Source organism: Streptomyces hazeniae, from assembly GCF_031845485.1.
GTDB classification, from domain to species: domain Bacteria; phylum Actinomycetota; class Actinomycetes; order Streptomycetales; family Streptomycetaceae; genus Streptomyces; species Streptomyces hazeniae.
Map to the genome: position 1 here is coordinate 792,993 of NZ_JAVREQ010000001.1, position 56,277 is coordinate 849,269.

Sequence of the window (56,277 nt, forward strand, 5' to 3'; positions counted from 1 at the left end):
CACCTCGAAGTGCAGGTGGGGCCCGGTGCTGCGGCCGGTGTTGCCGGACTCGCCGAGCACGGTGCCGGCCTTCACCCGGTCGCCCTCCTCGACGTCGATCTTGGACAGGTGGGCGAAGAGGGTGTACTTGCCGTCGTCCATCCGGACGGTCACGGCCTTGCCGTAGGCGCCGGACCAGCCGGCGAACACGACCTTGCCGGACCCGACGGAGTGCACCGGGGTGCCGACGGGGACGGCGAAGTCCACGCCGGTGTGGTGACCCGCCGCCCAGTCGCCGCGGATGCCGTACGGCGCGGAGACGGTCGACCCGGTGACGGGGCTGGCCCAGGACTCCGGCGGCCCGGACCGCCAGCCTCCGTAGAGCGCGGGGAGGTCCGACAACCAGGGCCCGCCGAGGGTGTGGGGACCCGCCCCCAGGGGGTCGTCGTGCGTGTGGGCCGGATGGGTCGCCGCGGCCGGGGAGGCAAGTCCCCAGCTGCCGCCGACGAGCAGAGCCGCCGTCAGCGAGCCGCAGGCGGCGCGGCGTAGAGCTGCTATCGGGCGTCGCGTTGCTGCATTCATAGCTGCGAGCAAACGGGAGCCGACGGTGCGTCGCATCCGGGGCGTGTCCACAGGGGTGACGCATCGCCAGCCGCCCCGGAGGTCCGTGCAGGTGACGCCGGGTACCGGGCCAAAGGTTCGCGGGCGGTGACACCGCACCGGCGCGGAGGAGCCCGCACACCCGCTTCATCACGGTGTCGACATGGTCTCTCCCCGTCTCTTGACACCCCGGACGCACTGGGCAACCCTTCAACTCATCACATCTGGGAGCGCTCCCAAGGACCTGATCGCCTTCAGGTTCCGTACACGTTCGGGAGGATGCGATGCACAGCCAGTACCGACGCACGACCCGCACCACACGCAGATCGGCCCGGCGGCTGACGTCGCTCGGGATCGCCGCGGCCCTGGGCGCCGGGCTGCTCTCCGGCTGTGCCGGGGACGGCGGCAGCACGGCCGGGAACGGCAAGACCGAGGTCACCGTCGGCCTCTTCGGCACCTTCGGGTTCAAGGAGGCCGGGCTCTACGACGAGTACGAGCGCCTCCACCCGGACGTCGTCATCAAGGAGAACGTCACCGCGCAGAACGCCGACTACTACCCCGCGCTGCTCAACCACCTCACCGCCGGCGCCGGCCTCCAGGACATCCAGGCGGTCGAAGTCGGCAACATCAAGGAGGTCGCCACCCTCCAGGCCGACAAGTTCGTCGACCTCTCCGACGCCGCGGGCGTGAAGAAGGAGAACTGGCTGGACTGGAAGTGGGAGCAGGCCACCACCGAGGACGGCAAGGTCATCGGCCTCGGCACGGACACCGGACCGATGGCGGTCTGCTACCGCAAGGACCTCTTCGAGAAGGCCGGGCTGCCCACCGACCGGGAGAAGGTCTCCGACCTGTGGGCGGACGACTGGGCCAAGTACGTGGACGCGGGCGAGACGTACGCGGAGAACGCCCCGTCCGGCACCAGCTTCATGGACAGCGCCGCCGGGCTCTACAACGGCGCGGTCTCCAGCTACGCCGAGCGCTACTACGACGAGAGCGGCGAGCTGGTCTACCAGGACAGCGAGGCCGTGGAGACGTCCTGGGACCTGTCCATGCGGGCGGCCGAGGGCAAGCTGAGCGCGAAGCTCCAGCAGTTCACCCCCGCATGGGACCAGGCGTACGCCAACGGCGACTTCGCGACCGTGGTGTGCCCGGCCTGGATGCTCGGCTACATCGAGAGCAAGGCGGGCAAGAAGAACGCCGACACGTGGGACGTCGCCGACGCCCCTCGCCCCGGCAACTGGGGCGGCTCCTTCCTCGCCGTGCCGGAGAACGCGAAGAACCGTGAGGAGGCCGTCAAGCTCGCCGCCTGGCTGACCGCGCCGGAGCAGCAGGCGAAACTCTTCCAGAAGCGGGGCAGCTTCCCCAGCTCGCAGGCCGCGTTCGCGCTGCCCGAGGTCGAGGAGGCCACGCACGCGTACTACGGCGACGCCCCGACCGGGAAGATCTTCACCGAGGCCGCCAAGGGCGTCCCGGTCCAGATCCTCGGCCCGAAGGACCAGATCGTCGCCGAGACCCTCGCCGAAGGCATCCGGCAGGTGGAGCAGCAGGGCAAGTCGCCCGAAGAAGGCTGGGACTCCGCGGTCAAGTCCATCGACAACGCCCTCGGCTGACCGGAGCTGTGCGCATGACCTCCGAACGTCTCGACGCCGCGCCCCCCGCTCCTCCGGGGGGCGCGGCCCCGGCCCGGTCGCGCCCTCCGAGCGGCAGCGGCGAGGGCGGCCCGAAGCGTCCCCGCCGGGCGCCGTCCGGCGACGCCGACCGGGCGTCCGCCGCGCGGCGGGCCGCCCGGCGCAGCCGGCGCCACCAGCGCGACGCCCGCTGGAGCCCGTACGCGCTCATCGCACCGTTCTTCCTCGCCTTCGCCGCCTTCGGCCTCTTCCCCCTGCTCTACACCGGGTGGGCGTCGCTGCACCGCGTCTCGCTGCACGCGCCGACGGACATGGAGTGGGCGGGCCTGGAGAACTTCGCCCAGCTGGTCCGGAACGACTTCTTCTGGAACGCGCTGGGCAACACCTTCGTCATCGGTGTCCTGTCGACCGTCCCGCAGCTGCTCATGGCCCTCGGCCTGGCACACCTGCTGAACTACAAGCTGCGCGGTTCCACGTTCTACCGGGTCGCCCTGCTCACCCCGTACGCGACCTCGGTGGCCGCCGCCACGCTGGTCTTCGCCATGCTCTACGGCCGCGACTACGGAATGATCAACTGGGTGCTGGGCTTCTTCGGCGTGGACGGCATCGCCTGGGAGTCCGGTGACTGGTCCTCGAAGATCGCCGTGTCGACCATCGTCATCTGGCGCTGGACGGGCTACAACGCGCTGATCTACCTGGCGGCGATGCAGGCCGTGCCGCACGACCTGTACGAGTCCGCGGCGCTGGACGGCGCGTCCCGGTGGCAGCAGTTCCGGCACGTCACGGTGCCGTCGCTGCGTCCGACGATCCTGTTCACCGTCGTCGTCTCCACGATCGGCGCGACGCAGCTCTTCGGCGAACCGCTGCTCTTCGGGACGACCGCGTCGGGCGGCGCCTCGGGGCAGTACCAGACGCTCGGCCTCTACCTGTACGAGCAGGGCTGGGTGAACTTCCATCTCGGCCGGGCCTCCGCCATCGCCTGGACGATGTTCCTGATCCTGGTGGTGATCGGCCTGGTCAACTGGCTGTTCGCCCGTCGGCTCGGCAAGAGCCAGTGAGGAGGCACGCCATGGCACACCCGACGGCCCGCCGCCCGGCGCGGCCCGTGGCGCGACGGGCCGGCAGGCACCTGCACGGCGGCTGGATCACGTACACGGTGCTGACGGTCTTCACCGTCGGTTCGCTGTTCCCGCTGGTGTGGACGGCGATCGCCGCCTCCCGTGACAACGAACGGCTCGCCGAGACGCCGCCGCCGTTCTGGTTCGGCCAGAACCTGTTCACCAACCTCTGGACGGCGTGGTTCGACGCCAACATGGGGCTGGCGCTGTTCAACACCGTCGTGGTCGCCGGCTCCGTCACGGTCGCCACGGTGCTCTTCGGCACGCTGGCCGGCTTCGCCTTCGCCAAACTGCGGTTCCGCGCGAAGAACCTGCTGATGCTGCTGGTGATCGGGACGATGATGGTCCCGCCGCAGCTCAGCGTGGTGCCGCTGTACATGGCGATCGCCGAACTGGAGTGGACCAACCAGCTCCAGGCGGTGATCCTGCCGATGATGGTGAGCGCGTTCGGCGTGTTCTTCATGCGGCAGTACCTGGTCAGCGCGCTGCCCACGGAGCTGATCGAGGCCGCCCGGGTGGACGGCGCGCACAGCCTGCGCGTCGTGTGGCACGTGGTCTTCCCGGTGGCCCGGCCCGCGATGGCGGTCCTCGGCATGCTGACCTTCGTGCTCGCCTGGAACGAGTTCTTCTGGCCGATCATCGCGCTGACGCAGGAGAACCCGACCGTCCAGGTCGCCCTCACCGGCCTCGACCGCGGCTACATCCCCGACCAGTCGGTGATCATGGCGGGATCGCTGCTGGGCACGCTGCCCCTGCTGCTGGTCTTCGCCCTGTTCGGCAGACAGATCGTCGGCGGCATCATGCAGGGCGCCGTGAAGGGCTGACCCGCAACCACCCGTGACGACGCCGGCCCGCCGGACCCTCTGGACGTGACTGTTCCGGGCGGGCGGCCCAGACCTGAATTGGGAGCGCTTCCATGACTGCAGCAACTCCGGCACCCTCGACGACGGAATCCGCGACCCGCCGGTTTCCGCCCGGCTTCGTGTGGGGTGCGTCCACCGCCGCCTACCAGGTGGAGGGGGCGGCGCGGGAGGACGGACGCACGCCGTCCATCTGGGACACCTTCTCCCACACCCCCGGCCGGACGCTGAACGGCGACACCGGCGACGTCGCGTGCGACCACTACCACCGCTACCGGGACGACGTGGCGCTGATGTCGCGGCTCGGCCTCGGCGCCTACCGCTTCTCCGTCTCCTGGTCCCGGGTGCAGCCCACCGGGCGCGGCCCGGCCGTCCAGCAGGGCCTGGACTTCTACCGCGCCCTGACCGACGAACTGCTCGACGCGGGCATCACGCCGGTGCTGACCCTCTACCACTGGGATCTCCCGCAGGAACTGGAGGACGCGGGCGGCTGGCCGGCCCGGGAGACGGCGTACCGCTTCGCCGACTACGCGGCACTCGTCGGGGAGGCGCTGGGCGACCGGGTGGAGATGTGGACCACCCTCAACGAGCCCTGGTGCAGCGCCTTCCTCGGCTACGGCTCCGGGGTGCACGCGCCGGGTCGCACCGACCCGGCCGCCGCGCTGCACGCCGCCCACCACCTCAACCTCGCCCACGGGCTGGGCGTCTCCGCGCTGCGCACGGTGCTGCCGTCCCGGGCGCAGGCGATGGTCAGCCTCAACCCCGCCGCGGTGCGCCCCCGTTCGGACTCCGAGGCGGACCTGGACGCGGCGCGGCGCATCGACGCGCTCGCCAACCGCGTCTTCACCGGCCCGATGCTGCACGGCCGCTACGACGAGGACCTGTTCGCGGACACCGCCCGAATCACCGACTGGTCCTGCGTGCGGGACGGCGACCTCGAACTGATCCACCAGCCGCTGGACGCGCTGTGCGTCAACTACTACACCCCGTCCCTGGTGTCGGCGGTCGACAGCGGCGACGTGGAGCGCAGCGACGGCCACGGCGCCAGCGCCCACTCCCCCTGGCCGGGGGCCGGCCGGGTCGCGTTCCACCAACCCCCTGGCGCGCGCACCGACATGGGCTGGAGCATCGACCCGACCGGCCTGTCGGACCTGCTGCTGGGGTTCACCCGGGAGGTTCCCGGGCTGCCGCTGTACATCACGGAGAACGGGGCGGCCTGCGCGGACGAGCCGGACGCCACGGGCCGGGTGGACGACCCGGAGCGCATCGCCTACCTGCACGGCCACCTCGCCGCGGTGCACCGGGCGATGGCCGAGGGCGCGGACGTGCGGGGCTACTTCCTGTGGTCGCTGCTGGACAACTTCGAGTGGGCCTACGGGTACACCAAGCGCTTCGGTGCCGTGCACGTCGACTACGCCACGCAGCGCCGCACGCCGAAGTCGAGCGCCGCCTGGTACGCCGAGGTGTGCCGGACGGGCCTGCTGCCGGGCGATCCGGGGGCCGCGGGCTAGAACGAACCGGCCGGCGGGGCCGGTGAGGGCGCGGCGGTCGCGTCCGTCACCGGCTTCGCCCCGGCGGCGAACGCCGCCAGGGCGGCGCCGTGTTCGACCCGGCCGGGGTGCGGGTCTCCGGCGACCCGCCGGGTCAGTTCGGCCACGTCGAGGCCCGCGTCGGACGCCGCGAGCACGACGTTGCCGAACCGCCGCCCTCGCAGCACCGCCGGGTCGGCCACGGCGCACACCTCGCGGAAGACCTCGCCCGCCGTCGCCACCTGCCCGCGCAGGTGCGTCAGTCCGCCGCCGTCGGCGAGGTTGGCCGCCCACACCCCGCCGGGGCGCAGCACGCGCCGCCCGTCGGCGACGAACTCCACGCTGGTCAGATGGGCGGGCGTGCGTGCTCCGTGGAAGACGTCGCTCAGCACCACGTCGGCCCACCCGTCCGGTACGCGGGCCAGCACCGCGCGGGCGTCGCCGGACCGCACCCGTATCCGCCACCCGGCGTCCAGCGGCAGTGCACGGCGTACGAAGGCGGTCAGCGCGGTGTCGGTCTCGGCGGCCTGCTGCGTGGAGCGGGGCCGGGTGACGGCGACGTACCGCGCGAGGGTCAGGGCGCCGCCGCCGAGGTGCAGCACGCGCAGCGGGCGCCCCGGCGGCGCGGCCAGGTCGAGCACGTGGCCGAGGCGGCGCTGATAGGCGAAGTCCAGATACGCCGGATCGTCCAGGTCGACGTGCGACTGCGGGGCGTCGTCCACGGTGAGCGTCCAGGCGCGCGGACGGTCCGGGTCCGGCTCCAGCCGGGCGAGTCCGCCGCCGACCGGTTCGGCCGGCTCCTCGCGGTGCTGCCGCGTGCGCCGCCGGCCCGCGTCGTCCCGTCGTCTCCTCGCCACGCCCTCCAGTATCGCGGGCGGCGCGGCCGGGGAGGACGGCCGGTCGCCGGCCGGGGCCGGCGGCCGGTGCGGCCGGGGCCGGCGGCCGCTGGTGGGGGGTGACCGGGCGAGCGTCGGCCGGGCTCAGCGGCAGCGGTCGACGGCCTCGATGGTGCGGGCCGCCTCGCCGAGCGCTGCGCGCAGCCGGGCCGGCTCGGTGGTGCGCAGTTGCGCACCCTCCGGCGGCACCAGCCACCCGGTGCCGTTGACCGGAGGCTCGGCGAGGGGGCGCGGACCGGCCTGGAAGGTCTGTGTACAGGCACTGCCCGGCAGGTCCCAGGCCGCCGCGGTGCCCGGCGGCACCAGAAAGCCCAGCGTGTCGCAGGGCCCGTCGTGCAGCACCTGGCCGACGCCCTCCCGGAGCCGCAGGATGTCGACGGCCTCCATCCCCTGCCGGGCCGGCACGGTCACCAGGTCGCACGGTTCCTCGGGCGAGCGGATCGCGCCGGCAACCGAACTGCTCGCCCTCACTCCGCTGTCCCGCACGTGCGCCTCCTCGACTCGTCGCTGTGCCGAGTCCAACGCGCGGCGGCGTCAACGGCCACGGCGGCGGAACGCTGCAAAGGATGGCAGTTCATGGCAGATCACGGTGGGGAATTCCGTTTTGTGGCCAAACCGTGTGTGGTGCTCCCGTCACAGCCGGTACGGTCCGGCCATGGCGTCGTCACCCTCCACGTCACCGGGGCCGAGACGCGGACCCAACACGGCCTTCCGAAGACTGCGGGGTCCGCTATCACCAGGGGAATTCGCAGCAGCGGTACGCAGGTCGGCGCGTGAGATCGGCGAACAGGTAGCGTGCGACGCCCGTTATGTGGGCCGGGTGGAGGCCGGAGAGATCCGGTGCCCCAACTACGCCTACGAACGGGTGTTCCTGCACATGTTCCCCGGCCGCACGCTCGCCGACCTGGGCTTCGCACCACGGGAGTCGGTCCGCGGGCGCGCCGCACGCGTGCGAGGGGCGCGCGGAGGTGAGACCACGCCTCCGTCCGCCCTGACGCGCCGGGCGGACGCCGCGGGGACCGTCGTCGACCACGACCGGCCCGCGCACCACCCCGGTGCAGAGCACGACGCCGAGTACGCGATCACGAACGAGAACGACGAGGAGAGCGACGTGCTACGTCGCGCTTTCATGACCGGCGGCCCGGCCGCCCTGGTCGCCGTCTCCCTGACCGGCGACGGACGGAACACCGGCCCGGGCGGCGCCACGACGACCGTCCGCCGCGCCGGCGAGACGGAGGCCGCAGCGGTGGAGGACGCCGTCCACCGCATCCGCCTGCTGGACGACCGGCACGGCGCCGACGGCCTCTACCGCCGCGCGGGCACGGCCCTGCAGTCCGCCTACGCCTACCTCGACGCGGGCACCACACGCCGCGCGGTCGCGGACCGGCTGCACTCCGGGGCCGGTGAACTGGCCATCTCCGTCGGCTGGCTGGCGCACGACTCCGGCCGCTTCGCCGACGCCCGCTCCCACTACGCGGAGGCCCTCGCCACCGCGCGCGTCTCCGGGGACCCGGCGCTGGAGGCACACGCCTTCTGCAACACCGCCTTCCTCGCGCGGGACGCCGGCCGCCCCCGGGAGGCCGTCCGCGCGGCGCAGGCGGGACACCAGGCCGCGCAACATCTCGGTTCCTCCCGCCTGCTGTCCCTGCTGACCCTGCGGGAGGCCGGCGGGTGGGCGGGGCTCGACGACCGTTCCGCCTGCGAGGACGCCCTCGTACGGGCGCACCGCCTCTTCGCACGCGGACCGTCCGACGACGACCCGCCGTGGATGACGTTCTTCGGTGAGGCGGAGATGGCGGGCCTGGAGTCGCAGTGCTGGTCGGCGCTGGGGGTCTGGGGACCCGCCGTGGTGCACGCGCGGCGCGCGGTCGCCCTCCAGGAGCCGCACTTCGTGCGCAACCGGGCGCTCTTCACCGCCGAGTTGGCCGGTGACCTGGCCGCCGCGGGCCGACCCGACGAGGCCGCGGCCGCCGCGTCGCACGTGCTCGAACTGCTGGGGCCGGTCAAGTCGACGCGCATCCGCAGCATGCTGGCCGTCACCGCGGCCCGCCTCGCCCCCCACCGCCGCGAACCCGCCGTCTCCGCCCTGCTGCCCCGCCTCCCCGCCCCCCGCGCCGAGCGGGCGTAGCGCGTGCCGCGCGCGGGAGGCGGAGCGGTCCGCCGTGCAGGAGGACGTGCCGCCCTGGGGAGTGGCGGGCCGGGCTACAGCTTTCCGCGGGCGAAGAATTCGAGCCGGTCGCACCCGACACAGCGCCACGCCACCAGGGCGCGGCCCCGCCGCTTCTGCCGGAAGCCCCGGAAGGAGGTGGCCGACCTCGCACCACGCGACCACCCGACCAGTGACGAACCCGGGCCCAGACCGTCGACGTAGCCTTCCTCGAACTCTGCAGACCCGCACACGGGGCAGGTCGTCTCCGTCTCGGTCATGGCCGCAGGATAGCGACGGCGGCCTCGCTGTGCGGACCTCCGCCCGGGCGGCGTTCCCCCCGCCCACGACCGCCACGTCCCGGACGTCTATGCGCCCGGGGGCCTAACCGAGGTGGCCGGTGTCGTTCCAGCGGGAGAGGGCGGGGGCGTCGTAGGCCCAGCCGAGGACGGAGAGGCCGACCGGGTCCAGGACCAGCCGGGCGCCGTGGCCGACGGGTTCGCCGAGCCAGCGGGCGCCGAGCGCACGGAGCAGGTGACCGTGCGCGAAGACCAGCACGTCACGGTCCGCCGATCGCACCCGGGCCACGATGTCGTCGGCGCGCCGCGACAGGTCGGCCAGCGACTCGCCGTCCCGCACCCCGTCGCGCCAGACCTGCCAGTCGCCGCCGACCTGCGCGCGGATCTCCGGCGAGGTCATCCCCTCGTAGGCGCCGTAGTCCCATTCGCGCAGGGCGTCCCACTCGGTGGCGCGGTCACCGAATCCGGCCAGCTCGCAGGTGTCGCGGGCGCGGGCGAGCGGACTGGTGCGGACCTCCACGTCGGGCAGGCCGTTCCAGGGCGCGCGGTGCAGGCGCGCGCCCAGCCGTTCGGCCATGCGCCGCCCCTCGTCGAGGAGCGGTACGTCGGTACGTCCGGTGTGCCGGCCGCTGCGGGACCATTCCGTCTCGCCGTGCCGTACCAGCAGGATGCGGGGTGCTGCCATGACCGGGAAGCCGCCTCTCGCCGAGTGTCCGGGGTGCGTGCGCTGCGTGCGCGCCCCATCATCACCCGGCGGCGGGCCCGTTCCGCGGACCCCGGTCGGCGGGCGTTGTCGGTGCCGGATGCAACACTGCGGCTGGATACGGAAAGACCGACGACGCCCGAGGCGTGAGCCTATGACGACTTCCCCCGGCACCTCCGCCGTGCCGGCCCCGCACTCCGCCCTGCACCGGCGGCTCGCCGAACTGCGAGGAGGCCGGGACGTGCCGCCCCGCCCGCTGGACGCCCGGGCGCTGGCCGCCCTCGCGGCCAACCCCGGATGCCGCCGCCGCGCGCTGCTCGACGGCGCCGGGGTCGACAAGGCCGCGCTGGCCGAGGCGTTGGGGGCGCCGGCCGCGTTCGGCCAGTCGCAGTTCGCCTTCGTCCGCGGCAACGCCTTCGAGGCCCGGGTCAAGGGGGACGGCGGCGCCGAGCTGATACGGCTGCTGTGCGGGCGTACCGGGGAGACCGCGCCGTCGGAGCCGGGCGAGGTGGCGGTGCCGGACCTGGCGGCGGCCGGCCCGGCGGGGCGGGCGGAGCGCACCCGGCTCGCGCTCGCGGAGGCGACGGCGGCGGGCGGCTGGGCGCTGCTGGACCACCCGATGCTGACGCTGCGGGTCGCGGGCTCGCCGGTGTACCTGGAGCCGGACGCCGTGGCCGTGCACCCCGACGGCAGCCGGACGGTCGTGGAGATCAAGTCCTTCCCGGTGCTGGACGGTTCGGCCGACCCGGCGAAGGTGGGCGCGGCGGCCCGGCAGGCGGCGGTGTACGCGCTCGCGCTGGAGGCCGTGCCCCTCTCCAACTCCGCTGCGGACACCGGGCCGGTCGTACGGCCGCATGCGCTGCTGGTGTGCCCGAAGGACTTCACCAACCTGCCGGCCGCGGCGCTCGTGGACCTGCGCAAGCAGGTGGCGAGCACCCGTCGGCAGATCGCGCGGCTGACCCGGCTGGACGAGATCGCCGCCGACGTGCCCGAGGGCACCAGCTTCGCGCCGACGCTCCCGGCGGACCGGCTGGCGTCGGCCGTGGCCGAGGTGCCCGCGCAGTACGCCCCGGAGTGCCTGGCCGGGTGCGAGCTGGCGTTCCACTGCCGGGACGCCGCCCGCAAGGCGGGCGCGGTGACCACGCTGGGCCGTTCGGTGCGCGGTGAACTCGGGGGCCTGACCTCGGTGGAGGCGGTGCTGTCGGCGGCCTCGGCCGGCGACAGCGACGGCGACGGCGACGGCGACGGCAGCAGCGACGGCGACGGCTCCGAGGGTGGGGCCGAACCGGCGGCCGCCGCGCTGCGCCGCGCCGCGCGCCTTCGTGCCGAGGCGCTGGGCGCCTCCCGTGCGGCCGGGGACGGCGCCCGGTGACCGCCGTTCTCCCGCGCTCCGCGACGTCGTTCCGTGCCCGGCCCGGCGGACGCGCGGCGCACGGAGCGGTGCTCACCCGCGGTCCGCGCGCATCGACCAGGCGGAAGGAGGGGGCATGTCGCTGATCGGTGCGCTGGCGCGCATGGAGGCCGTCGCGGCCGGACGTGCGCAGCCGGCCGCGACCGTGCGGCACCGCCATCTGGCCGAACGGCCCATGGTGCTGGTGCCGTTGACCACGGCGGGCGAGGCGGGGGCGCCGCTCGGCGCGCTCGTCGGCACCGACCGGGACGCCCCGCGGCTGCTGGTGGTGCCGCAGCCGCGCGACCGCGACCTGCGGTTCGCGTTCCTCGCCGCCCTGGCGGAGGTCGTGCTGCCGCACCTGGAGTCCGCCCAGGACGAGGTCGAGCACGAGGAACGGGGCGGCGAGGAGACGGAACTGTGCGCGGACGCACCGCAGTTGATCGTCCCGAACGGTCCCGGCGTCGACTTCGTGCGCCTGCTGGGGCGGTCGACGCGGTTCCGCCGCACCGTGGAGCAGGACCCGGAGACCCCGCACCCCGCCCCGGCGCACGTACCGCTGCTGGGCCGCTGGCTCACGCACTACGGCGAGCGCGCCCGGGTGCCCGGCTCCGCGCTTCTGGTGGCGATGACCGAACTGCTCACCCGGCACTGGGCCACCGGCCAGAGCCACTTGGAGGACCAGCACCTGGGCGCGCTGCTGGCCTGGATCGAGGCCGCGGAGGACGGCCGCGACGACGGCGCCGCGGCCGCGCTGCGGGCGGAGACCGCCCGGGACGCGAAGGGCCTGCTGCTCACCCCGCCGGCCGGTCCGGCGACGGACCCGGCGTTCGACAACCACCGGCTCGCACCGGCCGTCCAGCGCTTCGACGCCGGGCTGACGGGGGCGGAGCAGGAGATCCACGACCTGATCGAGAGTCAGCTGCTGCCGACGTGGCGGTCCGTGTGGCACGGCGTGGACCTGCTGCGTGCGCTGCCGGAGGGGGCGAGCGTCGCCGACCGGTGGCGCCGTGACCGCTTCTCCTACACCCACCACCGTGACCGGGTGCGCGCGGGCGAGCCGCCGCAGCCCAAGCGGGACGACGCGGTGACCGCGGCGAACAAGCTGGCCTCGCGCGAGCAGGCGCAGGCCCGTCTGGACGCGCAGGAGGCGCTGGACGACCCGCTGGTCATGGCCGCCCGCCGGCTCGCAGGGGAAGCGTTCGCCGGGGTCGTGGTCGGCGTGGAGGAGGCGTGGTCGGAGGGGAAGCGGCCGCGACCGCGTCCCCTGGTGACCGTCCGCACGGACGACCGGCCGCATCTGGCCGAGCGCGGCACGGTGCACCGGAGGCTCGGCGACGGCGCCACCAAGCAGAGTGCCGAGCTGGCCGACGTGCCGGGCGAGGGTCTGCTCACCCTGCGGCTGACCAACGGCATGGGGCGCGGCAAGGAGCCGGCGCCCGGTTCCGTCCCGGAGCCCGGCGACCGTCTGGTGTGGACGCTCTTCGAGCACAGTCCGCGCGGCGGACCGGGCCTGCCGGAGCCGGAGGACACTCCCTGGACGCACGGCGGCCCGCCCGACGGTTGCGCCGCACCCGCCGCCCTCGTCGACGCCGCCGAGGCCGCCGAGGTCGCCACCAGCGGTGAGGGCGCTCCCGACGCCGGCGCGGAGGCCGCCGTGCGGGTGCTGCGGCCCGCCGATCCCCCCGACCCCGAGACCGCGGAGGACTTCCTGTGACGGTGACCGGCGACGCCCGCGCGGACGCGGCGGCGGGCGTGGTGCGCCTCGCGCGGGCGCGGGAGAGCCTGCCGCCCGGCGAGGCGGCGGCGCAGGCGACGGCGGCCATCCTGCGGGACACGCTGCACGGCGACCGGCCCGGCGTGGTCGTGGACTCGCCGCCGGGGGCGGGCAAGTCGACGCTCGTGGTGCGCGCGGCACGCGAACTGGCCGCGGCCGGGCGGCGGCTGATGATCGTGGCGCAGACGAACGCGCAGGTGGACGACCTGGTGGACCGTCTCGCGCGGGAGGACCCGGAGCTTCTGGTGGGGCGGCTGCACAGCAGCGACCCGGAGCCGTACGACCGGGTGCTGGACACGCATCCGTCGGTGCGTCCGTCGGCGAAGGCGGCCGACCTCGCGGAGCTGCCCGTGGTGGTCTCGACGGCCGCCAAGTGGGCCTGGGTGAAGACGGACACGCCGTGGGAGCACGCCATCGTCGACGAGGCGTACCAGATGCGGTCGGACGCGCTGCTGGCGGTGGCCGGGCTGTTCGAGCGGGCCCTCTTCGTGGGCGACCCGGGTCAGCTCGACCCGTTCAGCCAGGTCGGCGTGGAGCAGTGGGCGGGCCTGACGTACGACCCGTCGGCGAGCGCGGTGAGCACGCTGCTCGCGCACAATCCGGACCTTCCACAGCACCGGCTGCCGGTGTCCTGGCGGCTGCCCGCCTCGGCGGCACCGCTGGTCTCCCGTGCGTTCTATCCGTTCACGCCGTTCACCAGCGGCACGGGGCCGGACGACCGCACGCTGGCGTTCGCCGGGGCGTCGGACGGGTCGCCCGTGGACCGGGTGATCGACGAGGCGGCGGCGTCGGGCTGGGGCCTGCTGGAGCTGCCGGCCCGGCACACGCCGCGCACGGACCCGCAGGCGGTCGCCGCGGTGGCGGACGTGGTGCGGCGGCTGCTGGCGCGGGACGGCGAGACGCGCAGCGAACGGTCGCACGACGGTGTGCCGTTGACGGCGGACCGGGTCGCGGTGGGCACCGCGCACCGCGACCAGGCCGCCGCGGTACGGGCCGCGCTCGCCGCCCGTGACGTGACGGACGTGGTCGTGGACACCGCGAACCGGCTCCAGGGACGGGAGTTCGACGTCACGGTGGTGCTGCATCCGCTGTCCGGGCGTCCCGACGCCACCGCGTTCCACCTGGAGACGGGCCGCCTGTGCGTGCTCGCGTCGCGCCACCGGCACGCCTGCGTCGTGGTGTGCCGGGCGGGCGTCCCGGAGCTGCTGGACGACCACCCCTCGACGGAGCCGGTGCAGCTCGGGGTGACCGTGAAGTTCCCCGACGGCTGGGAGGCGAACCACGCGGTGCTGGCCCTTCTCGCGGAGCACCGCGTGGAGCTCTGACGGCCGTCCACGGGCGGGCCGGCCGGCCGGCCCCGGTGCGAGACGGGCCGGGTCGGCCGCGGCGGACGGGCTGCGGCAGGAGGAGTCGGACGGCGCTTCGGGGGGAGAATGGGGGTGGCAGTCGACCTGGAGGTACTCGCATGCCCGAGCCGCACCCGGCTCCCGACCCCGCCGGCAACGGCGGCGGCACACCGCGTTTCCGGCGTCCCGCCGCACTGCTCTTCGAGCCCGCGGCGGCCTCCGGCGAGGACGAGCACTTCTTCGACCTCGACGCGTTGGAGGACCCGCGCGAGCTGCTGTCACGGGCGACGGAGCTGACGCTCGCGTTCCGGTCGGCCGCCGACCGGGCCATGGAGTTCCAGGCCGTCGCGGCGGCTCAGCTCGCCGATCCCAAGCGCTTCGACCGGTTGCCCGCGGCGGTGATCGCGGAACGGGCGGACTGGACCGAGGACTACGCGCACAAGATGATCGAGTTCGGCCGCGAGCTGCTTTCCGAGCGCACGCACGACTGACGTCCCGCCGACCGGCCCCCCGGTGCAACAGCCGGGCGCACCCCGCCCCGTGGTACGCCCCCGGCGCACGGCACGGCGCCGTGCGCCGCACCGGAGCGCGGGGACGGAAGGTACCGGACATCCGTCCCTCCCGTGCGGGTTTCCGGCAATTCCACGCTCCGTGCCCGCGAGGTCGCTAGATGTATATGCCATGAGCAACCCCGCCGATCCGGCCGACTGTCCCGCCGCCCACGTCACCCTCGCCGGCGCCGACTGGCTCGCCTCCGCGAGCTGCTTCCCGCGCAGCGTGCACGCCCTGTGGGCGCTGCGCCCCACCGCGCCCAGCGTGCTGCCCTGCGGCACGGCGTTCGACGTGGTGTCCGCCTCGCAGGTGGACGGGCGGCGGCTGCTGGACCGGCTGTGGTCGGCGGGGCCGGGCAGCGGACCGGTCGCCGTCCACCAGGGCAGGATGCTGCTGTTCTGCGCGCCCGGTACGGCCGGCCGGCTGCCGGCCCTGCTCGACTGGGAGGAGTGGGGCAGCCGTCGCGCGGACCCGCGCCGGGAGACCGGGGGCCGCCGCCTGCTCTGTCACGGCGCCGGGGACACGGTGACGGTCCCGCCGCTGTCGCCTGCGGCCGGTTCCGTGTCCACCTCGCGCTGGCTGGTGGCGCCGGACGTGCGGCACCCCTGGCTGCCCGGGCCGGAGATGCTGCTGTGGGCGTACGTGCGCGCGTACGTACGGCCTGGTCGGGAGGTGCGCCGCCCGCATCCCCGTGGCCCGGGCGGGCCGCCCGGGAGGGGCCGGGTATCGATTTTCTTTCCGCAGGACCGTGGTGCTAAGGTCTACGACGTCAGCAGGCGCCGCTAGCTCAGTTGGTTAGAGCAGCTGACTCTTAATCAGCGGGTCCGGGGTTCGAGTCCCTGGCGGCGCACAGACGGTCGAAGGCCCTCCGCTCCGGCGGGGGGCCTTCGACGTGTCCGGCGGGGATCGGTCGGGCCGGCGGGCGTCCGTCGGAGCCGGCCGGGGTCACCGGGTCGCCGCGGGACCCCGGGTGATCTGCACGGACCAGCCGCCGTCCGCGGCGCCCCGGTCCGCGACGCGGACGCGGATGCCGCCCGCCTCCTCCAACACGATCTGCTCGCCGAGGCCGAGCGGCGCGTCCGCCAGCGGCGGGTAGACCGAGCTGCGTCGGCACGCCGAACTCTTCGGGTGGCCGTCGATCACCTCCACCGGCCCCTCCGCCGAGTCGGCGTCGGAACGTACCCGGTAGAGCAGCACCCCGCTGGTGCACACCCCGATGTCGTTGCCGACGGGGGCCCGCGCCTCGACGGCCAGCACCTCGTGCGGTCCGGTGCGCACCACCAGGAGGCGGGTGTCGCGGCGCAGCAGGAAGCCCGGGTCGAGCGGCGCCCCGAGCGCGCGCAGCGTGTGCCGGGTGGTGCCGGTGTCGTCCGCCACGCAGGCGACGTTCCGCTTCCCGAGCCAGCCGAGCTTCCACTTGTGCCAGCCGAGGAGGTCCGGGGCGAGTCCGAACTGGCTGCCCATGACGTCCCAGTCGCCGACGAACGTGTCCCAGTCGGCGCCGCCGTCGACCGGCCGGTGGTAGAGGTCCGGCAGGTCGAAGAGGTGGCCGGTCTCGTGGGCGAGGACGTACCGGTCGGGCGGGTGGCGTTCGAAGACGGTGACGACGCGCTCCACCTCGTGGCCGTCCAGGACGGCCGGCTCCTCGAAGTTGACGACCTTGGTCGCGTCGGAGTTCACGCCGGGCGCGTCCGGGTCGGCGACGAGGTAGACCACGTCGTAGTCGGAGAAGTCGACGTGCGGGTCGGCGGCGCTCAGGGCGTCGTGCAGGTAGGCGCCGCGCAGCACCGGGTCCCAGTCGCGCTGTATGCCGTAGGAAGTGGAGGTGGCGGGCATGTCGATCCAGCGCTTCCGCGGGTGCACCTCGAGGGAGAAGGTGTCGTAGGAGGCGCGGGCGAAGAAGTCCGAGGTCATCGGGAAGTGGTCGCGCACCAGCGCGCCGGGGTTCATCATCGGCTCCCAGTCCGGGAAGGACAGGAAGAGCATCAGGGCGTCCGCCCGGCGGTCCGGACGGGGATAGGCGGAGTCCCAGCCGTCGACCCCCTCCGTGTGGTGGGCCTCGGTGCGCGGGAGGACGCATTCCCCGGGCGCGGCTACGGCCGTGGCCGGGCCGGCGACCAGCGCGGTGCCGATGATCGCGGCCAGGGACGTGAGCACGGACGAGGTGCGGCGCAGCAACGGCCGGCCCTCCACCCGCTCACGTCTCCACGGAACCGCCACGTACGACCTCCTGGACGAGCCATTTCGGTCCCGTCCAGCATGTCCCGCTTCGTCCCGTACGTCGCCTACCGTTAGTCCGATCGGGTTATCCCCGTGTCGGACACCGTGTGTGATGTTCTGCCCAGCCCTCGCCCTCCCGGGCGAAGCGCCGCAGGTACGCCGTTCGGGGACCGCTCGTCCGCGCGGGCGTACGCCCGCGAGGCGCACGCCGCGCCTCGTGCGCCTCCGCGCCGCTGCTGGCTCGGCCGCTCGGACAGCCTCTATGATCGGCACATTTCCAGCGCGGACCGGCCGCCAGGTGGACCAGGGCAGTCACCCGACCGGCGCCGCACGCGACGAGTCCCGTGGGGAGCGATCGGTGAACGGACCCTCCGGCGGACCGGACGATGACGCCGCGGCCGCCTCGACGACTCCCCCGCAGAATCTCACGCACGGTGACCGCGATCAGCTGCCCGCCGCCCCGTGCGACAGCGACTTCCGCGCCGCCTTCAACGCCGCGCACTGCGCGATGGCGGTCGTCGACCACGAGGGCCGGGTGCGCAGCGCCAACCGCGCGCTCGGCGCCCTGCTCGGCACCGACCCGGACGCCCTCGTCGCCGCCCCGATCGCCGACCTGACCGGCATCGGCACCGACCGCCGCACCCGCAGCGCCTACCACGAGGCGCTGCGCGGCCGGACCGACCGGATGTCGTGCACCCGGCGGCTCAAGCACGCCGACGGCCACTCTCTCTGGGCCGAGATCACCGTCACACCCACCACGCCCGTCTCCGACGCGGAGGAGGGCCGGGCGCTGCTGTCGGTGGTGGACATCAGCGAGCGCCGCGCGCTCCAGAAGCGCCTGCGGCACCTCCAGATGCACGACCCCGTGACCCGGCTGCCCAACCGCGCCCTGTTCTTCGAACGCCTCTCCGCCGCGCTGCGCGAGACCGCCACCGGCCGCGTGGGCCTCTGCTACCTGGACCTGGACGGGTTCAAGGCGGTCAACGACACCCTCGGCCACCGCGTCGGCGACCGGCTGCTCGAGGCGGTGGCCCGGCGGCTGGCGAGCTGTGTGGAGAACGACGGGCATCTGGTGGCCCGGCTCGGCGGCGACGAGTTCGCCGTACTGGTGGAGAGCACCGCCGACACCGCGCAGGTGACCGGCCTCGCGCAGTCGGTGCTGCGGGCGCTCCAGCAGCCGATCGACCTGGCCGGGCAGCGGCTCGCGGTGTCCGCCAGCATCGGCGTGGTGGAGCGCGCCGCCGCCGGCACGACCGCCACCTGCCTGATGCAGGCCGCCGACACGACCCTCTACTGGGCGAAGGCCGACGGAAAGGGCCGCTGGACGCTCTTCGACCCGGAGCGCAACGCCCACCGCGTCACCCGCCAGGCGCTGTCGAGCACGCTGAGACCCGCCCTGGACCGGGGCGAGTTCGCTCTGGAGTACCAGCCGATCGTGGGGCTGGACGACGAGACGCTGCACGGCGCCGAGGCCCTCGTACGGTGGCGGCACCCGCGGTTCGGCACCCTCGGGCCGGACCGCTTCATCGGGCTCGCGGAGGAGAACGGCGCCATCGTGCCGCTCGGCCGGTGGGTGCTGGAGGCCTCCTGCCGGCAGGCGCGGCGCTGGCTCGACGACCGCCCGCACAACCCGGTCTACGTCAGCGTCAACGTGGCCGTGCGGCAGGTGTGGGACTCCGACCTGGTCGCCGACGTCGAACGCATCCTCGACGACACGGGACTTCCCCCGGGGCTGCTGCAGCTGGAGCTGACCGAGTCGGCGGTGATGGGGTCGGCCGGCCGCCCCCTCCAGGCGTTGCAGGCGCTGAGCGAGATGGGCGTGCGCATCGCGATCGACGACTTCGGCACCGGCTACTCCAACCTCGCCTACCTCAGCCGCCTCCCGGTACGCGCGCTGAAGCTGGACGGCACGTTCGTCCGCGGCTTCCGCACCGCCCGGCACGAGAACCCCGCGGACGAGACCATCGTGGCCGCGCTCGTCCAGCTCGCGCACGAGCTGGGGCTGACGGTCACCGCAGAGTGCGTCGAGGGGCGTGAGCAGGCAGAGCGGCTGCGCGGCATCGGCTGCGACACGGGGCAGGGCTACTACTACGCCCGGCCCATGCCCGCGCCCTCCCTCACCGCCTGGCTCTCCCGCGCCTCCACCTGACGCCGGGCCCGGCCGACGACACCCCGGCCCGTCCGGCTCCCGCACGACGGGTCCGCCGCCGCGCGGGAAAACCGGGTGAACGGGAGCCGGCGCCGGTGCGAGGATGCCGCACCGTGACACCCGACGCCGCACCCGAGCCCGCCCCCGCTCGCGAGACGCTGCGCGCGGACTGCGCGCGCTGCTTCGCCCTGTGCTGCGTGGCGCTGCCCTTCGCCGCCTCGTCCGACTTCCCCGTCGACAAGCCGACCGGGACGCCCTGCGCCAACCTCCGCGACGGCTTCGGCTGCGGCATCCACTCCGGCCTCCGCGCACGCGGCTGGGCCGGCTGCGCCGTCTACGACTGCCTCGGCGCCGGACAGAAGGTGTCACAGACCACGTACGGGGGCCGCGACTGGCGGCGGAACCACGGCCTGGCGCGGGAGATGTTCGCCGTGTTCCCGGTGGTGCGGCAGCTCCACGAGCTGCTGCGGTACCTGACCGAGGCGGTCGGGCTCGCCCGGAAGGGCGACCTTCGGGACGCGCTGGGCGAGGCGCTGGCCCGCGTCGACCGGCTGAGCCGTGGACGCCCGGACGAGCTGCTGGCCCTCGACGTGGGCGGCGTGCGCGCCGAGGTCAACCCGCTGCTGTCGGCGACCGGCGCGCAGGTGCGCACGACCGCCGTGCCCGGGAGCCGGGGCGGCGCGGACCACCGGGGAGCCGACCTGTTCGGGGCGCGCCTCCGGGGCGCGGACCTGCGGGCTGCGAACCTGCGGGGCGCCTGCCTGGTCGCCGCGGACCTGCGCCGGGCCGACCTGCGCACGGCCGACGTCACCGGCGCCGACCTGCGCGACGCGGACCTGCGGGGCGCGGACCTCACCGGCGTGCTGTTCCTGCTTCCGTCGCAGCTGGACGCCGCGCGCGGCGACGCGGCGACCCGGCTCCCGGACCGGCTCGCCCGGCCGGCGCACTGGCCCGGCTGAGCAGACGGTTCGCCGCGCGCGGGGCGGTCGCGGACGTCAGAGGAACGGCAGGTCGTACGCGTCGGCGATCAGGGCGTAGCTGCGGACCCGGGCGTCGGGCGTGTGCGCGTTGGCCGTCAGCATCAGTTCGTCCGCGCCGGTGCGCTTGGCCAGCGCGTCGAGCCCGTCCCGTACGGCGTCCGGGGTGCCGTGCACCACGTTCGCCAGCCACCCGTCGACGAAGTCCTGCTCCGCCGGGCCGAACGGGTACGCCGCGGCCTCCTCGGGCGTGGGGACGAGTCCGGGCCGTCCGGTGCGCAGCCGCAGCATCGCCAGTGCGCCGGTCATGACCTGGCGCCGTGCCGCCTCCTCGTCGTCCGCCGCGAGCGCGGACACGCCGATCAGCGCGTACGGCTCGGACAGCGCCTCCGAGGGACGGAAGGTCTCCCGGTACAGGGCGAGGGCAGGCTGCGTCTGGGCGGCGGAGAAGTGGTGGGCGAAGGCGAACGGCAGGCCCAGCTCCCCGGCGAGGCGGGCGCTGAAGCCGGAGGAGCCGAGCAGCCAGATCGGCGGACGCGACCCGTCGCCGCCCTGGACCGGCCCCGGCACGGCGTGCACGCGGCCGTGGTAGCGGTGCGCGGGCGGGAAGTCGTCGTCGAGGAACCGGGTCAGTTCCCGTAGTTGCTGCGGGAACTCGTCGGCGTCCGGGCGCGGCTGGTCCGTGCGGCGCAGTGCGGAGGCGGTGAGCCCGTCGGTTCCGGGAGCGCGGCCCAGGCCCAGGTCCACGCGGCCGGGTGCGAGGGCCTCCAGCGTGCCGAACTGTTCAGCGACGGCGAGCGGGGCGTGGTTGGGGAGCATCACGCCTCCGGAGCCGAGCCGGATGCGGTCGGTGTGGGCGGCGAGGTGCGCCAGGATCACGGCCGGCGCGGTGCTGGCGACGCCCGGCATGGAGTGGTGCTCGGCCACCCAGTGGCGGGTGAAACCGCGGGACTCCGCGAGGCGGGCGAGGCGGACGGAGGTGCGGAAGGCGTCGGTCGGGGTGTGTCCGGCGCCGACGGTGGCCAGGTCGAGGACGGAGAGGGGGACGGGCGCGGTGCCCCTCGCCTCGCCGCGTATCGCGTCGCTGTTCGCCGCCGGTTCACTCACGGGTGGGGCTCGCCTTCTCGTTCGGTAGCGCCTTCGTGAGACGGCAACCGTCCGCCGGGCTGCGTCATTCCCGCGCCGGTGCCGGTGAGGCGTCGGCGGCGGGCGCCGGGCCGGCCTGCTTCCCGGGCGTGGGGCGGCTCCCGGAGGAGCCGTCCCCCACCCGGGGCGGCGGGGCTACGCCCCGAAGAGGCGGCCCAGCGACGGGCAGGTGACCGTGCGGTCGAGGAGGCGGAGCCCTTCCCAGACGGTGACCTGGTTGGCGGTGAGGACCGGCTTGCCGAGGACGGCCTCGATCTCCGGAATCCACGCCGCCGTGTGCAGCGCCGTGTCCGGCAGCAGGACGGCCTGCGCGTCGGGGTGGTCGCCCCCGCGGGCGAGGGCGAGCACCTCCTCCTTGCCCCAGGTGCCGACCTCGGCCGCGGTGATGATGCCGCTGCCGCACATCGACACCACCTCCGCGCCGGCCGACTTGAGGAACGCGGTGAAGAGTTCCGCGACGTCCTCCGGGTAGGTCGCCGCGATCGCGACGCGCTCGGCGCGGAGCGCCTGGACGGCGCGGGCGAAGGCGAACGAGGTGCTGGAGGCGGGCAGGCCGGCCGTGGTGGACAGCTCGCGCACCTGCTCGTGCGCGCCCTCCCAGCCGAAGACGAAGCTGGCGCTGGTGCAGGACCAGACGACGGCCTCGACGTCGTGCCGTTTGACCTCCGCCACGCGGTCGGCGAGCCGGTGGGCGGAGCCCATCTCCAGCAGCGCGTCGACCCGGTGGGCGTCCTCGCCGATGTCGGTGTGCACGAGGGGCAGGCGCACGTCGGCGCCCGCGTCGTTCAGGATGCCCTCCAGTCGCGGGTAGTCGTCCTCCGCCGAGTGGCCGGGGTAGAGGAACCCCACAGCGTTCGCCATCTACGCCTCCTTCGTCTCTTTCGTTCGTTCGTTGCTCTGCCGGAGTTCGGCCGGAGCTCCGCCGGAGACCCGCCGGTACTGCGCCGGGCCTGCCGCCGTGTCCGTACCTTCATGGAGGTGCCGGGCCCTCGCAGGACCCGGCACGCCGTCCGTCGCAGCCTTCGTCGCGCTTCGCCGGACAGGCCCTAGACGGGAGGCTGCGGGCCTCTGCCCCACTCGTCGTACCAGGGCTGTGCCTCGGCCTCGTGGCCGTCGAGCACCGGGTCGGCCGGGGAGGGCGCGGCGGCGGTCGCGGGCGAGGGCAGTACCGGCTCGGCCGGTTCCTCCTCCGTCACGGCCGCCCCCGGCAGCTCTTCGGCGACCGGCTCGAACACGGTCTCCCGGACGACGGGATCGCCCTCCGCGACCGCGGGCTCGGCCGCGGTCGGCGTCATCGCCGCCGGGCCACGTCGGGCCACCGGGTCCAGCAGTGCCTGGTAGGCGCCCACGGCGTCCTTGCCGATGCGGCGCAGCGCGGCCCAGACGGTCACCTGGTTCGCGGAGACCACCGGCATCCGCAGCTCCGCTTCGAGCTGCGGGATGACGTCGTAGGTGGGCAGGTTGGTGCAGCTGATGAAGAGTGCGTCGGGCTGGTCGTCGGCGACCGCCTCGCGGGCCATGCCGACCACGTCCCGGTAGGGGACGCGCCAGATCTCGCGGGTGAGGCCGAGGTAGCTGCGGCCGGTGACCGCGATGCCGGCTTCGCCGAGGAAGTCCTCCAGCGAGTCGGTGACCGACTTGGTGTACGGGGTGACGACGGCGACGCGGCGCACGCCGAGCTCCTCCAGCGCTTCCAGCAGCGCACCGGAGGTGGTGAGGGCGGGCGCCTCGCCCGCGCTCTCCATCGCGACGCTCATCGCGCGTTCTCCTGCCGTGCCGCCGACGAAGCTGCCGGACGTGCAGGCATAGGCCAGCACCTCGGGGGCCACGGCGCCGAGGGCGTTGACGGCCTCGCGCAGCGTCTCGTGCTCGCTGACGAGCCGGGCCAGGTCGAGGCTGACCTCGACGGGGACGAACGGGGTCCGCGTCAGGTGCAGCGACACGTCGTCCGGCACCCAGCGCCACAACTCGCGGTCCAGCGCGAAGTCGAAGGGTGCCACGATTCCGACGCCGCGCTGCGGCTGCGGTCCACCGAGGAAGGAGACATCCATTTACACGAGCCCCAAACAGACGAAGGGGTGGCGGACATGCCAAGAGGATGGGGAAAGAAAAAGGAAAACCGGCCGGGCCGGGACGCCGGGACAGATGCCTTCATTGACGAAGGTAGAGCCCGCTACCTACCGTGGTCAATCCTTCCCGGTGGGCTGCCTCGCGGCTCTTCGTCACACTCCCTTCCACCCCTGCCCGGCGCACCGCACGGCACTCTCCGGCCACCCTCCTCCGATTGGTTGACGCCTGTATGTCCGACACCTGCGTACTGGTCCTGGACACCGATCCGCTGCCCGACCTCGACCGCCTCTCGGGCCGCGCGAGGGTGGTGCACGCGGACGAGAAATCCCTGGCAGAACGGCTGCCGGAGGCGGATGTGCTGCTCGTGTGGGACTTCCTGTCGGACGCCGTGCGGGAGGCGTGGCCGGGTGGTGGACCTCGCCCGCGCTGGGTCCACACGCCGTCCGCCGGGGTGGACCGGCTGCTGCCCGAGCTGGCGGATTCGGACACCGTCCTCACCAACGCACGCGGCGTATTCGACCAGCCCATTGCCGAATACGTGACCGGCCTCGTCGTGGCCATGGCCAAGGATTTCCGCGGGAGCTGGGAATTGCAGCGCGAGCGGCGGTGGCGGCACCGTGAGACATTCCGCGTCGGCGGCACCCGGGCGGTGGTGGTCGGTTCGGGCCCGATCGGCCGGAAAATCGGCCGCACGCTTATGGCACTCGGTGTCACGGTGGATCTCGTGGGGCGCACGGAGCGGGAGGGAGATCCGGACTTCGGCCGCGTCCACGGCATCGACGGCATGAACACCCTTCTGGCCGGGGCCGACTGGGTGGTGTGCGTCGCTCCGCTGACCGAGTCCTCGCGCGGCATGTTCGACGCGGCGGCGTTCTCCCGGATGAAGCCGGGGGCGCACTTCATCAACGTGGGCCGCGGTCAGCACGTGGTGGAGGCGGACCTGCTGGAGGCGCTGCACGGGGGGCGCATCGCCGGGGCGGCGCTCGACGTGTTCCACACCGAGCCGCTGCCGGAGGACAGCCCGCTGTGGGAGGCGCCCGGCCTGTGGATCTCCCCGCACATGAGCGGCGACACCGTCGGCTGGCGGAACGACCTGGCCGTGCAGTTCCTGGACAACTTCGACCGCTGGTACGCCGGCGAGCCGCTGCACAACGTCGTGGACAAGGGCCTCGGCTATGTCCCCGCGACCTGACCCGTCCCACCGTCCCGTCCCTCATGGCACTCAGGAGGCCGCGTTGTCCGATCTCACCGCCCTGACCGCGTCCCGGCTCGTCGCCGGGTACGCCGCCGGCGACTTCTCGCCCGTCGAGGTCACCCGTGCCGCGCTGGAGCACGCCGAGGCCGCGCAGCCGCGGCTCAACGCGTTCGTCCGCCTGCTGGGCGAGACCGCGCTGGAGGAGGCGCGGGCCAGCGAGGACCGGTGGCGCCGCGGCGAACCGGCCGGGCTGGTCGACGGGGTGCCGGTGACGGTCAAGGACATCCTGCTGCAGCGCGGCGTCCCCACCTTCAAGGGCTCGTGGTCCGTGGGTGAGGACTCCCGGCCGTGGGACGAGGACGCCCCCTCGGTGGCGCGGCTGCGGGAGCACGGCGCCGTCTTCCTGGCCCGCACCACCACGCCGGAGTTCGGCTGGAAGGGTGTGACGGACAGCCCGCGGCACGGCGCGACCGGCAACCCGTACGACCCGGAGCGCACGGCGGGCGGGTCCAGCGGCGGCAGTGCGGCCGCGGTGGCGGTCGGCGCCGGGCCGCTGAGCCTGGGCACGGACGCGGGCGGCTCGGTGCGCATCCCGGCGTCGTTCACCGGCACCTTCGCGCTGAAGCCGACGTACGGCCGGGTGCCGATGTACCCGGCGAGCGCGTTCGGCACGCTGGCGCACGTCGGCCCCATGACGCGGGACGCGGAGGACGCGGCGCTGCTGATGGACGTGATCAGCGGCCCGGACGCGCGGGACTGGTCGCAGCTCGGCCCGGTCGCGGGCAGCTTCCGCGACGGCCTGGCGGGCGGGGTGGCGGGCCTGCGGATCGCCTACTCCCCCAGCTTCGGCGGGCAGGTGGACGTGGACCCGGAGGTGGCCGCCGCCGTGCGGCGCGGCGTGGAGCTGCTCACGGACCTGGGCGCGGACGTGGTGGAGGCGGACCCGGGCTTCACGGACCCGGTGGAGTCCTTCCACGTGCTGTGGTTCTCCGGCGCGGCGCGCACCACGCAGTTCTTCACCGACGCGGAACGGGAGCGGATGGACCCGGGCCTGCGGGAGGTCAGCGAGCTGGGGGCGCGGATGAGCGCGCTGGACTACCTCGCCGCCGTGGACGAGCGGATGGCGCTGGGCCGGCACATGGGCCGCTTCCACGAGGAGTACGACCTGCTGGTGACGCCGACCATGCCGATCACGGCGTTCGGCAACGGGGTGGAGGTGCCGGCCGGATCGGGGAACCCGCGCTGGACGGGCTGGACGCCCTTCACCTACCCGTTCAACCTCACCCAGCAGGCGGCGTGCTCGCTGCCCTGCGGGGTGGACGGCGACGGGATGCCGATCGGCCTCCAGATCGTGGGCCCCCGGCACGGGGACGCGCTGGTGCTGCGGGCGGCGCACGCGCTGTACGGCGCGGGCGTGGCCTCCGGCGTACGGCCTCCCGCGGCCTGACGCCCGGACACCCGGGGCCCGGCCCGGCCGCCTCCGGCCTCGGACCCCGCGGCCTCGGACACGGACGGCACGCCCTCGGGTACGCCTACGGCCCCCCGCCTCCGGGCGGGGGGCCGTACGTGCCTGTGCGGGGCGCGGGTCAGACGTGGGTCAGGCGCGGCGGAAGTTGAGCGTCTCGCCGAGCGCGCCGGCCCGCCACAGGTCCTGGCAGGCGTCGGCCATCCGGTCGAGGCCGTCCACGACCGCCCCCCACACGATGCCGGGCACCCACCCCGCGTCACCGTTGATCAGCAGGTTGTTGCGCTCGTAGAACAGCGCGAGGTCCACGACGGTGGTGCGTCCCTGGTGCTTGGCCTCGGTCTCGTAGCCGTAGGACTTCGTGCCCAACTGCGTGTCGGTGAAGGTGAAGTAGCACAGGTCGCCGGGGATGGGCGTGATGGTGGGATTCTCCAGCGGGGGTTCCTCCGGGGCGAACGGCGGGATGAGGGCGTAGATCTCGTTGCGCGCGTACTTGGCGTGGTACACGTCGCCGCCGAGGGGCAGCGCGTTCCACACCGCGTCACAGGTGATCGGCGCGCGATCGTCGAGGAGCCTGGCCGTGCAGCTCACCCCTCGCTTGTCCAGGGACACTTCGATGAAGCGGTCCGGCATGCTGCCTCCCTCTCACGTTCTGGCCCGGTGCGGTACCCCGGGGCGGTGCCGACGGGTGACCCCGCCGTCGTGTCGGGCGGGGATCTTCTCCCTGCCCGTCAATACTGGCGCGACCTGTCAATACCGGCGCCGTCGTCAAGCCCACAACGGTGTCATCAAGGGCTGGAAACGATCTGCATGCTTTACCTCAGCTTGGGTAGCCGCGCGCCCATGGCTCCACCACTCAGGGCGAGAACGCCATTCGAAGGAAAAGGTATCGGCCGTCGCTCACTCCTTGCAGGAGCGGCGGCGTTCGGTGCGTTCGGCGCGGCGGGGTGCACCATCGCACCGCCGCAGGGAAAGGTCGAAGGGGGCGACCTGCTCAAGCGCCTGCAGGACAAGGGCGTGGTCCGGCTCGGCATCGCCAGCGAGCCGCCGTACGGCTTCGTCAACAAGGAGGGCGAGGCCACGGGTGAGGCTCCCGCCATCGCCAAGTACATCTTCGAGAAGCTGGGCGTGCCGGAGACCCAGGCCGTCCCGGTCGAGTTCAGCGCGCTGATCCCCGGGCTGAAGGCCCAGCAGTTCGACACGGTCGCGGCGGGCATGTACATCAACCCGGTCCGCTGTGAGCAGGTGCTCTTCGCGGACCCCGACTACATCATGCTCGACTCCTTCATCGTGCCGAAGGGCAATCCGAAGGGCATCAAGACCTACAAGGAGATCGCCGAGCAGGGGCTGAAGCTCGCCACCGGTGAGGCGTACGCCGAGATCGACTACGCGCTGGGCAACGGCGTGAAGGAGAGCGACCTGCTCATCCTTCCCGACCAGGTGGCCGGCGTGAGCGCGGTCAGCTCCGGCCGGGTCGCCGCGTTCGCCGGCACCAACATCACGGTGACGCGGGCGGTGAAGGGCTCCGACCGCGTCGAGGCGACCGACGCCTTCCAGCCGTACGTCGACGGAGAGCCGATGTACGGCGCGGGCGGCTTCGCCTTCCGCCTGTCGGAGAAGAACCTGCGTGACGCCTTCAACGAGGAGCTGCTGAAGGTCAAGGCGGACGACTACGCCGGTCTGCTCAAGCTGATGAGCCCCTTCGGCTTCACGAAGGACGAGATGACCGATCTGACGGCGAAGGAGCTGTGCTCCTGATGATGACCTCAGGCATGTTCACGACCTGGTTCCTGCCAGGCATCTGGATCACCATCCAGGTACTCCTGTACAGCGCGGCGCTGGCCGCCGTGGTGTCGTTCGTCGTCGGCATCCTGCGCACCTCGGACGTGTGGATCGTCCGCTTCCTCTCCGGCGCCTACTTCGAGATCTTCCGCGGGACCTCGGCGCTGGTGATGATGTTCTGGATGGTCTTCGCGGTGCCCACACTGCTGAACCTCCAGTTCGTGCCGATGTTCGCGGGCGTGCTCGCGCTGGGCCTCACCTACGGGGCCTACGGCTCGGAGATCGTGCGCGGCGCCCTCGCCGCGGTGGCACCTGCTCAGCGCGAGGCGGGGATCGCACTGAGCTTCACCAAGATGCAGCGGCTGCGGCGGGTCGAGATCCCGCAGGCCTGGCCCGAGATGGTGCCGCCGTTCAACAACCTGCTGATCGAACTGCTCAAGGGCACGGCGCTGGTCTCCACCATCACCGTCGCCGACATGCTGTTCGCGGCGAACCTGATCAGGATCGTCGACGTGGAGAGCGCGCCGATCTACACCCTGATCCTGGTCCTGTACTTCGTCATCGCCTTCGCGCTCACCCGCGGCATGCGCGCCCTGGAGCGGCAGGCCAAGGCGGGCATCGGCCAGAAGCCGGAGAAGAAGGGCGGCCTGCTGAGCCGGCGGCTGAACCCCACCGGCATGAGCACGGAAGCCCGTAGTCACGGCGCGGGAGGCGCGGCATGAACGAGGCATGGGACTGGAGTGTCGTCGAGGAGTTCATGCCTCGCTTCTGGGACGGTGTGATCGTCACCTTCCAGGCGCTGCTGCTGGGCTCGCTCATCGCGTTCACGCTCGGCCTGGTCTGGGCCATCGCGCAGCGCTCCGAGAAGGTCTGGATCAGCTGGCCGGTGACGGCGTTCACGGAGTTCATCCGGAACACGCCGCTGCTGGTGCAGCTGTTCTTCCTGTTCTACGTGGTGCCCGAGTGGGGTCCTGCGATGTCGCCGCTCACCACCGGTGTGATCGGCCTCGGCCTGCACTACTCCACGTACACGGCCGAGGTCTACCGCGCCGGCATCAACGGTGTGCCGGTCGGCCAGTGGGAGGCCGCCACCGCGCTGAGTCTGCCGAAGGTCCGCACCTGGACGTCGGTGATCCTGCCGCAGGCCATCCGCCGGGTCGTGCCCGCACTGGGCAACTACGTGGTGTCCATGCTGAAGGACTCGCCGCAGATCGCGGTCATCGGCGCCTTCGAGATGTTCGGAGAGGCGTCGGCCTTCAGCAACGAGACCTTCACCACGGAGGCCATCACCGTCGTCGGTATCGCGTTCATCGTCATCGCGTACCCGGCATCCGTTCTTCTTCGAGCTCTGGAGCGTCGTCTTGTCCAGTGACCACACCCCTTCGAAAGCCACCACGAACCCGTCCGTGGACGGAAGCGAGCTCATCCGCTTCGACGGCGTGACCAAGCGCTTCGGGAGCAACGTCGTCCTGGACAACCTGGACTTCACCGTCTCCTCCGGCAAGCACGTCACGCTGATCGGCCCCTCGGGATCGGGCAAGACCACGATCCTGAGACTGCTGATGACCCTGCTCAAGCCGGACGACGGCACCATCAAGGTCGCCGGCGACTACCTCACGCACGAGCAGAAGGGCGGCCAGCTCGTCCCGGCGGGCGAGAAGCACGTCCGCGAGGTGCGCAAGAAGATCGGCATGGTCTTCCAGCAGTTCAACCTGTTCCCCAACATGAAGGTGCTCCGCAACATCACCGAGGCGCCGGTGCACGTCCTGGGCATGTCCAAGGACGAGGCGGAGCAGCGCGCCCGCGAGCTGCTGGAACTGGTCGGGCTCACCGAGCACATCGACAAGTACCCCACGCAGCTCTCCGGCGGTCAGCAGCAGCGCGTGGCCATCGCCCGCGCGCTGGCGATGCGCCCGCAGGTGCTGCTGCTGGACGAGGTCACCTCGGCGCTCGACCCGGAGCTGGTGGCCGGGGTCCTGGACGTGCTGCGCGACATCGCGCACACCACGGACATCACGATGCTCGTCGTCACCCACGAGATGAACTTCGCGCGGGACATCTCCGACGACGTGCTGATGTTCGACTCCGGTCGGGTGATCGAGTCCGGCGCGCCGGAGAAGATCTTCACCGACCCGGAGCACGAGCGCACCCGCGAGTTCCTCAGCGCGGTGCTCTGACCCGCCCCGCCGGACGGCCGCGGTGCCGTGCCCCCCGGGGCGCGGCGCCGCGGCCGTCCGTTCTTTCCGGCCTTCACCGGCCCCCCATATTCCGCTTCCGTGCTGTCGGCATATGACGAAGGTGGCAACACCCCGCGCACGGACGGGTGTTGACGGTTATCGTGTACGCATGCCCGTCACCCCCCGCTTCGGCAACGCAGCGGATGGTCACTACCTTCCAGGGGGTCTTCCGTGACACTCCGGCCCGATCCGACGGCGCGCACGCACTCGGTCCAGTACGCCCTGCGCGTACTGGAGACGGTCGCCCGACATCCGGGCGGCATCGACGAGGAGCGACTCCTCCGGGACACCGGCCTGCCGCCCGGCCACCTCTCCCATCTGCTGCTGATGCTGCGTCGCGAGGGCTACCTCGAACAGGTCGAGGACGACGCGTACGTCGTCGGCGAGTCGCTGGTGCTGCTCTCCTCCGGCGGCGACCGGGAGCGGGCGCTGCGCGACCGCATCGACCGGACGCTCTCCGAGCTGCGCGACACCCTCGGCGCGGCGGTCTACCTGAGCCGCTACGCGGACGGCGAGGTGGAGATCATGCGCTGCGCCGACAGCCCGGAGACCCCGGCGGCCAACGAGTGGGTCGACTTCCGCTCGGCCGGGCACGCGACCGCGATCGGCAAATGCCTGCTGGGCCAGCTCGACCACGACGGGCGCCGGGATCACCTCTCCCGGCACCGCACCGCCCGCCTCACCTCGCGGACGATCACCGACGAGCAGTTCCTGCTGAACACCCTGGACAGACAGCCGCCCACCGTCCCCGTGCTCGACCTCCAGGAGTACGCGGTGGGCACCGTCTGCGCCGCCGTGCCCGTCACCGCCGGCACCGCCGTGGGCTGCCTCGCCCTCTCGCTCCCCGTCGAACACGCCCACCGCCTGCGCACCGCCGCCGAAACCCTCAACGAACGCGCCGCCCCCGTGATGCTCTCCCTGGCCATCTGAGGACGTAACGACACAAAGGGGGTGGGAGCCCGTGGTCACGAGCACCGCCCGGGACCAGGTAGTATTTCCTCCGTCGACACGCGCCGTTAGCTCAGTTGGTTAGAGCAGCTGACTCTTAATCAGCGGGTCCGGGGTTCGAGTCCCTGACGGCGCACAGACACCGGAGGCCCCTCGCCGAGCGAGGGGCCTCCGCCCGTTTCCGGCCGGACGGGCCGCCGGCCGCCTCACGCCCGCCTCACGCCGTCCGCCGGTGCGGCAGAGCCGCGAACGGGGCCCGGAGGTTAAATGGACGGTGAGGGGCGTCGCCCCGGTGCCGCTCCTCACCCGAGGAAGAGGCAGAGCCCGGGAGAACCACCGACGGAGAGGACGGCAGTGGACGACAGCTCGTGGAAGGACTTCGCCTCCCACCTGGCGGAACTGGCCCGGAACCTGCTGGCCCAGGAGACCGTGCAGGACACCCTCGACCTGATCGTGGACAACGCCGTGCGGCTCGTGGACGGCTGCGACTACGCCGGCATCCTCACCGTCGAGGGCGGCAGGAAGGTCCGCACCCTGGCGTCGACCCACCGGCTCGTGCGGGAGTCGGACGCGGCCCAGGGGGAGTACGCCCAGGGGCCGTGCTTCGACGCGGCCCGCAAGCGCAACGAGATCTACCGCATCAAGGACATGACGACCAACGTGGGGCGGTGGCCCCGCTACGCGCCACGGGCCCGGCAGCTCGGCATCGGCTCCATGATGGGCATCCTGCTCTACACCGAGGACGACAACCTCGGCGCGCTCGACATGTACGCGGCCGAGCCGCGCACCTTCAGCCAGGAGTCCGAGCAGGCGGGCTGGCTGCTCGCCTCGCACGCGGCGGTCGCCCTCTCCAGCGCCCGCAGCCACGCCCAGCTCGCCACGGCGCTGGAGTCGCGCAGCGAGATCGGCGAGGCCCTGGGCATCCTCATGGAGCGGTACAAGGTCTCCGAGGCCGAAGCCTTCGCGGTCCTGCGCAAGAGCTCGCAGGACCAGAACGTCAAGCTCCGGGACATCGCACGCCGGGTGACCGAGACCGGCGAGATCCCCGGCGCACGCTGACTCCCGCCCCGGCCCCTCGTGCGGGTCCGGGCGCACCGGCCGTCTCCCGGTCGGGCTCGTGGTCTCCCCACCGGCCTGCCTGCGCGCCGGCCGGTGACCGACGCCACACCCTCCGTCGCGGCCCCCGGCCGCGGGTGAGTGTTTGGGCTGTTCGGGGCGGGGCAGCGGTGTGATCAGTGCTTCAGATCGGGAGGCACACAGCGCGGGAGTTCTCCGCTTCCGTGTGACCAGGCGCGGCGCCGACGGCGCCGGGTCCGGGTCTGTGTGTCCTCTCCCGCGCTGTCCCTGTCCGGGCAGTCGATGGGAGAGGACCCCGCCGTGACCCTTGCGCCCACCCGAACCTCCGCGCAGGCGCCCTCCGGCGCCACCGCCGCGCAGCCCCCGGCGTCGGGCGCTCGCCGCACTCCGGCCGGGTACGACGCCCGGGGCGGCCCACCCTCACCCGGCTGCGCGGTGCCCGCACCCGGATCCTCCGCCCGGGTCGGGCCCTCCGCCCGGCCGCGCGTCCGTCCGGCGAAGCGATTCTGACCGGACCGGGGCGGTTTCGAGGCGCCGTGTCACGGCTACCGGGACGGCATACGCGCGAGCAACCGGTTGCCAGTGCGAAGGCGCCGGAGGTTGGGACCTCACAGCCTCCGGCGCCGCTTTGTCGTCGGGCGACTCCTCTCCTCGCCCGCCGTCCCGAGGTGCCTCCCCGCCTGCCGTCCCGCACCGCGACGTACCCCTTCCCCACCGGCCTTCCGGCGACCGCGCCCTGTCGGCGCGCGCCGGGGCCACCGTTACCGAGGACGAGGAATGAGCACCTTCGACGACACAGAGCGTGATGCCGAGGGCGGCCGGGACACCGTCGTACCGGACGGCGCGGGTCCGGCCGGAGGACCGGCGTCCGTGGACGGCGACGGGCACACCGGCGGCCACGCCGACGGCCACACCGACGGCGAGGGCCGGAACGCTCTTCGGAGCGCGGCACGCCGGGTCGCCCTGGAGGCCGAGGTCGAACGGCTGCGCGACGAGGTCGGGCAGCTCCAGCAGGCGATCGAGAGCCGCGCCGTGATCGACCAGGCGCGCGGCATGGTGATGGTCATGTGCCGCTGCACGCCGCACTCGGCGTGGGACGTACTGGTGGAGGTCTCCCAGCACACCAACACCAAGCTGCGCACCGTGGCCGGTTCCCTGGTGGCCACCACGGACGGATCGACACGGATGCCGCGGGAGTTGAGCGCCGCGCTGGCCGAGGCGCTGCGCAGACGTCGCGGCCACCGGACCCACCGGCAACGATGAGGGCCGCTCCGGGCCGTACAGCGCCCCGGCGCGGCCTTTCGTTCGAGACGCAATGTCTTGTACCTGACAGAGTCACCCCGCACCATGGCGGGGACCACCGCCTCCCGGGGCCGCGCCGACCCGTCTGCCGGTGTGCCAGTGGTCCGGCGGTCCGCGTCTCCCGGCGCACGCGGCTGCGCCGTATCCCCCCACCCGCGCCGAGAGCGGAGACGAGTCGATGACCTGGAAGGTGTTCAGACGCTCCCGAGGCACGATCCTCGGCATGGCCGTCGCGCTGTCGCTGACCACGGGCGTGCAGGCCGCGACCGCCGCCCCCGCCCCCGACGGCCCCCGCGGGCCGGCCGGGAACGCGGTGAACACCGCGTTCGCCGACGCCGCCGCCGAGTTCGACGTCCCCCGCGACCTGCTGGTGGCCGTCGGCTACGGCGAGACCCACCTGGACGGCCACGACGGCGCGCCCAGCCACGCGAACGGCTACGGCGTGATGCACCTGGTGAGCAACCCGGAGCGGCACAGCCTGGAGCGCGCCGCGAAGCTCACCGGCGAGTCCGTCGGCGACCTCAAGGACGAGACCCCGGCCAACATCCGCGGCGGCGCCGCCGTCCTCCGCGACCTCGCCGACGACCTCGGCCTGGACGCGGCCGAACGCGACGACACCGACGCGTGGTACCGCGCGGTCGCCCGCTACGGCACCGCGGACAGCGACCAGGCCGCCCGCCTGTACGCGGACGCGGTCTACGGCATCCTGTCCGACGGCCTCCGCACCTTCGTCGCCGGCGGCGAGAGGGTGCAGGTCGCGCCGCAGGACGTGGCGCCCGAGCGCGGCCGGTACGCCGAGGTGTCCCGCCTGCCGGGCATCCAGAGCGCCGACTACCCGCCGGCCCACTGGGTCGCGGCCAGCTCCAGCAACTACTCGTCCGGCCGGTCCTCCGCGATCACCCACATCGTGGTGCACGTGACGCAGGGCTCGTACGGCGGGACCATCAGCTGGTTCCAGAACCCGTCCGCCCAGGTGAGCGCCCACTACGTGATCCGTTCCTCCGACGGCGACGTCACGCAGATGGTCCGTGACGGGGACACCGCCTGGCACGCCCGCTCGGGCAACCCGTACTCCGTCGGCATCGAGCACGAGGGCTACGTCGACGACCCGTCCTGGTTCACCGACGCCATGTACCGCTCCTCCGCCGCGCTGACCAAGCACCTCGCCGACCGGTACGGCATCCCCAAGGACCGCGCGCACATCGTCGGCCACCACGAGGTCCCCGGCAACGACCACACCGACCCCGGCCCCCACTGGGACTGGAACTACTACATGTCGCTGGTCGGCGGCGGTGGCGGCGGCACCGGGACGCCCTTCCCGACCTGGGGCTCCGGCGTGAACATCCGCGAGGCCGCCACCACGGACTCCGCCGTCGTCGGCACCCTCGGCGGCCCGACCACGGTGCGCGTCGAATGCCAGGTGCGGGGCCAGATGGTCAACTACGACGGCTACAGCAACGACGCCTGGTCGTACGTGCCCGCCTACGGCGGCTACCTCTCCAACATCTTCATCGACGTCTCCGACGCCTGGTTGCCGGGCGTCCCCACCTGCTGAAGTCCCTCTCCCCAGCCGAGGGCCGCGGTCCCGTCGGGACCGCGGCCCTCGGGCGTCCGCAGAGGGCGGGAGCCGCCGTCAGGGCGGCGGGCCGTCCAGCAGCGCCCGTCCGAGCGGCGTCCTGCGGTGCAGCACGTGCGTACCGTGCCGGCTGGTCGTGAGCAGCCCCGCCTCGCGCAGCACCGACGCGTGCCGGCTGGCGGTCGACGGCGCCAAGTCCATCGCGGCGGCCAGGGCGGTCGTCGTCATCGGCCTGCCCAGCAGCTCCAGCATCCGCGCGCGCGAGGCGCCGATGAGCTGCGCGACCGGGGGCGTGGCCCGGCCCTGCCGGGTGCGCAGCAGCCAGCCGGGCGTGGGCGACAGCGGATGCACCAGCACCGGCGGCAGCTCCTCGTCCACCAGGGCGAGCGGGGTGCGGACGCAGAAGAAGCTCGGCACCAGCGTCAACGTGCGTCCGGCGAGGTGCAGTTCACGCCGCACCGGGTACGGCGCCAGCAGCGTGTCGCCGCGCGCCTGCCAGCCGGGCAGCTCGGTGTAGCTGGCGAGCAGCCCCTCCGCGCCGCCGGCGAGGGCCACTTCGCCGCGCCGCGACCGGTCGGCGGCGGCCTGCGCCCGTATCGCCGGCCCGTACGGCGCCACCGCCACCTCGTAGTACCGGCGCAGCCCCGTGCCCAGCCGGCGCAGCGCCTCCGGTTCACCGGCGGCCAGCGACCGCAGCCCGGACGGCACCGGCCCGCCGGAGTACGTGTGCAGCCGCTCCAGTTCGGCGGCGAGCCGCCGCCTCGGGGTGGACAGCACCCGCTCCACGGCCGCCTCGAAGTCGACGCCGGTCTCGCCGCGCCCGGGCGTGAGGAAGTCCGGGAAGTACGGTGCGGCCGGGCAGACGCGCATCAGGTCCTGGACGACACCGGTCAGTCCGGCCCGCTCCAGCGCCGCCCGCACCTCACGGCGCCACGGGTCGAACGTCAGCGCCGCCTGCTGGTTCTGCAGCAGATGCAGGCTGAGCACGACCTCCCACATCGGGTCCGCACCCTCGGCGACCCGCAGCCGCGCCAGCTCCCCGCGCGAGAATTCCACTTGCAGCACGACACGACACCCCCGCAGGGTCACGTCCCCGGTCGCCGGGATTCTACCGACCGCACCCCCGGCCCACCCGCCTCAACAGCCGTCCCCTCCCCGTGACGGCCCGCTGCTCACCCGGCAGACACGTTCCCGACGCACAGCGTCACGGGCCGGGACCTCGATGCGGCCCCGGCGCCTCTCGCGGTGGGGTGTCCGTCGCCAGGCGTGCGTGGGTCTCCACATCGTGGCGAACGCCGTCGTAGACGAGCTTCCCCCGCTGGAGGCCCTCGACGGCGAAGCCCGCCGCCAGTGCGACGCGGCAGGAGGCAGGGTTGTCGGTCCGGTGCCCCAACTCCAGGCGGAACAGAGCCAGTTCTGCGAAGCACCACTCCACGAGCGCCCGGCACCCCTGCGATGCCACGCGCCTCCCCCGCGCGGCAGAGGTCGTCCAGTAGGAGATCCATCCGGTGGAGTGCTCCAGATTGAGGTTGCTCACCGTGGCGCCACCCAGTGCCATGTCTTCGCCGTCGGTGACGGCGAAGCTGTACGCGGCACCGTCCAGCCACTGCTTCCGTCGCCTGCAGAGCCATTGCTCGGCGGCCTCGGTCGACGTGAGGGGAGCGTCGGCCTGGCGTTGCATCACGGGCTCTTCGAACGCCCCCAACACAGCGCGGACATCGGATGGCTGCCATGGACGCAGCCGCAGTCCACCTGGCAGGTCAAGGCGATCACGCATCCCACAATGGTGACCTCCGAGGAGACTCGACACCACTCGTTATGACTCCGGGGGCGGCGAGCGGCGTGCCCCTCACCATTGGGACACCGCCAGAAAGGCTCCCATAATTCCGGATACCACACCAAGGAAGAGAAACCCGACCCCCATGATCATGCTCATGATCTTGTTCTCGCGATCACTGCGCGCACTCTCACCCGAGAGGTTCCTCAAACTGTTGAGCAATCGCCCATTCTGTTTCCGAGAGCTCACCACGAACCGATATCCACACACACAGAAGAATATACTCGCAGCACACACGAAGAGAGCCTCAGCGAGCGGCGTCAGCTCACTCTTACCGAGTATCAGCATAGCCACCTTTACGTGACGCCAGTATGAGAAAGCGGGGATCGTGAAAAGCGGGTTGGAGTGGGCCGGGGATAGCCTGGCTCACCCTGACGGCGACCTACCGTCTGCAACACCGACGTGGGCCTAGCCGTTCAGTCTTCCGACAAGGGCTCCCATCCCTAGGTACCGGTCACGGGGCCCGAAGAGCGGCCACGGCGTACATCACACCAAACAGAACTCCGCAGATTCCGACGGTAATCCACCCCATGCCCACCGAACGGAAAACCCTCGAGCTCCTGACTTCCACGCCGATAAGCCTGGTCGATCTACTTAGCCGATCACCGAAACCTTTGAAGTTGACAACGAGGGCGATCCCTGCAAGAAGCGGCACGAGCCCCAGCACCAAGGGGAGCAGCGCGATTATTTTCACTGTCCTCGACTTTCAGTTGCGCATGAATCAGACGACACATAGACCAGGAAATCCGCCAGTGAGCGGGGAGTCAGGTGCCAGTCGAACCGATGATGAGGTTTCCAGGCAGGGAAAGCAGTACGTCATCATGAGGTGAACTCGTTGCACGCCGCCCGCACCGTTAAGGTGATAGCACCCACGAGTGCGATTGGCGTAGCAATGAGAAGTATGATGCGTTCGACATCCAACCCGTCGCCAGCCCGGAAGATCTCGCATGGGTGCACACGCTTCCGATGTGGCTGGTTGCGTGTGGGCTAGTCGTGCAACTCCTGGCCAGGCGGAACAGTGCAAGAAGCGACTCGGGTTGGCCCAGCGACGGTCTACGAGAAACATGCACCTGAAAAATCCACCTCTCACCTCAATCCCTTGCCGACAGCATCGGCACAGCAGGGCGACTTCGACATTCACGAACGCCCTACATCTCAGCGACGAAGCCCACCGTACCCATGAACGCTGCGAATGCAGCGAATACTTTGAGGGCACCAAATGGCACGTCGGCGGAGAGCTTTTGCAGGATGCGGAGATACACATAGTCTGCCGCACCTCTGAAGTTGAAGAGCAGAACGTATCCCACCGTGGCGATCAACGCGGGTGCCACGATCAGGAACACGCTCGTGAATGTCGATTCTTCACCAAGGGGCATACTGTACCTTTGTGTTCGCTTCAGCCGATGACGAAGGGATACGGATTGGCGCTTTTCGAGACATGAGGCGAATGGCATCCATCCTTGCAGGAATCGTGATCACCAAAGGCCCAGTAGTAGCGTCAACGCGATCGTGACCCAGATGGCGCCCCCACATCGGAACATGACTACCGTGATCGCACTCGGCAGGCGCCCCTGACTCTTGAAATAGGCATAGTCGATAAGCCGTCTGCAGTTACTCAGAATCAACGTTCCAACCAGCAGCATGAACGGCGCGAAGACGAAGCGAACTATTGCATCATCGCTGAACTGTGCAGGGTCACTCATTTTCCACCCAAGGGGTCCGGCTGATGATGTGTCCCGTGTACGGGGGTCATCGAAGCCCTGCGGATGAAGGTTCGCCATCGAGGTTGGCGAAGACGCTGGGGTACTCGCGGCGCTCGCACGGCATCTCAACGACCGGTCTTCCGCTCGCATCAAGGCCATCCGCGCGGGGGCTCGACTCAGCGGCAGTCGCTACAGAACTGGTAACGGGCAGCGGTGACAGCGAACCGTCGAACACACCGTGGCTGCGGCGAAGACACCAGTCGACCCAGCGCATGCTCCACCGAGCACTCTGAACACACTTCCCCCAAGAATGTGGAGACGACTTCACACGTGGGGGAACGTGTATCTCACCAGCACCACGATGCCCATGTCAATGGATGACCTCAGCATGACGGCCTCTCACCTGCTGTTCCCGCCACGGCCAGGGCGAGCCGCCACATGCCCGTCGCGGGGTTCACCTCGCGCTCCTTGCCCTCGGGCGCCAGCTCCCTCGCCCGCCGCACGGCCTCCCGCCACCCGTCCCGGTAGTAACGGAAGGCGAGGTGCGACGTGTCGTGCTCCGGGACGTGTCTCTTCTTCACGTACGGCAGCAGCCGGTCGTACGACTCGGCGTGTGAACGGTAGTCGGCGAAGTGGAGGAGCAGCCACAGTTCGAAGCAGGGGTTGGACAGCAGCACGTCGATGCCATGCGTCCTGCCCGCCTGCACCGCCTCCCCCACATCCCGGAACTCGTCCACGTCGAGCACGCACTCAGGCGACGGTGATGGTGACCGTGGCCTCGGCGCAGTCGCGGCAGAGGCCGGGGGTGGGGGCGCGGAAGACACGGTCGCAGCCGTCGCAGTCCTGGAAGGGGTGCGGGCGTGGCGCGGCCGTAGGTGCGGGTGCGGCGGCTTCGGCAGGGAGGGCGGGCGGCAGCCACTCCGCCAGGCGGTGGGCGAGGAGTCCGGCCGGGCGGCGGATCGGGTGGGCGGGAAGGTCGGCGCTGAGAGTGCGGACGGCCGCCTCGGGCGCCACCCCCGCTCCAGCCAGGTGGAGAGGGCGGGCGCGAGGCGGGCGACGTCACGAGTGCTGAGCAACAGACGCGCGTCGTGCGTACGGAGCCGGGCCAGGAGGTCCGACGCCTCGGGGTGCGCGGGTGGTTCGGCTCCGGCGGGCTTCGCGGCGGGCCGGGGCCTGGGCGTCGGCGGCGCGGGCTTCGCCGGCCGTGGCGGCGGCGCCTGGGAGACGGCGAGGTGTTCGGGCAGGTCGAAGAAGACGGTACGTGTCACGCGGCGGCCGTTGGGGAGCCGTTCGACAGTGCGGCGGAGGTAGCCTGCGGCCTCCAGCTCGCGCAGTGCGCGGGCGATGGTGACCTCGCCTTCGCGGAAGCGGGCCGTCAGCGCACGGATGGAGACGAGAGCGCCGTCCGGCCTGGACTGGATGTGGACGGCGAGCCCGATCGCGACGAGCGACAGGTCGTCGTGCTGGGCGAGGTGGTTGCCGACCACGGTGAAGCGTTCGGTGTGGCGGTGCCGCACGTGGACGACACCGGCTCGCGGAACGCCGTGTCCGGCGCACGCGGGCGCGTTAAGCTGCTGTTCAGCCATCGGAAGGGCTCACTTCCAGGTGGTCAGACCCTCGTTTGGGATTGCAGTCCCGGGCGGGGGTCGTCCTATGGGTGGGTTGTCTCGTCGGCGAGCCTATGCCGATCCGCGACGCATGTGACCATCCGTCAGCGATTGTCACCCGCACGAGGGACACGAACGGGGTTTGGTTGGGGAAGGGTTCTCTCCGAGGGTCTTTTCCTGGGGTTCGGGCATCGCCGGGACCTCGCTGCCCGGGTCCCGGATTGCTCGACCTGGTGCTCAGCGCACGAAAGCCCGGCAGCATGCGCCGCCGGGCTCGGTGCGGTGGGTCGTCTCCTCAGGCGTCGAACGCACCCTCACAGGCGGCGGAGGTGAACGCCTCGAAGACAGTGGCAGGGAACGCGAGCACAGGACCGCCCGGGTTCTTCGAGTCACGCACCCCGACCTCGCCGACGAACTGCGCGACCTCCACACAATCACCGCCCTGGCTACCGCTGTAGGACGACTTCCGCCACTGCGCGGCCACCTCCACGCACTCGCCGCCGTCGCTTCCGCTGTAGCTCGACTTGCGCCAGTAGGCCAGTGGCGCCTCAGCCGCGTTGCCCATAAAGCTCCTCCAGGACCTGGACGATGAAGTCCGCCGAGTCGTCGGGAGACAGCGCGGCGGCCCGAAGGAGATCGTATTTCAGCCCACAGTGTTCGACTGTGCTCGGTTCAGTCAGATATCGACCACCACTGTGCCCCTCGTTGTAGGCCAACTCCGGCCCCTCCTCGAAGTCGAGAAGGGTAAGAGACCCGTTCAAGCTTGCGTGTGCGCCCGCGCTGTACGGCAGGACCTGGACGACGACGCGGGGTGACTCGCGGTGATCCAACAGGCGGCGGAGTTGGGTCCGCATGACCTCCGGGCCGCCGACGGGGCGGCGGAGCGCGGCTTCGTCGAGGACCATCCACAGGCGGGGCGGGTTGGCGCCGCGCAGGATCTCCTGCCGCTTCATGCGGGCTTCGGTCAGGCCGTCCAGATCGCCCGGGCGGGCGGGCCGCAGCACGGCGCGGGCGTACTCCTCGGTTTGGAGCAGGCCGTGCACGACCTGGGCCTGGTAGGTGCGGATGTCGACCGCGCGGGCCTCCAGTTCGGCGTAGTCCTGGAACCAGCTCGGCAGTCCGCTGCGGATGACGAGCGGCCACAGCCGCGTCAGCACGCCGGCGCCGCCGAGGGCGCCGTCGCAGCGGTCGGCGAAGTCGCGGCTGGGCGGGCGCTTCGCCATCTCGACCAGGCCGACGAGCGCTCCGGTGTAGTTGACGATCTCGCCCAGGCGTTCCTGGCTGAGACCGGCCTGGAGGCGGAGGCGGCGCAGTTCGCTGCCGAAGTAGTCCAGGGCCGAGGCCGAGGGGTCGAGTTCGCGGGGAGCCACCACGCGGCACCGCCTCCATCCGACTGCTTGCACGTTGGGTCACGATCCATAGCCGAGGGTAGTTCCCGGCGTGCAGGCTGACCTCATGAACACCGAAATCCACGTGCTGGATCACCGGCCGCACCTGCTGGAGCCGTCGCACTACTACCGGATGCGGCTGACGCCCGGCGCTCACAGCGCGCGGCACGTGCGGCGCATCGTGCGCGCCTACCTCACGGCGTGGGGGATGGCGCCGGCGGCGGAGGTCGCCGAGCTGGGGGTGACCGAGCTGCTGGCGAACGTGGTGAAGCACGTGCCGGACACGGTCTGCACCATCATGCTGCGACGGCGCGCGGGCGGCGTGCGGGTGGAGGTGCACGACGCGGACCCGGCGCTGCCGACACGGCGGGAGGCGGGCGCACTGGACGAGGACGGGCGCGGCCTGGAACTGCTCGACCTGCTGACCGACGCCTGGGACGCGGAACGGACCGGCCCGGCCTCCAAGGTCGTCTGGTTCGACCTGAACGCATGACTGGCCCGAGCACGGCTGCTTCCGCGTACTGCCCGACGACCTCTGAGCCCGCTACGGGTGTGGGCCAGGACATACCGGGGCGGGGTGGTCGTCTGATATGCACGGTGGGCACGAACCACCCCCGGAGCACGCCATGAGCCAGGACCACGGCCCGCGGAAGGCCGAGAACGCCGACCACCACATATTCGCGCTGGACCTGACCGCGCACGAGGCGCAGCGCCGGGCCGAGGTGATGGCGGCGCTCGGTGACACCTGGGACCCGGTGGAGGCGCTGCGCGGCGAGGAAGAGGCGTACGCGGCCCTCTACTCCGGTCTGGACGAGGACCAGCAGCGCACGTACGACATGCTGGTGGCGGCCGGTGTGCTGCCGTCGCGGGAGCCGGGCCGTGCTGCCGATTGACCCGCACGCCGACAGGTCCCGCCGCGCGTGGGTGGACTGCCCGCGGTGTGCGGACAACCGCGGCTGCGTGCACTGCGCCGGTCCGCGCGCCTGCACCGAGCACTGGCGCTACCTGCTCGCGCACCGGGGCCGGCGCCTGCAGCTCCAGTGCCCCACGTGTGCGCATCTGTGGGAGCACGACACCGGCTTCGGCTACACCCCGCGCCGCCACCGGCGCTGATCCTCCCGCGTCTCCCGCCGACCAGCCATTTCTGACGCTCCGCGGTCATCCATGCGCTGACTCTCCGCGTCGGCGCATGTGCATTCTGCACGGGTGAGTCGTGACGCCTGCGACTGTTCCGTGCCCCTTCCTCGCTGACAGTCTCCATCCCGTCACCCGAACGCAACGGGAGGTGGGATGAGCAAGGGCTACGCCGTCTTCTGCGACGCAGACCGACGGTTCTACGACGCACCGCACCGTGTCACCGCCGGCCGCGCGGCCGCCGGCGAGCTGTACGCGGCGGCGCACCGTCCCGCCCCCGAGGGCTGGCAGCGGCACCGGTCCGGCGACTGGCTCGCCTACCGTCCGCTGGAGACGACGCTGCCGGCGCAGGGCTGGAAGATCCACGTCTCCGCCTGCCTGGCCAACGCGGAAAGCGTCCTGGAGCGGGTGTGGGACTACTGCGTGGCGCGGTCGACGGCGTTCAAGTTCGTGCCCAGCCGCTACCTGCTGCACAACCGGAACGCCAAGTACGCCGACCGGGGCGCGAGCGGCAAGTTCATGACGGTCTACCCGCTGGACGACGCCGACTGCGAGCGGATCGCCGGCGACCTGGCCGCCCTGCTGGACGGCGAACCCGGGCCGTACATCCTCAGCGACCTGCGCTGGGGTGCCGGACCGGTGCACCTGCGGTACGGCAGCTTCACCGAGCGGAACGCCTACGACGACGACGGGAACCTCTGCCCGGCGATCGAGGAGCCCGGTGGACGGCTGGTCCCGGACCGGCGCGGGCCGGCCTTCCACCTGCCCGAGTGGCTGGACCTGCCGGACTTCCTGCGACCGCACCTGGACGCGCGGTCCGCCGCGACGTTCGAGGGCGTGCCGTACCGGGTCGAGCGGGCGCTGCACTTCTCCAACGGCGGCGGGGTGTACGCCGGGCGCGACACCCGCACCGGCGAGGAGGTCGTGCTCAAGGAGGCACGCCCGCACGCCGGGCTGGCCGCGGACGGCGCGGACGCCGTGCAGCGGCTGGAACGCGAACGCGACGCGCTGGTACGCCTGTCCGGTGTACCGCAGACCCCGGAGGTGCGCGACCACTTCACGGTCGGAGACCACCACTTCCTGGTGCTGGAATACTTGCCGGGCAAGCCGCTGAACACCTTCTTCGCCCGCCGCCATCCGCTGATCGAGCCGGACCCGAGCGCCGAGACGCTCGCGGAGTACACCGACTGGGCGCTGCGGATCTACGGACTGGTGGAGCAGGCCGTCGACGCGGTGCACGCGCGGGGCGTGGTCTTCAACGACCTGCATCTGTTCAACATCATGGTGTCCGAGGACGAGTCGTCGGTGGCGCTGCTTGACTTCGAGGCCGCCACCTCCGGCGCGGACGGACGCCGCCAGGTCATCGCGAACCCCGGGTTCGTGGCACCGGCCGACCGGCGGGGGTTCGCGGTCGACCGGTACGCACTGGCCTGCCTCAGACTGGCCCTGTTCCTGCCGCTGACCAGCTTGTTGGCGCTCGATCGGGGCAAGGCGGCGCATCTCGCGCAGATCGCCGCCGACCACTTCCCGGTGCCGCGTGCGTTCCTCGACGAGGCCGTCGCGGAGATCACCCGGGGTACGGAACCGGCCGCGGACACCGGCTCAGGCGGAAGCGGAAGAAGCCGAAGCGGAAGGGGAAGCGGAGGCTCCGGGACGTATCTGCCGGTGCAGCCGGCGGACTGGCCGCGAAGCCGCGACTCGATGATCCGCGCCCTGCTCGCCTCGGCCACACCGGACCGCGAGGACCGCTACTTCCCGGGCGACATCGCCCAGTTCGCCACCCCCTCCGGTGGCGCCACCTTCGGCTACGGCACGGCGGGCGTCCTGCACGCGCTCGCCGAGACCGGCGCCGACCGCGCGCCCGACGCAGAGGAATGGCTGCTGCGCCGGATGAAGGAGCCCGCCTCCGGCACCCCGCTCGGCTTCTACGACGGCCTCACCGGCATCGGCTGGGTCCTGCACCGCCTGGGCCACACCGACGAGGCCCTCGACCTGGCGGCCGTCGCCGCCGCGCACGACTGGCGGGTGCTGGGCTCCGACCTGCACAGCGGACTGGCCGGCGTCGGACTCGCCCTCGACTCCCTCGCCGCCGGCACCGGCGACGGCGGACTCGCGGACGCGGCCGCACGCTGCACCGCCCTGCTCGCCGACCGGGCCGCGGGACGCACGGCCACACCGGGCGCGTCACGCGGCGACGGCACCCCGCGCGCCGGGCTGCTGCGCGGCCGCACCGGAGAGGCGCTGTTCTTCGTGCGCCGCTACGAACGGACCGGCGACCCCGCGCTGCTCGACCTCGCCGCCGACGCGCTGCGGGCCGACCTGGACCAGTGCGTGCGCAGCGTCAGCGGGGCGCTCGCCGTCAACGAGGGCTGGCGCACCATGCCGTACCTGGGCGCCGGCAGCGTGGGCATCGGCATGGTGCTGGACGACTACCTGGCGCACCGCGACGACGCACGGTTCGCCGACGCACGGCGGGAGATCGTCCGCGCGGCCCAGGCGAAGTTCTACGCGCAGCCCGGCCTGTTCCGGGGCGCCGCGGGAATGGTGCTGTACCTGGCGCGGACCACCGCCGACGGGCCCGGCACCGGCGCGGCGGACCTGCGGCGGCAGATCGACGCGCTGTCCTGGACCGCCATGCCGTACCGGGACGAACTCGCCTTCCCCGGCGAGCAGATGATGCGCCTCTCGATGGACCTGAGCACCGGCACCGCCGGCTGCCTGCTGGCGCTGGGCAGCGCGTACGGCGCGCCCGGCGCCCCCCACCGGGACGAGGAGGGGCACGGTCGCACGACCGCGAGCCTCCCGTTCCTCCCGCCGCTGAAGCGGCGGCCCCAGAACCCGGTCCCGTGAGGGGCCGTGGAGAAACACCGTCCCTGAAACAGCTCAGAAAGGAAACGAGATGTCCCTTCTCGACCTGCAGACCATGGAGACGCCCAAGGACGAGGCCATCGGCGACCTCGAGACCGGTGGCGGCAGCCGCGCCAGCCTCCTGCTCTGCGGTGACAGCAGCCTGAGCCTGACCACCTGCAACTGAGGCTCGGCCCGCTCAGGGCGTGCCCCCGTCCGGTGCCCACCGGGCGGGGGCACGCCCCTGCCTGCTCGCCCCTGCAGCCTCCCCCGCCTGCCTCGTCCCCCGGCCGGAGCAGGCGACGGAAACGGAACGGAACCGGGAACAGAACCGGAGGACCACGCATGGCCGCGCCGACGCGTGAGACCGTCCCATCGCGCCCGTCACGCGGACGGGACGCGCAGGACGGGCCGCAGGCCGTCGGCCCCGTCCGGCTGCTGTGGCAGGCCGCCGCCGCGAGCAGGACCGGCACCGGCGCCCTGCTCCTGCTCGAACTCGCCGAGTCCGCCGTCGCCCTGACGCTGCCGGCCGTCCTCGGCCACACCCTGGACCGGCTGCTCGCCGGAGAACGGCCGGTCACCCTGTTCGCGCTCTGCGGGGCCCTGATCGCCGCCGAGATGCTGTTCGCCGCGGCGGGAGCGCTGCTCACCGGCGTGCTCGGCGCACGCGGCACCGCGTGGCTGCGGCGCCGCACGTTCACCCACCTGCTGGCCCTCGGGCCGCGCGGCGCCGCCCGGTTCGCCCCCGGCGACCTGGTCACCCGTCTCGGCGCCAACGCCACCGACGCGGGCACCGCCCCGGCCGCCGGAGCCGCGGCAGTGGCGACCCTCGTCACGCCCGTCGGCGGACTGATCGCCCTCGCCGTCGTCGACCTCTGGCTGGCCGCCGTCTTCCTCGCGGGCGTACCGCTGCTCGTGCTGCTGCTCCGCGCCTTCGCCCGCAGCTCCTCCGAGAGCGTCGGGCGCTACCAGGAGACGCAAGGCCGGATCGCCGCGACGCTGGTCGAGGCACTGGGCGGCGCCGCGACCGTCGCGGCCGCCGGCACCGTCGGCCGTGAACAGGCGCGGGTGCTGCGCCCGCTCGCCGAACTCGGCGCCCACGGGCGGCGGATGTGGCACGTGTACGGGCGGGCCATGGTCGGCAGCGGCATCCTCGCGCCGCTGCTCACCACGGCGGTCCTCGCGACCGGCGGTCTGCGGCTGGCGGCGGACGCGGTCAGCGTCGGCGACCTGCTCGCCGCCGCGCGGTACTGCGTACTCGCCGCGGGCATCGGGGCGTTCGCGGGACGGCTGGACGCGCTGGTGCGCGGGCGCGCCGCCGCGACCCGCCTCACCGACGTGCTGGCCGTACCTGCGGTGCCCCACGGGACGCGGCGACTGCCGCCGACGCCCGGCGAGCGGCCGGAGCAGGGACGGGCGCCGGGCCGGCTGGAGCTGCGGGACGTGGCGGTGACCCGGGACGGCCGGACCGTCCTGGACGGCGTCGACCTGGTCGTGCCCGGGGGGACGACCGTGGCCGTCGTCGGCAGGTCGGGCTCCGGCAAGTCGCTGCTCGCGGCCGTCGCCGGACGGCTGGAGGACCCGGAACGCGGCGAGGTGCTGCTGGACGGCGTGCCGCTGCGCGACCTCGGCGCGGACGAGCTGCGCGCCGAAGTGGGGTACGCGTTCGAGCGGCCCGCGCTCTTCGGGACGACGGTCGGCGACGCCGTCGGCTTCGGCCCCCACCCGCCGCCCCGCGACGAGGTCACGGCCGCGGCACGTGCGGCGGGCGCCGACGGCTTCGTGCGGCGCCTCCCGGACGGGTACGACACGGCCGTGGCGGCGGCGCCGCTGTCCGGCGGCGAGCTGCAACGCCTGGGCCTGGCGCGGGCGTTCGTGCAGGCCGGGCGCCTGCTGGTGCTGGACGACGCGACGTCCAGTCTGGACAGCGTCACCGAGATGCAGGTCGGCCGCGCCCTCGCGCACGAAGTACGGCCCGGGACACGGCTGCTGGTCGCCCACCGTGTCTCCTCGGCGGCCCGCGCGGACGCCGTCGCCTGGCTCGACGCCGGACGCATCCGGGCAGTCGGCCGCCACGCCGACCTGTGGCACGACCCGGCCTATCGCGCCGTCTTCGCCGCCACGGAGAACGGACCCACGGACACCGGACCCACCGACACCAGCCCCAAGGACACCGGCCCCGAAACGTCGTCCCTCACGCCGCCGGACTCACCGGGCCCCCCGGCCGAGCCCGGCGCTGCGGAGAAGCGCGGAGGGACACGATGAGCATGCCGCCCGAACGACCCTCGGTCCGCCGGCGCACCAGCGTGCGGCGAGCGCGCGACACCGGCGACCCGCCCCCCGCCCTCCGCCCGGCGGATGCGGGGCTCCGGCCTGCGCTCACCTCGCCGCGCCCCACCACGGCCCGCACCCTCACGACCGAGCCGAACGGCCGGCCCCGGCCCGGTGGCTGGCACCGGGCCGTTCCGGGCCCTCCGGTGGCCCCCCGCGCCGGGCGGACACCGGGGACGGCCCCTGCGCGGAGGGCGTCGCCTAGGGCATGGGCGGCCCCGGCACCCGGCGGGGTGCCGGGTCCTTCCCGCACCTCCGCCACGCCCGACGAAGGGGAGGGCGGGCGATGAGTGCCGACACGGAGACCAGGGCGCGCGACGAGGCCGAGGGCGCACGGACGGCGCCCGGCAACCCGGCGGGCACCCGGGCCGACGCGCCCCGCGGCACGCGTGCCGCGGCGCACGACCGCCCGGGGCGGGGCGCATGGCGGCGGGTCGCTCCGCAGGCGCGGACGTTCCTGCGGCGACGGCTGCGCCCGCTGGTGCGGCTCGGCGCGTGGTCGCTGCTGGAGTCCGGGCAGACGTTCCTCGGCGGGTACGGCGTGGCCCGCGCCATGGACGACGGCTTCCTCGCCGGCCGCACCGGGGTCGGCCTGGCCTGGCTCGCGGTCGGCGCGCTGGCCGTGCTGGCCGGCGGTCTCGCCACCCGCGGCGTCTTCCGCCACCTGGCCGACCTGGTCGAGCCGTTGCGCGACGGGCTGGTGCGCCGCGTGGTCGCCCGTACGCTGCACGCCGCCGTCGGCGCGCCCGCCCGGGTGGACACCACGGCGGTCTCCCGGCTCACCAGTCAGACGGAGATCGCCCGCGACGGCTTCGCCGGACTCGTCCTCGTCACCCGGTCGTTCGTCTTCACCGCGCTGGGCGCGCTGGTCGGCCTGGCCGCGCTCGCGCCGCTGCTGCTCCTCGTCGTGCTGCCGCCGCTGGCCCTTGGCCTGGCGCTGTTCACCTGGACGCTCGCGCCGACCGCCGTACGCCAACGGCAGTTCCTCGACGCGGACGAGGCGGTGTCCGGCCGCTTCGGGGCCGCGGCGGCCGGCCTGCGCGACGTCACCGCGTGCGGCGCGGAGGAGCGGATCGCGCGGGAGGCGGACGTGCTGATCGAGGACGGGCGGCGGGCGAGTACCGCCCTCGCCCGCTGGGCCGCCGCCCGCAACCTCGCCCTCGGCGTCGCCGGGCAACTCCCCGTGGTGCTGCTGCTGGTGTGCACGCCGTGGCTGCTCGACGCGGGCGTCACCGCCGGGGAGCTGCTGGGGGCGCTCACCTTCCTCACCCAATCGCTGCTTCCGGCACTCCACACGCTGATCAACGCCCTGGGGGCGGCCGGTACGCGGCTGCTCGTCGTCCTCGACCGGCTCACCTTCACCGGAGACCGGCATCCGTCGGGCGGAGACCGGCACGCCTCCGGCGCGTCGGCGGCACCGGCCGCGCCGCCCGCGAAACCCGTGCCCGCCCCCCGCACGCACTCCCCCGGCCCCGGCCCTCACGTGGCCCTGCGCGGGGTGACGTTCGCGTACGGGCCGACCGCGCGCCCCGTGCTCCAGGACCTCGACCTGGACGTGGAGCCGGGCCGGTTCCTCGCCGTCGTCGGACCGAGCGGCATCGGCAAGTCGACGCTCACCGGCCTGGTCGCCGGCCTGCTGGAGCCCGCGCGGGGAACGGTGCGCGTGGACGGCGTGCCCGTGCGGCCCCCGGGCGGCCCGGAGGCGTCGGCCGACCGGGTGCTGATCCCGCAGCAGGCGTACGTGTTCGGCGGTTCGCTGCGCGACAACCTCGCCTACCTGTGCCCGGACGGCTCGCCTCTCGACGGCGCCGCCGTGCGGCGTTCCGCCGAGGCGGTCGGGCTCGGTGCGCTGGTGGAGCGGCTCGGCGGGTACGACGGGGAGGTCGATCCGGCGGCACTGTCGCAGGGCGAGCGGCAGCTGATCGCGCTGGCGCGGGCGCACCTGTCGCCCGCGCCGCTGGTGCTGCTGGACGAGGCGACGTGTCACCTCGACCCGGTCGCCGAGGCCCGCGCGGAGCGGGCGTTCGCCGAACGGCCTGGGACCGTGATCGTGGTGGCCCACCGGATCAGCTCCGCCCTCCGCGCGGACCGCGTGCTCGTCCTCGACGGGGACCGCGCCCTGTGCGGCACGCACGACGAGCTGCTCGCCCGCTCCCCCCTCTACGCCGAACTCGTCGGCCACTGGCACCCGACCCGGGCGTGAGCAGGGGCCGGCCGGTCGGCGGGAGCGCCGCCCGACACGCCGGCCCTGCGCCGGGTTGTGAGCGGGCAACGTGAGGGGCCGGGCTCAGAGCCAGCCCGCGGTCTGGGCGATACGGATGGCGTCGACCTTGTTGCGCGCCCCGGTCTTGCGGACCGCCGCCGCCACGTAGTTGCGCACCGTGCCCTGCGACAGGTGCAGGCGCGCGGCGGTGCCCGCGACGGACTCCCCGCTCGCCGCGATCTCCAGCACGCTCAGCTCACGCGGCGTCAGCGGCATCTCGGCCGCCTCCAGAAACGAGAAGGCGAGCGACTCGTCCACGAATCGCTCGCCCCGGGAGACCCGACGGATGGCGTCGACTAAACGCTGGGGGAGTGCGTGCTTGCTGACGTACCCCTGGGCGCGGGCGGCGAAGGCGCGGCGCAGCATGCCGGGCCGGTCCGGGTGCGCGAGCACCACGAGCCCCCGTTCCGGGCCGCCCACCTGCCCGGCGAGGGTGCCGCCCGGCGTCAGCCGGTCCACGCCGGAACACTCCGCGTCCGCCAGGCACACCCGCGGGTCGGCCGACGTGAGGCCCTGCGCGGAGTCGTTCCACGAGGCCGAGGCGACCTCGAAGTCGCGCTCCGTGCCCAGGAGGGACGTGAGAGCCGACCTCATGAGGTGCGATTCGTGCAGCACCAGCACGCGTATCGCTCCTCCCCCCGGTTTACGTGTCACAGCGTTACCTTCCGTTTGCGGAATGTGGCGGAGTGATGGTGACACGGAAACGATTCTGTCCCCAAGGGGGCGTACGAAGCACGTGGGTTGCACGGTATGCGCCCCCTTGGGTGCGTCGGGTAGTGTGGCGGGCACCAGCAGTGGACCGACCGAGGAGGTGAGCCCCATCCCCGCAGCAGCAGGCTGGGCGCTCCCTCCTCGCCGACGTGCCGGCGGCAGCCCGCACGAGTGAGGACGGGGCCCTCACCACGTGTCGAAAGGCCCCCCTCCGTTGCCCTCTCCCTCACCACGCTCCTCCGCACCGCGCTCTCCCGACCCCGCCTACCCCTCCGCCGTCGCCCGACTCCGCGCCGCGGGCTGCGTCTACGCCGAGGACGAGGCGCGGCTCCTCCTCGACGCGGCGCCCACGCCCGACGACCTCGACCGCATGATCCGGCGGCGCGCGTCCGGCCTGCCACTCGAACACGTGCTGGGCTGGGCCGAGTTCTGCGGCGCACGGATCGCCGTCGACCCCGGCGTGTTCGTGCCGCGACGCCGCACCGAGTTCCTGGTCCGGCGGGCCGCCGACGGAGCACCGGACGAAGCGGTGGTCGTCGACCTGTGCTGCGGCTCCGGCGCGCTCGGCGCCGCGCTGACGGCGGTCGCCGCCGCACGCGGCCGTGCCGTCGCCGCGGTGCACGCGGCCGACGTCGACCCCGCGGCCGTCGCCTGCGCCCGCCGCAACCTCGCCCCCTCCCGCGGACAGGTCCACTGCGGCGACCTGTTCGCCGCGCTGCCCTCCCGCCTGCGCGGGCGGGTGGACGTGCTGCTGGCGAACGTGCCGTACGTACCCAGCGACGAGATCCCGCTGCTGCCCGCCGAGGCGCGGCTGCACGAGGCGCGCACCGCGCTGGACGGCGGCGCCGACGGCCTGGACGTGCTGCGCCGCGTGGCCGCCGGGGCGCCGTCCTGGCTGGCGCCGGGTGGGCGCCTGCTCTTCGAGACCGGCGAACGCCAGACCGGCAACGCCGCCGGGATCGTGGCGGCGGCAGGGCTGCGGCCGGAAGTCGCCGTCTGCGACGAGCTGTTCGCCACGGTGATCGAGGCTGTCGCACCCGCCTGAGAGGATGGCCGTCGGCGGGCGGACGCCCGCCGACGGCCACGGGGTGGGAGGCGGTGCGCATGGTCGGCGTCGAAGCACTGGTGGGGATCGTGGTCGTGGCGCTCGGGCTGGTCCTCACACCCGGGCCCAACATGATCTACCTGGTGTCCCGTTCGGTCACCCAGGGCCGCAGGGCCGGGCTGGTGTCGCTGCTGGGCGTCGCCGCCGGGTTCCTGGTCTACCTCGTCGCGGCCGTGGCGGGCCTGACGACGCTCTTCACGCTCGTTCCCGGCGCGTACACGGCCGTCAAGCTGGCCGGCGCCGCCTACCTGGCCCACCTGGCCTGGCAGACCCTCCGGCCCGGCGGCGCCTCGGCGTTCGACCCGAAGCCGCTGCCGCCGGACCGGCCGCGGCGCCTCTTCACCATGGGCCTGGTCACGAACCTGCTCAACCCGAAGATCGCGATTCTGTACCTCTCCGTGCTGCCCCAGTTCGTGGACCCGGAACGCGGGTCGGTCGCCGCGCAGAGCCTGGTGCTCGGCCTCACCCAGATCACCATCGCGGTCACCGTCAACGCGCTGATCGCCCTCACCGCCGGCTCCCTCTCGTCCTTCCTGCGCTCCCGCCCCCGCTGGCTCCGCGCGCAGCGCCGCGTCATGGGCACCGTCCTCGCCGGGCTCTCCGTCCACGTCGCGACGAGCTGACGGCGACGACCGGCGGCCGGCGACCACACGGTGAGTCACCGGGTGTGGCGGAGTGTAGTCTTCAGTGTGAGCGTCGCCAGGATGAACGCCGAGGTCCATGTGCTCGACTACGAGCCGCACATGGTCGCGCCGTCGCACTACTACCGGACGCGGCTCCGACCCGGGGGCCACAGCGCGCGGCACGTACGGCGGATCGTGCGCGCGTACGTGACCGCGTGGGGGATGGCCCCGCTGACGGAGATCGCGGAGCTGGGCGTGACGGAGCTGCTGGCCAACGTCGTCAAGCACGTGCCGGACGGCACCTGCACGGTCATACTGCGGCGGCGCGCGCACGGCCTGCGGGTGGAGGTGCACGACAGCGATCCCGCACTGCCGCGCCCCGGCGATCCGGAAGGACTGGCGGAGCAGGGTCGGGGGCTGGCGCTGCTGGACGCGCTCACCGACGCGTGGGACGCGGAGCGGACCGGGCCGGCCACCAAGATGGTGTGGTTCGAGCTGGTGTCACGGACGCCGGCCGGCGGGCCGTGAGGACGCCGCGTCGACCAGGGCGCCGAGGACGGCTCCGATCGCCGGGTGCCCGGCAGCGCCGCGCCGCACGACGGCCTCCACACTCCGCCCCACCGACGGCGCGCCCACGTCGTACGCCCGGACACCCGGAGGAGGGGACGTCAGCGCGAGGCGGGGCACCAGGGCCACGCCCGCGCCCGCCCCGACCAGGGTGAGGGTGGCGCCGAAGTCGGCGCAGGTGTGGACCGTGCGGGGCGTGAAGCCGGCGTGGCGGCACGCCAGGAGGGTCGCGTCCCGGCAGCTGCCGCCTTCGGGGGCGGCGATCCAGTCCGCGTCCGCGAGGTCGCGCAGGTCCACGGGTGCGGCGGCGTCGGCCCGTGCCGCCGGATGGCCGTCGGGAAGGACGACCGCCAGCGGATCGTCGAGCAGCGGCACGGTGTGTGCCCACGACGGTGCCTGGGTGCCAAGGTGGGTGTAGCGGTGGACGACCGCCACGTCCGCCCGGTGCTGCCGCAGTGCGGGGAGGCTCTGTTCCGGTTCGGCCTCGTGCACGGCCGGCACCAGTTCCGGGTGCGCGGCGCGCAGCGCGGCCGGAAGGGGCGCGGCCAGCGGGCCGAGTGCGCTGGTGAAGCAGGCGATGCGGACCGGCCCGGAGGGCCGGTCGACCAGCCGGCGCAGCCGCGTCTCGGCGCGTTCCAGCGCGGCGAAGACGTCCTCGGCGCCGGCGACGAGTGCGTGTCCGGCCGCGGTCAGCCGCACCGTCCTGCCCTCGCGGTGCAGCAGCGCCACGCCCGCTTCGTGCTCCAGCTGCCTGAGCTGCTGGGACACGGCGGAGGGCGTGACCCGGTGGACTTCCGCGACGGCGGAGACGGTGCCGTGGTCGGCGAGGTCGCGCAGCAGGGTGAGGCGCCGGACGTCGAGCATGCCGCCAGTTTAGTAGCCCTGCTGAAAAGAAACTGTAGACGATGTAGCTGGACTGCACAGGGGCGGGCGCGGGAGGGTGCGGGCATGGCAGCAGAAGCAGACCCGCCCGCCCCGCACCGCCCCGCGATGACCGCCGAGGAGGTGCTGACCACCACCCGTTCCGTGCGGCGCCGCCTCGATCTGGACCGCCCGGTGGCGCTGGACACCGTGCGGGAGTGCCTGGAGATCGCGCTCCAGGCACCGAGCGGCTCGAACGCGCAGCGCTGGCGCTTCGTGGTGGTCACGGACGCCGAACGGCGTGCCGCGATCGGCGCGACGTACCGCAAGGCGTGCGCCGCCTACCTGGACTCGCCCGCCGCCGCGGGCAGCCTGTTCGCGGACGACCCGGAGCAGGCGCAGGTGCAGCAGCGGGTGCACGCCAGCATCACGTACCTGGCCGAACGGATGGACCGGGTGCCGGTCCTGGTGATCCCCTGCCTCCGGCTTCCGCAGGCAGGGGCGCTGCCCGCCGGCAATCAGGCCGGGCTGTGGGGCTCGCTGCTCCCGGCGGCGTGGAGCTACATGCTGGCCGCCCGCACACGCGGCCTGGCGACGGCCTGGACCACGCTGCACCTGACGTACGAGCGCGAGATCGCCGACGTGCTCGGGCTGCCGGACGACGTGCGCCAGGGCGCGCTGATCCCCACCGCGCACCACACCGGCAGCACCTTCCGTCCGGCGCCGCGACGGCCGCTGGACGAGGTGCTGCACGTCGACGGCTGGCGGCACGCGGACGGCTGAGCCGGCGGCGGGAGCATGCCTCGCCGCGCGGCGAGGCATACCGCGGGGCAGAGGGGACATACGGTCACCGTCGGAGCGTCCTGTCACCGATCCCGAGGAGACCCGGAGAGATCATGTCGTCCGCGCACAACGATGTCGTCGAGCTCATCCTGAAGGACCACCGGCGGATGGAGGAGCTGTTCCGCACCATGCGGAACGCGGAGGCGGACCGGGCGGGGGCGCTCGCCGAGTTCGCGAACCTGCTGATCGCGCACGGCGAGGCGGAGGAGGAGAAGGTCTACCCGGACCTCGCCCGACGCGACCCGGTGGACGAGGAGGACGTCGAGCACGGCGTGCACGAACACCAGGAGGGCAACGAGGCGCTGCTCGCCCTCCTCGAGATCGCGGACACCTCCTCCGACGCGTGGGACGAGAAGCTGGAGGACCTGGTGGCCGCCGTCACGCACCACCTCGACGAGGAGGAGCGCACGCTGCTCAACGACGCCCGGGAGCACGTGCCGGACGCCCGGCGCGCGGAACTGGCGGAGGCTTTCGTCATGTCGCGCGCGGAACACCTCGACGCGGCCTGCGGCAGCCCGGCGAACGTGCGGGCGGTCGTGGAGCGCGGGAAGCGCGAGGGCAAGGGCGAGGACTGAGCACGGGCACCCCCGCCCGGCGACCGCGGAACCGGAGACCGCGTCCTCAGAGGCCGAAGAGCCGCGCCGCGTTGTGCCAGCAGACCGCGCGCAGCCACGCGTCGCCGAGGTCCAGCGTCTCCAGGGCGTGCAGCGCGTCCCGGTAGCCGTAGGGGATGTTGGGGAAGTCGGAGCCGAAGAGGACGCGGTCGCCGAGGGCGGCGAGCTGCGGCAGCCGCTCGCGCGGGAACGGCGCCTCCTCCTCGCTGAAGCGGGTGAACGCCATGGTGGTGTCCAGGTGCACGCGCGGGTACGTCTCGGCGAGGTCGAGGAAGGCGCCGTAGTCGGGCATGCCCATGTGCGCCACGATCATCGGCAACCCGGGGTGGCGGGCGAGCAGCCTGGCCGCACCCTCGGGTCCGGTGTGGGCGCCGGGCACGGGCGCGGAGCCGCAGTGGGTGACGACGGGCACGCCGGCGTCGGCGAGCAGGCCCCAGACCGGGTCCAGCAGCGGGTCGCACAGGTCCCACGCGCCGACCTGCACGTGTGCCTTGAACACCCGGGCGCCCGCGTCGATCGCCTCGGCGACGTAGGCCGGAGCCTCGGGTTCCGGATGGAAGGTCGCGGTGTGCAGGCAGTCCGGCGTGCGGGCGGCGAAGTCGGCCGCCCAGGCGTTGAGCCAGGCGGCCATGCCGGGCTTGTGCGGGTAGACGAGCGAGGTGAAGTGCCGTACACCCAGGTCGCGCAGGAGCGCGAGCCGGTGCCGCTCGTCGGTGCGGTAGGCGATGGGCCAGGGGCGGCCGGTGAGCGGCCCGGCACTGTCGAAGTAGGCCCACACCTTGGCCATGACGCGGTGCGGCATGAAGTGCGTGTGCACGTCGACGAGTCCGGGCAGGCCCAGCTCCCGCCAGAACGCCGGGACCTGTGCGTCGCCCT

At 73.1% G+C, this 56,277-nt stretch carries 53 protein-coding genes and 2 tRNA genes (1 of these 55 cut by a window edge); 36 read left to right on the top strand and 19 right to left on the bottom strand.

Going from position 1 to position 56,277, the window contains the following annotated elements; genetic code table 11:
• A protein-coding gene (locus RM572_RS03195; protein WP_311671704.1) for a M23 family metallopeptidase crosses the window boundary here: on the bottom strand, positions 1–561 show its 5' portion. It extends 75 nt beyond the left edge of the window; only the first 561 of its 636 coding nucleotides appear in the window; it begins with the start codon at positions 559–561; its stop codon lies off the left edge, out of view.
• Between the two features lie 302 nt (positions 562–863).
• Here RM572_RS03195 and RM572_RS03200 point away from each other — a divergent pair, with 302 nt between their 5' ends.
• From RM572_RS03200 to RM572_RS03215, 4 genes are all read left to right on the top strand, one after another.
• A complete protein-coding gene (locus RM572_RS03200; protein WP_311671705.1) occupies positions 864–2,189 on the top strand; it encodes an ABC transporter substrate-binding protein in 1,326 nt (441 codons plus the stop codon).
• 14 nt (positions 2,190–2,203) lie between these two features.
• Positions 2,204–3,265, top strand: a complete 1,062-nt coding sequence (locus RM572_RS03205) for a carbohydrate ABC transporter permease (protein WP_311671706.1) — start codon at positions 2,204–2,206, stop codon at positions 3,263–3,265.
• An 11-nt stretch (positions 3,266–3,276) separates the two neighbouring features.
• Positions 3,277–4,149, top strand: a complete 873-nt coding sequence (locus tag RM572_RS03210; protein WP_311671707.1) for a carbohydrate ABC transporter permease — start codon at positions 3,277–3,279, stop codon at positions 4,147–4,149.
• A 92-nt stretch (positions 4,150–4,241) separates the two neighbouring features.
• Complete coding sequence (locus RM572_RS03215; RefSeq protein WP_311671708.1) at positions 4,242–5,696, top strand: GH1 family beta-glucosidase; 1,455 nt, start codon at positions 4,242–4,244, stop codon at positions 5,694–5,696.
• Here the strand turns inward: RM572_RS03215 and RM572_RS03220 are convergent.
• Positions 5,693–6,571, bottom strand: coding sequence for a spermidine synthase (locus RM572_RS03220; RefSeq protein ID WP_311671709.1), 879 nt, complete (start codon positions 6,569–6,571; stop codon positions 5,693–5,695). The genes RM572_RS03215 and RM572_RS03220 overlap by 4 nt on opposite strands.
• A 123-nt stretch (positions 6,572–6,694) precedes the next feature.
• Entirely contained in the window at positions 6,695–7,096 is a 402-nt protein-coding gene (locus RM572_RS03225; RefSeq protein WP_394813499.1) for a hypothetical protein, read from the bottom strand.
• A gap of 169 nt (positions 7,097–7,265) precedes the next feature.
• Between RM572_RS03225 and RM572_RS03230 the strand changes: the two genes are divergently transcribed.
• Entirely contained in the window at positions 7,266–8,738 is a 1,473-nt protein-coding gene (locus RM572_RS03230) for a tetratricopeptide repeat protein (protein ID WP_311671710.1), read from the top strand.
• Between the two features lie 74 nt (positions 8,739–8,812).
• Here the strand turns inward: RM572_RS03230 and RM572_RS03235 are convergent, their stop codons facing one another.
• Together RM572_RS03235 and RM572_RS03240 are read right to left on the bottom strand one after the other, a co-directional pair.
• A complete protein-coding gene (locus tag RM572_RS03235; protein ID WP_311671711.1) occupies positions 8,813–9,037 on the bottom strand; it encodes a hypothetical protein in 225 nt (74 codons plus the stop codon).
• 103 nt (positions 9,038–9,140) lie between these two features.
• A complete protein-coding gene (locus RM572_RS03240) occupies positions 9,141–9,740 on the bottom strand; it encodes a histidine phosphatase family protein (protein ID WP_311671712.1) in 600 nt (199 codons plus the stop codon).
• 172 nt (positions 9,741–9,912) lie between these two features.
• On the opposite strand from RM572_RS03240, the gene RM572_RS03245 reads away from it, so the two are divergent.
• The 6 genes from RM572_RS03245 to RM572_RS03270 all read left to right on the top strand — a co-directional run bounded on the left by RM572_RS03245 (position 9,913) and on the right by RM572_RS03270 (position 15,673).
• A complete protein-coding gene (locus RM572_RS03245; RefSeq protein WP_311671713.1) occupies positions 9,913–11,130 on the top strand; it encodes a hypothetical protein in 1,218 nt (405 codons plus the stop codon).
• Positions 11,131–11,245: 115 nt separating this feature from the next.
• Positions 11,246–12,865 (top strand): hypothetical protein, encoded by a 1,620-nt coding sequence (locus tag RM572_RS03250; RefSeq protein ID WP_311671714.1) that lies wholly within the window; start codon positions 11,246–11,248, stop codon positions 12,863–12,865.
• Positions 12,866–12,906: 41 nt separating this feature from the next.
• On the top strand, positions 12,907–14,250 hold the full coding sequence (locus RM572_RS03255) for an AAA domain-containing protein (RefSeq protein ID WP_311671827.1): 1,344 nt from the start codon (positions 12,907–12,909) through the stop codon (positions 14,248–14,250).
• A 140-nt stretch (positions 14,251–14,390) separates the two neighbouring features.
• Entirely contained in the window at positions 14,391–14,762 is a 372-nt protein-coding gene (locus RM572_RS03260; RefSeq protein ID WP_136184008.1) for a hypothetical protein, read from the top strand.
• A gap of 190 nt (positions 14,763–14,952) precedes the next feature.
• Complete coding sequence (locus RM572_RS03265) at positions 14,953–15,609, top strand: bifunctional DNA primase/polymerase (protein ID WP_311671715.1); 657 nt, start codon at positions 14,953–14,955, stop codon at positions 15,607–15,609.
• Positions 15,600–15,673: transfer RNA gene (locus RM572_RS03270), tRNA-Lys, on the top strand. Before RM572_RS03265 ends, RM572_RS03270 begins: the two co-directional genes overlap by 10 nt.
• A 95-nt stretch (positions 15,674–15,768) precedes the next feature.
• Here RM572_RS03270 and RM572_RS03275 read toward each other — a convergent pair.
• Complete coding sequence (locus RM572_RS03275; protein WP_311671716.1) at positions 15,769–17,043, bottom strand: M6 family metalloprotease domain-containing protein; 1,275 nt, start codon at positions 17,041–17,043, stop codon at positions 15,769–15,771.
• A gap of 262 nt (positions 17,044–17,305) precedes the next feature.
• Between RM572_RS03275 and RM572_RS03280 the strand changes: the two genes are divergently transcribed.
• Positions 17,306–19,192 (top strand): putative bifunctional diguanylate cyclase/phosphodiesterase, encoded by a 1,887-nt coding sequence (locus tag RM572_RS03280; protein WP_394813500.1) that lies wholly within the window; start codon positions 17,306–17,308, stop codon positions 19,190–19,192.
• Between the two features lie 113 nt (positions 19,193–19,305).
• The gene (locus tag RM572_RS03285; protein ID WP_311671717.1) at positions 19,306–20,151 is read left to right on the top strand and encodes a pentapeptide repeat-containing protein; all 846 of its coding nucleotides are present in this window, start codon (positions 19,306–19,308) and stop codon (positions 20,149–20,151) included.
• A gap of 36 nt (positions 20,152–20,187) precedes the next feature.
• On the opposite strand, the gene RM572_RS03290 is transcribed toward RM572_RS03285, so the two are convergent.
• From RM572_RS03290 to RM572_RS03300, 3 genes are all read right to left on the bottom strand, one after another.
• Positions 20,188–21,276 carry an LLM class flavin-dependent oxidoreductase gene (locus RM572_RS03290; protein ID WP_311671718.1) on the bottom strand — a complete coding sequence of 363 codons (1,089 nt, stop codon included), beginning with the start codon at positions 21,274–21,276 and terminating at the stop codon, positions 20,188–20,190.
• Between the two features lie 174 nt (positions 21,277–21,450).
• The gene (locus RM572_RS03295) at positions 21,451–22,176 is read right to left on the bottom strand and encodes a maleate cis-trans isomerase family protein (protein WP_311671719.1); all 726 of its coding nucleotides are present in this window, start codon (positions 22,174–22,176) and stop codon (positions 21,451–21,453) included.
• Between the two features lie 185 nt (positions 22,177–22,361).
• Entirely contained in the window at positions 22,362–23,366 is a 1,005-nt protein-coding gene (locus RM572_RS03300) for a maleate cis-trans isomerase family protein (RefSeq protein WP_311671720.1), read from the bottom strand.
• 248 nt (positions 23,367–23,614) lie between these two features.
• Here RM572_RS03300 and RM572_RS03305 point away from each other — a divergent pair, with 248 nt between their 5' ends.
• A complete protein-coding gene (locus tag RM572_RS03305) occupies positions 23,615–24,577 on the top strand; it encodes a D-2-hydroxyacid dehydrogenase (protein ID WP_311671721.1) in 963 nt (320 codons plus the stop codon).
• Positions 24,578–24,620: 43 nt separating this feature from the next.
• Positions 24,621–26,027, top strand: a complete 1,407-nt coding sequence (locus RM572_RS03310) for an amidase (RefSeq protein WP_311671722.1) — start codon at positions 24,621–24,623, stop codon at positions 26,025–26,027.
• Positions 26,028–26,177: 150 nt separating this feature from the next.
• On the opposite strand, the gene RM572_RS03315 is transcribed toward RM572_RS03310, so the two are convergent.
• Positions 26,178–26,678 carry a DUF3830 family protein gene (locus tag RM572_RS03315; protein ID WP_311671723.1) on the bottom strand — a complete coding sequence of 167 codons (501 nt, stop codon included), beginning with the start codon at positions 26,676–26,678 and terminating at the stop codon, positions 26,178–26,180.
• A 210-nt stretch (positions 26,679–26,888) separates the two neighbouring features.
• Between RM572_RS03315 and ehuB the strand changes: the two genes are divergently transcribed.
• The 9 genes from ehuB (at position 26,889) to RM572_RS03360 (ending at position 34,946) form a co-directional block, all read left to right on the top strand.
• Positions 26,889–27,803, top strand: coding sequence for an ectoine/hydroxyectoine ABC transporter substrate-binding protein EhuB (gene ehuB / locus RM572_RS03320; RefSeq protein WP_311671724.1), 915 nt, complete (start codon positions 26,889–26,891; stop codon positions 27,801–27,803).
• A 2-nt stretch (positions 27,804–27,805) separates the two neighbouring features.
• Positions 27,806–28,549, top strand: a complete 744-nt coding sequence (ehuC, locus tag RM572_RS03325; RefSeq protein WP_027763528.1) for an ectoine/hydroxyectoine ABC transporter permease subunit EhuC — start codon at positions 27,806–27,808, stop codon at positions 28,547–28,549.
• Positions 28,546–29,199, top strand: coding sequence for an ectoine/hydroxyectoine ABC transporter permease subunit EhuD (ehuD, locus tag RM572_RS03330; protein ID WP_027763527.1), 654 nt, complete (start codon positions 28,546–28,548; stop codon positions 29,197–29,199). The genes ehuC and ehuD overlap by 4 nt, the downstream gene beginning before the upstream one ends.
• 34 nt (positions 29,200–29,233) lie before the next feature.
• The gene (gene ehuA, locus RM572_RS03335) at positions 29,234–30,004 is read left to right on the top strand and encodes an ectoine/hydroxyectoine ABC transporter ATP-binding protein EhuA (protein ID WP_394813501.1); all 771 of its coding nucleotides are present in this window, start codon (positions 29,234–29,236) and stop codon (positions 30,002–30,004) included.
• A 231-nt stretch (positions 30,005–30,235) separates the two neighbouring features.
• The gene (locus RM572_RS03340) at positions 30,236–30,994 is read left to right on the top strand and encodes an IclR family transcriptional regulator (RefSeq protein WP_136183996.1); all 759 of its coding nucleotides are present in this window, start codon (positions 30,236–30,238) and stop codon (positions 30,992–30,994) included.
• 80 nt (positions 30,995–31,074) lie between these two features.
• A tRNA-Lys gene (locus RM572_RS03345) sits at positions 31,075–31,148 on the top strand.
• Between the two features lie 218 nt (positions 31,149–31,366).
• Positions 31,367–32,071, top strand: coding sequence for a GAF and ANTAR domain-containing protein (locus RM572_RS03350; protein WP_311671726.1), 705 nt, complete (start codon positions 31,367–31,369; stop codon positions 32,069–32,071).
• Between the two features lie 795 nt (positions 32,072–32,866).
• Positions 32,867–33,352, top strand: a complete 486-nt coding sequence (locus RM572_RS03355) for an ANTAR domain-containing protein (RefSeq protein WP_311671727.1) — start codon at positions 32,867–32,869, stop codon at positions 33,350–33,352.
• A gap of 217 nt (positions 33,353–33,569) precedes the next feature.
• Positions 33,570–34,946: an N-acetylmuramoyl-L-alanine amidase gene (locus tag RM572_RS03360; RefSeq protein WP_311671728.1), complete on the top strand. Its 1,377-nt coding sequence runs from the start codon at positions 33,570–33,572 to the stop codon at positions 34,944–34,946.
• 78 nt (positions 34,947–35,024) lie between these two features.
• On the opposite strand, the gene RM572_RS03365 is transcribed toward RM572_RS03360, so the two are convergent.
• From RM572_RS03365 to RM572_RS03390, 6 genes are all read right to left on the bottom strand, one after another.
• Positions 35,025–36,032, bottom strand: coding sequence for a helix-turn-helix domain-containing protein (locus RM572_RS03365; RefSeq protein ID WP_311671729.1), 1,008 nt, complete (start codon positions 36,030–36,032; stop codon positions 35,025–35,027).
• A gap of 139 nt (positions 36,033–36,171) precedes the next feature.
• Positions 36,172–36,744 carry a GNAT family N-acetyltransferase gene (locus RM572_RS03370; protein ID WP_311671730.1) on the bottom strand — a complete coding sequence of 191 codons (573 nt, stop codon included), beginning with the start codon at positions 36,742–36,744 and terminating at the stop codon, positions 36,172–36,174.
• 1,208 nt (positions 36,745–37,952) lie between these two features.
• A complete protein-coding gene (locus tag RM572_RS03375) occupies positions 37,953–38,147 on the bottom strand; it encodes a hypothetical protein (protein ID WP_311671731.1) in 195 nt (64 codons plus the stop codon).
• A gap of 743 nt (positions 38,148–38,890) precedes the next feature.
• Positions 38,891–40,093, bottom strand: coding sequence for an RloB domain-containing protein (locus tag RM572_RS03380; RefSeq protein WP_311671732.1), 1,203 nt, complete (start codon positions 40,091–40,093; stop codon positions 38,891–38,893).
• Positions 40,094–40,409: 316 nt separating this feature from the next.
• Positions 40,410–40,679, bottom strand: a complete 270-nt coding sequence (locus RM572_RS03385; RefSeq protein ID WP_311671733.1) for a DUF397 domain-containing protein — start codon at positions 40,677–40,679, stop codon at positions 40,410–40,412.
• Positions 40,663–41,487, bottom strand: coding sequence for a helix-turn-helix domain-containing protein (locus tag RM572_RS03390; RefSeq protein ID WP_311671734.1), 825 nt, complete (start codon positions 41,485–41,487; stop codon positions 40,663–40,665). Before RM572_RS03390 ends, RM572_RS03385 begins: the two co-directional genes overlap by 17 nt.
• A gap of 82 nt (positions 41,488–41,569) precedes the next feature.
• Here RM572_RS03390 and RM572_RS03395 point away from each other — a divergent pair, with 82 nt between their 5' ends.
• The 7 genes from RM572_RS03395 (at position 41,570) to RM572_RS03425 (ending at position 50,017) form a co-directional block, all read left to right on the top strand.
• Complete coding sequence (locus tag RM572_RS03395) at positions 41,570–41,995, top strand: ATP-binding protein (protein ID WP_311671735.1); 426 nt, start codon at positions 41,570–41,572, stop codon at positions 41,993–41,995.
• 133 nt (positions 41,996–42,128) lie between these two features.
• Positions 42,129–42,395 carry a DUF6400 family protein gene (locus RM572_RS03400; protein WP_311671736.1) on the top strand — a complete coding sequence of 89 codons (267 nt, stop codon included), beginning with the start codon at positions 42,129–42,131 and terminating at the stop codon, positions 42,393–42,395.
• Positions 42,382–42,615 carry a hypothetical protein gene (locus RM572_RS03405; protein WP_136183982.1) on the top strand — a complete coding sequence of 78 codons (234 nt, stop codon included), beginning with the start codon at positions 42,382–42,384 and terminating at the stop codon, positions 42,613–42,615. The genes RM572_RS03400 and RM572_RS03405 overlap by 14 nt, the downstream gene beginning before the upstream one ends.
• Positions 42,616–42,792: 177 nt before the next feature.
• Entirely contained in the window at positions 42,793–45,486 is a 2,694-nt protein-coding gene (lanKC, locus tag RM572_RS03410; RefSeq protein WP_311671737.1) for a class III lanthionine synthetase LanKC, read from the top strand.
• 49 nt (positions 45,487–45,535) lie between these two features.
• The gene (locus RM572_RS03415; protein WP_023530017.1) at positions 45,536–45,670 is read left to right on the top strand and encodes a SapB/AmfS family lanthipeptide; all 135 of its coding nucleotides are present in this window, start codon (positions 45,536–45,538) and stop codon (positions 45,668–45,670) included.
• A 158-nt stretch (positions 45,671–45,828) separates the two neighbouring features.
• Positions 45,829–47,748 (top strand): ABC transporter ATP-binding protein, encoded by a 1,920-nt coding sequence (locus RM572_RS03420; protein WP_311671738.1) that lies wholly within the window; start codon positions 45,829–45,831, stop codon positions 47,746–47,748.
• A 352-nt stretch (positions 47,749–48,100) separates the two neighbouring features.
• Positions 48,101–50,017 carry an ABC transporter ATP-binding protein gene (locus RM572_RS03425; RefSeq protein ID WP_311671739.1) on the top strand — a complete coding sequence of 639 codons (1,917 nt, stop codon included), beginning with the start codon at positions 48,101–48,103 and terminating at the stop codon, positions 50,015–50,017.
• A gap of 84 nt (positions 50,018–50,101) precedes the next feature.
• Here the strand turns inward: RM572_RS03425 and RM572_RS03430 are convergent, their stop codons facing one another.
• A complete protein-coding gene (locus RM572_RS03430; RefSeq protein ID WP_311671740.1) occupies positions 50,102–50,698 on the bottom strand; it encodes a response regulator transcription factor in 597 nt (198 codons plus the stop codon).
• Between the two features lie 304 nt (positions 50,699–51,002).
• Between RM572_RS03430 and RM572_RS03435 the strand changes: the two genes are divergently transcribed.
• From RM572_RS03435 to RM572_RS03445, 3 genes are all read left to right on the top strand, one after another.
• Positions 51,003–51,833 (top strand): putative protein N(5)-glutamine methyltransferase, encoded by an 831-nt coding sequence (locus tag RM572_RS03435; RefSeq protein WP_311671741.1) that lies wholly within the window; start codon positions 51,003–51,005, stop codon positions 51,831–51,833.
• A gap of 59 nt (positions 51,834–51,892) precedes the next feature.
• Entirely contained in the window at positions 51,893–52,516 is a 624-nt protein-coding gene (locus RM572_RS03440) for a LysE family translocator (protein ID WP_311671742.1), read from the top strand.
• Between the two features lie 81 nt (positions 52,517–52,597).
• Positions 52,598–53,044 (top strand): ATP-binding protein, encoded by a 447-nt coding sequence (locus tag RM572_RS03445; RefSeq protein ID WP_311671743.1) that lies wholly within the window; start codon positions 52,598–52,600, stop codon positions 53,042–53,044.
• Here RM572_RS03445 and RM572_RS03450 read toward each other — a convergent pair.
• Positions 53,018–53,947, bottom strand: coding sequence for a LysR family transcriptional regulator (locus tag RM572_RS03450; protein WP_311671744.1), 930 nt, complete (start codon positions 53,945–53,947; stop codon positions 53,018–53,020). The two genes, RM572_RS03445 and RM572_RS03450, sit on opposite strands and share 27 nt — an antisense overlap.
• Before the next feature lie 84 nt (positions 53,948–54,031).
• Here RM572_RS03450 and RM572_RS03455 point away from each other — a divergent pair, with 84 nt between their 5' ends.
• Together RM572_RS03455 and RM572_RS03460 are read left to right on the top strand one after the other, a co-directional pair.
• On the top strand, positions 54,032–54,727 hold the full coding sequence (locus RM572_RS03455) for a nitroreductase family protein (protein WP_311671745.1): 696 nt from the start codon (positions 54,032–54,034) through the stop codon (positions 54,725–54,727).
• 113 nt (positions 54,728–54,840) lie between these two features.
• Positions 54,841–55,362, top strand: a complete 522-nt coding sequence (locus RM572_RS03460; RefSeq protein WP_311671746.1) for a hemerythrin domain-containing protein — start codon at positions 54,841–54,843, stop codon at positions 55,360–55,362.
• A 46-nt stretch (positions 55,363–55,408) separates the two neighbouring features.
• Here the strand turns inward: RM572_RS03460 and RM572_RS03465 are convergent, their stop codons facing one another.
• Positions 55,409–56,242, bottom strand: coding sequence for an amidohydrolase family protein (locus RM572_RS03465; RefSeq protein WP_311671829.1), 834 nt, complete (start codon positions 56,240–56,242; stop codon positions 55,409–55,411).
• Positions 56,243–56,277 lie beyond the last annotated feature (35 nt).

Excerpts from the sequence above, each read along its gene's own strand:
- RM572_RS03215 (WP_311671708.1), top strand. The coding sequence starts at position 4,242 with ATGACTGCAGCAACTCCGGCACCCTCGACGACGGAATCCGCGACCCGC.
- RM572_RS03200 (WP_311671705.1), top strand. The coding sequence starts at position 864 with ATGCACAGCCAGTACCGACGCACGACCCGCACCACACGCAGATCGGCC.
- RM572_RS03315 (WP_311671723.1), bottom strand. The coding sequence starts at position 26,678 with ATGCCGGACCGCTTCATCGAAGTGTCCCTGGACAAGCGAGGGGTGAGC.
- RM572_RS03260 (WP_136184008.1), top strand. The coding sequence starts at position 14,391 with ATGCCCGAGCCGCACCCGGCTCCCGACCCCGCCGGCAACGGCGGCGGC.
- RM572_RS03230 (WP_311671710.1), top strand. The coding sequence starts at position 7,266 with ATGGCGTCGTCACCCTCCACGTCACCGGGGCCGAGACGCGGACCCAAC.
- RM572_RS03425 (WP_311671739.1), top strand. The coding sequence starts at position 48,101 with ATGAGTGCCGACACGGAGACCAGGGCGCGCGACGAGGCCGAGGGCGCA.
- RM572_RS03395 (WP_311671735.1), top strand. The coding sequence starts at position 41,570 with ATGAACACCGAAATCCACGTGCTGGATCACCGGCCGCACCTGCTGGAG.
- RM572_RS03295 (WP_311671719.1), bottom strand. The coding sequence starts at position 22,176 with ATGGCGAACGCTGTGGGGTTCCTCTACCCCGGCCACTCGGCGGAGGAC.
- RM572_RS03360 (WP_311671728.1), top strand. The coding sequence starts at position 33,570 with ATGACCTGGAAGGTGTTCAGACGCTCCCGAGGCACGATCCTCGGCATG.
- RM572_RS03415 (WP_023530017.1), top strand. The coding sequence starts at position 45,536 with ATGTCCCTTCTCGACCTGCAGACCATGGAGACGCCCAAGGACGAGGCC.
- RM572_RS03380 (WP_311671732.1), bottom strand. The coding sequence starts at position 40,093 with ATGGCTGAACAGCAGCTTAACGCGCCCGCGTGCGCCGGACACGGCGTT.
- RM572_RS03305 (WP_311671721.1), top strand. The coding sequence starts at position 23,615 with ATGTCCGACACCTGCGTACTGGTCCTGGACACCGATCCGCTGCCCGAC.
- RM572_RS03355 (WP_311671727.1), top strand. The coding sequence starts at position 32,867 with ATGAGCACCTTCGACGACACAGAGCGTGATGCCGAGGGCGGCCGGGAC.
- RM572_RS03450 (WP_311671744.1), bottom strand. The coding sequence starts at position 53,947 with ATGCTCGACGTCCGGCGCCTCACCCTGCTGCGCGACCTCGCCGACCAC.
- RM572_RS03240 (WP_311671712.1), bottom strand. The coding sequence starts at position 9,740 with ATGGCAGCACCCCGCATCCTGCTGGTACGGCACGGCGAGACGGAATGG.
- RM572_RS03420 (WP_311671738.1), top strand. The coding sequence starts at position 45,829 with ATGGCCGCGCCGACGCGTGAGACCGTCCCATCGCGCCCGTCACGCGGA.
- RM572_RS03245 (WP_311671713.1), top strand. The coding sequence starts at position 9,913 with ATGACGACTTCCCCCGGCACCTCCGCCGTGCCGGCCCCGCACTCCGCC.
- RM572_RS03455 (WP_311671745.1), top strand. The coding sequence starts at position 54,032 with ATGGCAGCAGAAGCAGACCCGCCCGCCCCGCACCGCCCCGCGATGACC.
- ehuC (WP_027763528.1), top strand. The coding sequence starts at position 27,806 with ATGACCTCAGGCATGTTCACGACCTGGTTCCTGCCAGGCATCTGGATC.
- RM572_RS03265 (WP_311671715.1), top strand. The coding sequence starts at position 14,953 with ATGAGCAACCCCGCCGATCCGGCCGACTGTCCCGCCGCCCACGTCACC.
- RM572_RS03385 (WP_311671733.1), bottom strand. The coding sequence starts at position 40,679 with ATGGGCAACGCGGCTGAGGCGCCACTGGCCTACTGGCGCAAGTCGAGC.
- RM572_RS03235 (WP_311671711.1), bottom strand. The coding sequence starts at position 9,037 with ATGACCGAGACGGAGACGACCTGCCCCGTGTGCGGGTCTGCAGAGTTC.
- ehuD (WP_027763527.1), top strand. The coding sequence starts at position 28,546 with ATGAACGAGGCATGGGACTGGAGTGTCGTCGAGGAGTTCATGCCTCGC.
- RM572_RS03440 (WP_311671742.1), top strand. The coding sequence starts at position 51,893 with ATGGTCGGCGTCGAAGCACTGGTGGGGATCGTGGTCGTGGCGCTCGGG.
- lanKC (WP_311671737.1), top strand. The coding sequence starts at position 42,793 with ATGAGCAAGGGCTACGCCGTCTTCTGCGACGCAGACCGACGGTTCTAC.
- RM572_RS03445 (WP_311671743.1), top strand. The coding sequence starts at position 52,598 with ATGAACGCCGAGGTCCATGTGCTCGACTACGAGCCGCACATGGTCGCG.
- RM572_RS03280 (WP_394813500.1), top strand. The coding sequence starts at position 17,306 with ATGATCGGCACATTTCCAGCGCGGACCGGCCGCCAGGTGGACCAGGGC.
- ehuB (WP_311671724.1), top strand. The coding sequence starts at position 26,889 with ATGGCTCCACCACTCAGGGCGAGAACGCCATTCGAAGGAAAAGGTATC.
- RM572_RS03205 (WP_311671706.1), top strand. The coding sequence starts at position 2,204 with ATGACCTCCGAACGTCTCGACGCCGCGCCCCCCGCTCCTCCGGGGGGC.
- RM572_RS03400 (WP_311671736.1), top strand. The coding sequence starts at position 42,129 with ATGAGCCAGGACCACGGCCCGCGGAAGGCCGAGAACGCCGACCACCAC.
- RM572_RS03300 (WP_311671720.1), bottom strand. The coding sequence starts at position 23,366 with ATGGATGTCTCCTTCCTCGGTGGACCGCAGCCGCAGCGCGGCGTCGGA.
- RM572_RS03460 (WP_311671746.1), top strand. The coding sequence starts at position 54,841 with ATGTCGTCCGCGCACAACGATGTCGTCGAGCTCATCCTGAAGGACCAC.
- RM572_RS03370 (WP_311671730.1), bottom strand. The coding sequence starts at position 36,744 with ATGCGTGATCGCCTTGACCTGCCAGGTGGACTGCGGCTGCGTCCATGG.
- RM572_RS03250 (WP_311671714.1), top strand. The coding sequence starts at position 11,246 with ATGTCGCTGATCGGTGCGCTGGCGCGCATGGAGGCCGTCGCGGCCGGA.
- RM572_RS03210 (WP_311671707.1), top strand. The coding sequence starts at position 3,277 with ATGGCACACCCGACGGCCCGCCGCCCGGCGCGGCCCGTGGCGCGACGG.